The 57,531-nt window shown below is 73.9% G+C and carries 51 protein-coding genes (1 of these 51 only partly in view); 43 read left to right on the top strand and 8 right to left on the bottom strand.

Translation table 11 applies throughout. The features are described 5' to 3' along the window. From CGE01nite_RS02940 to CGE01nite_RS02900, 9 genes are all read left to right on the top strand, one after another. Positions 1 to 153 carry the final stretch of a hypothetical protein gene (locus CGE01nite_RS02940; protein ID WP_141368886.1) on the top strand. Its footprint begins 1,191 nt before the window's first position, so the window shows 153 of its 1,344 coding nt (coding positions 1,192-1,344); the start codon falls outside the window, past its left edge; the stop codon is at positions 151 to 153. Then, positions 141 to 1,502 (top strand): hypothetical protein, encoded by a 1,362-nt coding sequence (locus tag CGE01nite_RS02935; protein ID WP_141368884.1) that lies wholly within the window; start codon positions 141 to 143, stop codon positions 1,500 to 1,502. Before CGE01nite_RS02940 ends, CGE01nite_RS02935 begins: the two co-directional genes overlap by 13 nt. After that, positions 1,499 to 2,131, top strand: a complete 633-nt coding sequence (locus CGE01nite_RS02930; protein WP_141368882.1) for a hypothetical protein — start codon at positions 1,499 to 1,501, stop codon at positions 2,129 to 2,131. The genes CGE01nite_RS02935 and CGE01nite_RS02930 overlap by 4 nt, the downstream gene beginning before the upstream one ends. A gap of 79 nt (positions 2,132 to 2,210) precedes the next feature. Then, complete coding sequence (locus CGE01nite_RS02925; protein ID WP_141368880.1) at positions 2,211 to 4,169, top strand: Ig-like domain repeat protein; 1,959 nt, start codon at positions 2,211 to 2,213, stop codon at positions 4,167 to 4,169. A gap of 186 nt (positions 4,170 to 4,355) precedes the next feature. Continuing rightward, positions 4,356 to 5,681 carry a homoserine dehydrogenase gene (locus CGE01nite_RS02920; protein WP_048342979.1) on the top strand — a complete coding sequence of 442 codons (1,326 nt, stop codon included), beginning with the start codon at positions 4,356 to 4,358 and terminating at the stop codon, positions 5,679 to 5,681. Then, a complete protein-coding gene (gene thrC / locus CGE01nite_RS02915; RefSeq protein ID WP_141368878.1) occupies positions 5,681 to 6,772 on the top strand; it encodes a threonine synthase in 1,092 nt (363 codons plus the stop codon). Before CGE01nite_RS02920 ends, thrC begins: the two co-directional genes overlap by 1 nt. A 10-nt stretch (positions 6,773 to 6,782) precedes the next feature. Further along, positions 6,783 to 7,781 carry a homoserine kinase gene (gene thrB, locus CGE01nite_RS02910; RefSeq protein ID WP_141368876.1) on the top strand — a complete coding sequence of 333 codons (999 nt, stop codon included), beginning with the start codon at positions 6,783 to 6,785 and terminating at the stop codon, positions 7,779 to 7,781. Positions 7,782 to 8,155: 374 nt separating this feature from the next. Continuing rightward, positions 8,156 to 10,042, top strand: a complete 1,887-nt coding sequence (gene rho, locus CGE01nite_RS02905; protein WP_229747339.1) for a transcription termination factor Rho — start codon at positions 8,156 to 8,158, stop codon at positions 10,040 to 10,042. A gap of 117 nt (positions 10,043 to 10,159) precedes the next feature. Further along, positions 10,160 to 10,684, top strand: a complete 525-nt coding sequence (locus CGE01nite_RS02900; protein ID WP_053071643.1) for a putative type II toxin-antitoxin system PemK/MazF family toxin — start codon at positions 10,160 to 10,162, stop codon at positions 10,682 to 10,684. A 65-nt stretch (positions 10,685 to 10,749) separates the two neighbouring features. On the opposite strand, the gene CGE01nite_RS02895 is transcribed toward CGE01nite_RS02900, so the two are convergent. Continuing rightward, positions 10,750 to 11,334, bottom strand: a complete 585-nt coding sequence (locus CGE01nite_RS02895) for an NADPH-dependent FMN reductase (protein WP_048342975.1) — start codon at positions 11,332 to 11,334, stop codon at positions 10,750 to 10,752. Continuing rightward, positions 11,331 to 11,963, bottom strand: a complete 633-nt coding sequence (locus tag CGE01nite_RS02890; protein WP_141368872.1) for a DinB family protein — start codon at positions 11,961 to 11,963, stop codon at positions 11,331 to 11,333. The genes CGE01nite_RS02895 and CGE01nite_RS02890 overlap by 4 nt, the downstream gene beginning before the upstream one ends. A gap of 194 nt (positions 11,964 to 12,157) precedes the next feature. On the opposite strand from CGE01nite_RS02890, the gene CGE01nite_RS02885 reads away from it, so the two are divergent. After that, positions 12,158 to 12,532, top strand: coding sequence for a TfoX/Sxy family protein (locus tag CGE01nite_RS02885; protein WP_141368870.1), 375 nt, complete (start codon positions 12,158 to 12,160; stop codon positions 12,530 to 12,532). Positions 12,533 to 12,604: 72 nt separating this feature from the next. Here the strand turns inward: CGE01nite_RS02885 and CGE01nite_RS02880 are convergent, their stop codons facing one another. After that, a complete protein-coding gene (locus CGE01nite_RS02880) occupies positions 12,605 to 13,804 on the bottom strand; it encodes a glycosyltransferase family 4 protein (RefSeq protein WP_141368868.1) in 1,200 nt (399 codons plus the stop codon). A gap of 198 nt (positions 13,805 to 14,002) precedes the next feature. On the opposite strand from CGE01nite_RS02880, the gene rpmE reads away from it, so the two are divergent. The 18 genes from rpmE to CGE01nite_RS02790 all read left to right on the top strand — a co-directional run bounded on the left by rpmE (position 14,003) and on the right by CGE01nite_RS02790 (position 28,899). Next, positions 14,003 to 14,215: a 50S ribosomal protein L31 gene (gene rpmE, locus CGE01nite_RS02875; protein WP_048342972.1), complete on the top strand. Its 213-nt coding sequence runs from the start codon at positions 14,003 to 14,005 to the stop codon at positions 14,213 to 14,215. Positions 14,216 to 14,347: 132 nt separating this feature from the next. Next, positions 14,348 to 15,433, top strand: coding sequence for a peptide chain release factor 1 (prfA, locus tag CGE01nite_RS02870; RefSeq protein WP_141368866.1), 1,086 nt, complete (start codon positions 14,348 to 14,350; stop codon positions 15,431 to 15,433). Next, the gene (gene prmC / locus CGE01nite_RS02865; protein ID WP_141368864.1) at positions 15,430 to 16,380 is read left to right on the top strand and encodes a peptide chain release factor N(5)-glutamine methyltransferase; all 951 of its coding nucleotides are present in this window, start codon (positions 15,430 to 15,432) and stop codon (positions 16,378 to 16,380) included. Before prfA ends, prmC begins: the two co-directional genes overlap by 4 nt. Further along, the gene (locus CGE01nite_RS02860) at positions 16,377 to 17,084 is read left to right on the top strand and encodes an L-threonylcarbamoyladenylate synthase (protein ID WP_048342969.1); all 708 of its coding nucleotides are present in this window, start codon (positions 16,377 to 16,379) and stop codon (positions 17,082 to 17,084) included. The genes prmC and CGE01nite_RS02860 overlap by 4 nt, the downstream gene beginning before the upstream one ends. Next, on the top strand, positions 17,081 to 18,190 hold the full coding sequence (locus tag CGE01nite_RS02855; RefSeq protein ID WP_048342968.1) for an MraY family glycosyltransferase: 1,110 nt from the start codon (positions 17,081 to 17,083) through the stop codon (positions 18,188 to 18,190). The genes CGE01nite_RS02860 and CGE01nite_RS02855 overlap by 4 nt, the downstream gene beginning before the upstream one ends. Further along, entirely contained in the window at positions 18,187 to 18,753 is a 567-nt protein-coding gene (locus tag CGE01nite_RS02850; RefSeq protein ID WP_229747243.1) for a Cg1360 family ATP-synthase-associated protein, read from the top strand. The genes CGE01nite_RS02855 and CGE01nite_RS02850 overlap by 4 nt, the downstream gene beginning before the upstream one ends. 155 nt (positions 18,754 to 18,908) lie before the next feature. Then, positions 18,909 to 19,703, top strand: a complete 795-nt coding sequence (gene atpB, locus CGE01nite_RS02845; protein WP_048342967.1) for a F0F1 ATP synthase subunit A — start codon at positions 18,909 to 18,911, stop codon at positions 19,701 to 19,703. A gap of 97 nt (positions 19,704 to 19,800) precedes the next feature. After that, entirely contained in the window at positions 19,801 to 20,046 is a 246-nt protein-coding gene (gene atpE, locus CGE01nite_RS02840) for an ATP synthase F0 subunit C (RefSeq protein WP_048342966.1), read from the top strand. After that, positions 20,043 to 20,630, top strand: coding sequence for a F0F1 ATP synthase subunit B (locus CGE01nite_RS02835; protein ID WP_048342965.1), 588 nt, complete (start codon positions 20,043 to 20,045; stop codon positions 20,628 to 20,630). The genes atpE and CGE01nite_RS02835 overlap by 4 nt, the downstream gene beginning before the upstream one ends. Continuing rightward, the gene (locus CGE01nite_RS02830) at positions 20,630 to 21,442 is read left to right on the top strand and encodes a F0F1 ATP synthase subunit delta (RefSeq protein WP_141368862.1); all 813 of its coding nucleotides are present in this window, start codon (positions 20,630 to 20,632) and stop codon (positions 21,440 to 21,442) included. Before CGE01nite_RS02835 ends, CGE01nite_RS02830 begins: the two co-directional genes overlap by 1 nt. A gap of 56 nt (positions 21,443 to 21,498) precedes the next feature. Further along, positions 21,499 to 23,127 (top strand): F0F1 ATP synthase subunit alpha, encoded by a 1,629-nt coding sequence (gene atpA / locus CGE01nite_RS02825; protein ID WP_141368860.1) that lies wholly within the window; start codon positions 21,499 to 21,501, stop codon positions 23,125 to 23,127. 2 nt (positions 23,128 to 23,129) lie between these two features. Then, positions 23,130 to 24,029, top strand: a complete 900-nt coding sequence (locus CGE01nite_RS02820; protein ID WP_141368858.1) for a F0F1 ATP synthase subunit gamma — start codon at positions 23,130 to 23,132, stop codon at positions 24,027 to 24,029. Between the two features lie 67 nt (positions 24,030 to 24,096). Beyond that, the gene (gene atpD / locus CGE01nite_RS02815; protein WP_048342961.1) at positions 24,097 to 25,578 is read left to right on the top strand and encodes a F0F1 ATP synthase subunit beta; all 1,482 of its coding nucleotides are present in this window, start codon (positions 24,097 to 24,099) and stop codon (positions 25,576 to 25,578) included. Beyond that, complete coding sequence (locus CGE01nite_RS02810; protein ID WP_048342960.1) at positions 25,578 to 25,856, top strand: F0F1 ATP synthase subunit epsilon; 279 nt, start codon at positions 25,578 to 25,580, stop codon at positions 25,854 to 25,856. Before atpD ends, CGE01nite_RS02810 begins: the two co-directional genes overlap by 1 nt. A gap of 13 nt (positions 25,857 to 25,869) precedes the next feature. After that, positions 25,870 to 26,286 (top strand): DUF2550 domain-containing protein, encoded by a 417-nt coding sequence (locus tag CGE01nite_RS02805; RefSeq protein ID WP_141368856.1) that lies wholly within the window; start codon positions 25,870 to 25,872, stop codon positions 26,284 to 26,286. Between the two features lie 37 nt (positions 26,287 to 26,323). Continuing rightward, positions 26,324 to 27,019 carry an endonuclease NucS gene (nucS, locus tag CGE01nite_RS02800; RefSeq protein WP_048342958.1) on the top strand — a complete coding sequence of 232 codons (696 nt, stop codon included), beginning with the start codon at positions 26,324 to 26,326 and terminating at the stop codon, positions 27,017 to 27,019. A gap of 74 nt (positions 27,020 to 27,093) precedes the next feature. Further along, positions 27,094 to 27,534 carry a hypothetical protein gene (locus tag CGE01nite_RS02795; protein WP_141368854.1) on the top strand — a complete coding sequence of 147 codons (441 nt, stop codon included), beginning with the start codon at positions 27,094 to 27,096 and terminating at the stop codon, positions 27,532 to 27,534. Positions 27,535 to 27,639: 105 nt separating this feature from the next. After that, complete coding sequence (locus tag CGE01nite_RS02790) at positions 27,640 to 28,899, top strand: N-acetylglucosamine-6-phosphate deacetylase (protein WP_048342956.1); 1,260 nt, start codon at positions 27,640 to 27,642, stop codon at positions 28,897 to 28,899. A 39-nt stretch (positions 28,900 to 28,938) separates the two neighbouring features. Here CGE01nite_RS02790 and tatA read toward each other — a convergent pair whose 3' ends face one another. After that, positions 28,939 to 29,205, bottom strand: coding sequence for a Sec-independent protein translocase subunit TatA (gene tatA, locus CGE01nite_RS02785; RefSeq protein ID WP_053071642.1), 267 nt, complete (start codon positions 29,203 to 29,205; stop codon positions 28,939 to 28,941). Positions 29,206 to 29,398: 193 nt separating this feature from the next. On the opposite strand from tatA, the gene CGE01nite_RS02780 reads away from it, so the two are divergent. Then, entirely contained in the window at positions 29,399 to 29,779 is a 381-nt protein-coding gene (locus CGE01nite_RS02780; RefSeq protein WP_048342955.1) for a VOC family protein, read from the top strand. A gap of 21 nt (positions 29,780 to 29,800) precedes the next feature. Here CGE01nite_RS02780 and CGE01nite_RS02775 read toward each other — a convergent pair whose 3' ends face one another. Beyond that, positions 29,801 to 32,731, bottom strand: a complete 2,931-nt coding sequence (locus CGE01nite_RS02775; protein WP_229747242.1) for a glycoside hydrolase family 3 C-terminal domain-containing protein — start codon at positions 32,729 to 32,731, stop codon at positions 29,801 to 29,803. A gap of 359 nt (positions 32,732 to 33,090) precedes the next feature. Here CGE01nite_RS02775 and CGE01nite_RS02770 point away from each other — a divergent pair, with 359 nt between their 5' ends. Genes CGE01nite_RS02770 through CGE01nite_RS02755 form a run of 4 tightly spaced genes read left to right on the top strand, consistent with a single transcriptional unit; the run spans position 33,091 to position 39,350 of the window. Further along, entirely contained in the window at positions 33,091 to 34,758 is a 1,668-nt protein-coding gene (locus CGE01nite_RS02770) for an extracellular solute-binding protein (RefSeq protein WP_048342954.1), read from the top strand. A gap of 44 nt (positions 34,759 to 34,802) precedes the next feature. Then, positions 34,803 to 35,852 carry an ABC transporter permease gene (locus CGE01nite_RS02765; RefSeq protein WP_371857565.1) on the top strand — a complete coding sequence of 350 codons (1,050 nt, stop codon included), beginning with the start codon at positions 34,803 to 34,805 and terminating at the stop codon, positions 35,850 to 35,852. Further along, a complete protein-coding gene (locus CGE01nite_RS02760; protein ID WP_048342952.1) occupies positions 35,849 to 36,844 on the top strand; it encodes a carbohydrate ABC transporter permease in 996 nt (331 codons plus the stop codon). Before CGE01nite_RS02765 ends, CGE01nite_RS02760 begins: the two co-directional genes overlap by 4 nt. Positions 36,845 to 36,866: 22 nt before the next feature. Further along, positions 36,867 to 39,350: a glycosyl hydrolase family 95 catalytic domain-containing protein gene (locus CGE01nite_RS02755; protein WP_229747241.1), complete on the top strand. Its 2,484-nt coding sequence runs from the start codon at positions 36,867 to 36,869 to the stop codon at positions 39,348 to 39,350. A 10-nt stretch (positions 39,351 to 39,360) separates the two neighbouring features. Here CGE01nite_RS02755 and CGE01nite_RS02750 read toward each other — a convergent pair whose 3' ends face one another. After that, a complete protein-coding gene (locus tag CGE01nite_RS02750) occupies positions 39,361 to 40,371 on the bottom strand; it encodes a LacI family DNA-binding transcriptional regulator (protein ID WP_048342950.1) in 1,011 nt (336 codons plus the stop codon). Between the two features lie 254 nt (positions 40,372 to 40,625). On the opposite strand from CGE01nite_RS02750, the gene CGE01nite_RS02745 reads away from it, so the two are divergent. The 7 genes from CGE01nite_RS02745 (at position 40,626) to CGE01nite_RS02715 (ending at position 49,742) form a co-directional block, all read left to right on the top strand. After that, entirely contained in the window at positions 40,626 to 42,677 is a 2,052-nt protein-coding gene (locus CGE01nite_RS02745; RefSeq protein ID WP_141368851.1) for a beta-galactosidase, read from the top strand. A gap of 125 nt (positions 42,678 to 42,802) precedes the next feature. Further along, positions 42,803 to 45,103 (top strand): alpha-xylosidase, encoded by a 2,301-nt coding sequence (gene yicI / locus CGE01nite_RS02740; RefSeq protein ID WP_141368849.1) that lies wholly within the window; start codon positions 42,803 to 42,805, stop codon positions 45,101 to 45,103. Between the two features lie 151 nt (positions 45,104 to 45,254). Then, positions 45,255 to 46,700, top strand: coding sequence for a GH1 family beta-glucosidase (locus CGE01nite_RS02735; RefSeq protein WP_141368846.1), 1,446 nt, complete (start codon positions 45,255 to 45,257; stop codon positions 46,698 to 46,700). A 197-nt stretch (positions 46,701 to 46,897) separates the two neighbouring features. Then, entirely contained in the window at positions 46,898 to 47,215 is a 318-nt protein-coding gene (locus CGE01nite_RS02730; protein ID WP_048342947.1) for an Rv1322 family protein, read from the top strand. Position 47,216: 1 nt separating this feature from the next. Next, the gene (locus CGE01nite_RS02725) at positions 47,217 to 48,077 is read left to right on the top strand and encodes an HAD family hydrolase (RefSeq protein WP_048342946.1); all 861 of its coding nucleotides are present in this window, start codon (positions 47,217 to 47,219) and stop codon (positions 48,075 to 48,077) included. Between the two features lie 10 nt (positions 48,078 to 48,087). Beyond that, the gene (locus CGE01nite_RS02720) at positions 48,088 to 48,960 is read left to right on the top strand and encodes an alpha/beta hydrolase (protein ID WP_048342945.1); all 873 of its coding nucleotides are present in this window, start codon (positions 48,088 to 48,090) and stop codon (positions 48,958 to 48,960) included. Then, a complete protein-coding gene (locus CGE01nite_RS02715) occupies positions 48,960 to 49,742 on the top strand; it encodes an alpha/beta fold hydrolase (protein WP_141368844.1) in 783 nt (260 codons plus the stop codon). The genes CGE01nite_RS02720 and CGE01nite_RS02715 overlap by 1 nt, the downstream gene beginning before the upstream one ends. A 52-nt stretch (positions 49,743 to 49,794) precedes the next feature. On the opposite strand, the gene CGE01nite_RS02710 is transcribed toward CGE01nite_RS02715, so the two are convergent. Next, entirely contained in the window at positions 49,795 to 50,217 is a 423-nt protein-coding gene (locus CGE01nite_RS02710) for a hypothetical protein (protein ID WP_141368842.1), read from the bottom strand. 160 nt (positions 50,218 to 50,377) lie between these two features. Then, entirely contained in the window at positions 50,378 to 52,735 is a 2,358-nt protein-coding gene (locus CGE01nite_RS02705) for a hypothetical protein (protein WP_229747240.1), read from the bottom strand. Positions 52,736 to 53,040: 305 nt separating this feature from the next. Between CGE01nite_RS02705 and CGE01nite_RS02700 the strand changes: the two genes are divergently transcribed. The 3 genes from CGE01nite_RS02700 (at position 53,041) to CGE01nite_RS02690 (ending at position 57,089) form a co-directional block, all read left to right on the top strand. Beyond that, positions 53,041 to 54,996, top strand: a complete 1,956-nt coding sequence (locus CGE01nite_RS02700) for a hypothetical protein (RefSeq protein ID WP_141368840.1) — start codon at positions 53,041 to 53,043, stop codon at positions 54,994 to 54,996. Then, positions 54,993 to 56,021: a DUF8094 domain-containing protein gene (locus tag CGE01nite_RS02695; protein WP_048343820.1), complete on the top strand. Its 1,029-nt coding sequence runs from the start codon at positions 54,993 to 54,995 to the stop codon at positions 56,019 to 56,021. The genes CGE01nite_RS02700 and CGE01nite_RS02695 overlap by 4 nt, the downstream gene beginning before the upstream one ends. 138 nt (positions 56,022 to 56,159) lie before the next feature. After that, positions 56,160 to 57,089, top strand: coding sequence for a tetratricopeptide repeat protein (locus tag CGE01nite_RS02690; RefSeq protein WP_048343819.1), 930 nt, complete (start codon positions 56,160 to 56,162; stop codon positions 57,087 to 57,089). Positions 57,090 to 57,531 lie beyond the last annotated feature (442 nt).

Below are 57,531 nucleotides of genomic sequence, written 5' to 3'. Positions count from 1 at the left end.
GTGACGACCCCCGGGCCCGACGAGGGCGGCCTGCTCGACGGGCTGCTCGACGACCCGCTCGCGCTCGGCGCGTTGGGCGCGAGCGTCGTGGCGGCCGCCGCCGGTGCGCTGGGACTGCGACAGGGATGGGTGGTGCTCCCGTGGGTGCGCTGAGCAGGAAGGCCGTCGCGCTGACGGCGCTGTGCTCGCTCGTCGCGACGCTGGCCGCCGCGCCAGCGTTCGCGGACGAGCCCGGCGACGCTCCGGTGCTCGACGACGCGACCCTCACGTGGGGCATCAGCGGCTACGCGCAGGTCGGCATCTTCGGGCCGTGGACCCTGTCGGGGGCGCGCGGCGGGGCCGAGATCCTCCGGGGCTCGGTCTCCGGCGGCTCGCAGGACGTCTACGCCGTCGCGCCTGTCCCCGCGACGTCGATGCCGCGCTCGACCCCGCAGAAGACCCCCAACGCCGTGCGGTTCACCGGCGGCACGGGGACGGTCGACCCGCAGACGGGCGCCGCCGAGCTCAGCTGGACCGGGTCGTACACGGTCAACGCCTACCCGGCGTCGCTGAACGCCCCCGACGAGGTCTACTCCGACCCGGTGCTCTCGGTCGCCCGTAGCGGAGCGGGCACGCTGTCGTTCGACGTGGCGGTCGGGTCGGGCGTCGATCTCGACGGCCAGCCGTCGGCCCCGGTCCGGGTGGGTCGCGTGACCGTGCTGACGTTCTCGTCGGGCGCGCGCAGCGGCCTCGACGACGACTCGTTCCGCCTCACGCCGGACTACCAGGGCGTCACCGTCGACGCGGCGGGTGGCGCGCAGGTGCGGTCGTGCTCGACGTCGGGCGCCGCGACCGGCTGGTGGGGCTCGTGGCCCGCGGACTTCGTCGCCGCGATGCCTGCGAGCCTGCAGACGCACTTCTACTCGACCGGCTGCCAGGGCACGCAGGACTCCAAGCCGGCGCTGCCGGTCGACGTGGGCTTCACGCTCGACGGGCCGGACCCCGACCCGTCGACCACGCCGACCCCGGCCCCGACGACGACCGCGGGCCCGACGCCCGGCCCGACGCCGACGGCACCGGCCGAGCCCGGCGCCCTCACGTGGTCGTTCGCCGACGCCACGGCGAGCCTCGGCACGGCGACGACGGCCGACGGCGCGTTCACGGCCACCGGCACGTTGCCGGCCGTGACGATCACCGACACCCGCGCGGGCAGCCCCGGCTTCACGCTCTCGGGCCAGGCCCGCCCGTTCACCACGCACGACGGCGCGCACGTCCTCGGTGCGCAGCACCTCGGCTGGCAGCCCTCGCTGCTGGAGCCCGTGGCCGGGGTGCGCGCAGGCCGCGCGATCACGCCGTCCACGGTCACCGGTGGCGGGCTGGCCTCGCCACGCACGCTGGTCGTCGGCGGCGCGACGCGCGGCGAGCGCACGGTCCGCGTGACCGCAGGCCTCACGCTGCGGGTCCCCGACGGCGCGGCGCCCGGCCGGTACGAGACGGTCCTGACGATCACGGCGCTCGGATGACGTCAGCGGTGCGGCCGCGCGGGCTCGTCGTCCCCGTGCTCGCGGTCATCTCCGTCGCCCTCGGGGTCCTGCTCCCGGCGGTCTCGGCGGGGGCGTCCGACGAGGCGAGCTGGTCGGTCCGGCCGCGCGACGGCTCGGCGGTGATCGAGCACGTGCTGCGCGCGGGCGACGAGGTCGACGACGCGGTCGTCGTGCGGAACGAGGGCGGCCGGACGCTCGAGCTCGCGGTGTCGGCCTCCGACACGCGCGCGGACGCCGACGGCGCGCTCGAGGTCGCGGACACCCGGACCGGACCGGCGGCGTGGGTCTCGGTGCCCGTCGAGCCGGTGACGCTCGCGGCCGGCGAGGACGTCGGCGTCCCCGTGCACGTCGTCGTGCCACCCGACGCGGCCCCCGGCACGTACGTCGCGGCTGTCGTGACGACCGCGCCCGACGAGCAGGGCGGCCTGGCCGTCGAACGCCGCCTCGCCCTGCGAGTGGTGCTCACGGTCGAGGCACCGGGCGCGTCCGACGCGGGTCCGTGGGGGCTCGTGGTCGGCGCGCTCGTGGTCGGCGCGTTCGCCGCCGTGGCGGCCGGGGCGGTCGTCGTGCTGCGGCGGCGGCGTGACGTGCCGCACAGCGTCGAGTAAGGCAAGGATTACCTAACTTCGGCTAGCCTCCTACCAGCGCGCCCTGACCAGTCCTGCGGCGCACGACGAAGGGACTCGGATGTTCACACGTACCGCCACCCGCGGTCAGGCCTGGACTCGGCGCCTCGTGGCCGCCGCCACGGCCACCGCCCTCGGAGCCACCGCCCTGGTCGCCGCTGCGGCCGTCCCGGCGAGCGCCGCGGACGCGCCCCGCGTGGTGTCCTCGGGGAGCCTCACGTGGGGCTTCAAGCAGAGCTTCCGCACGTACGTCGCGAGTGGGCTGAACACCGAGCCGGTCGGTGAGCGCGTGGTGCTGACCGCGCCCGCGACGTTCGCCGAGCCCGGCGTCGGGGAGGCCCGCCCGTACGTGTTCCCGGTGAACGCCGGGTCGTTCGACCCCGCGGCGCTGACGCTCGACTCCGACGGCGGGGTCACCTACAGCTTCCCCTCGCACTACTTCACGATCTCGCTGAGCGACGTGCGCATCGGGACGGTCGGCACCCAGGCCGTCGTGACGGCCGACGCGCGCACCGTCGTCACGTCGGACTTCGGCGAGTTCGAGGCCGGCGAGTACCAGGCGGACGACGTCGCGATCGCGAACATCGGCCACCTCGCGGTGACGACGAGCGCCACCGGCGCGACGTTCACCGGCACGCAGCTCACGTTGACCGCGGCGGGCCGCGCCGCCGTGCCGCTCTACCCCGTGGGTGAGGTCCTCGACGACATCTCGGGCTCGCTCGAGACCGCGACGCCCACGGTCGCGGTCTCGCGGACGAGCTTCGAGCGCGACGGATCGGCGACCGTGACGGTCGAGGGCTCGGGCTTCGTCCCGCAGGCGTCGCTCGCGGCCCGACCCCCGCTCGCAGGCAAGCCTGGCGGTGCCTACGTGGCGTTCGGGTACTTCGCCACGACGTGGCGTCCGTCGCAGGGCGCCACGTCGGCGAGCCGTCCCGCCGCCGCCACGGCGTGGGCCGTCCTGGCCGCGGACGTCCCGACGATCGGCGGCGCGGCGAGCGGCGGCGTCGAGCTGCGCCCCGACGGCACGTTCACCGCGACCCTCACGGTCGACCGCGCCGCGGCGCTCGCCGCCGCGGCCGGCAAGGTCAGCGCGGGCCGGTTCGGCATCTACACCTACCCGGGCGGCAGCGCGGCCACGCCCGCGTTCGAGACCTTCACGCCCGTCGAGTTCTCGAAGCTCGGCACCGAGGTCGTCGCGAGCAGCTCCCGCTCCGTCGTCGGTGCGCTGCCGGTCGTACGGGCCACGGTCTCCGCGGTCGACGCCTCGGCGCCCGTCGGGGACGTCGAGGTGCGGGACGCCAAGGGCGTCGTGCGCGGCCGGGGCGTCGTCGCGGACGGTGCCGTGACGGTGGCGCTCGACAAGCCGCTGGCGGCCGGCACCCACACGATGACCGTCGCGTTCCTCGGCGACATCGACTACGCCCCGGCGACGACGAGCGCCGTCGTGACGGTCGCCAAGGGCGCCGCCAAGGTCGCCGCGACCTGGCCGTCGCTCACGCACGGCAGGTCGGCGAAGGTGGCGGTGACCGTCACCGGACCGGTGGCCGCGACGGGCAAGGTCACGCTCCTGCACGGCACCAAGGTCCTGGCGACCGGCACGCTCTCGGGCGGCAAGGCCTCGCTCACGGTGCCGAAGACCCTCGCGGCGGGCTCCCGCACGCTGACCGTCTCCTACGGCGGCAGCAGCCAGCTCGACGCAGCCAAGGTGAGCTCGAAGCGCACGGTGGCCAAGGCGACCAGCGCGGTCACCGCCAAGGCCGCGACGGTCACGACCACGGTGCGCGGCACGGTCGTCGTGACCGTGAAGGCGACCGGCACGGTGCCGACGGGCAAGGCGACGGTCCAGGTCACGCGCAACGGCAGGTCCTACGCCACGAAGACGGTCACGCTGCAGGGCGGCACCCGCACGGTCACGCTGCCGAAGCTCACGACCAAGGGCACGTACACGGTGAAGGTGACCTACGCGGGCTCGTCGAACGTCAAGGCGTCGAGCAGGACGGTCTCGCTCAAGGTCGTCTGAGCGGACTCCCGCAGGACGCAGGGGCGGTCGGGGTCTCCCGACCGCCCCTGCGGCGTCCCGGCGCCGCGCGCGTGGACCCCACGTGCGGGGCGACGACGCCGCGTCCTGCCGACCGGACGTCCGCACGGGCGGTCGCGCGCGCGCCCTATCCTGTGCGCAGTTCCCGACGAGAGCACCGGAGGTCGTGTGCCCGCCCCCCTGAAGGTCGCCCTGCTCGGTTGCGGGGTCGTCGGCACGCAGGTCGCCCGGCGTCTGCTCGAGCACGCCGAGGAGCTCGCGCCGCGCGTCGGCACGTCGCTCGAGCTCGTCGGGATCGCGGTCCGCGACGCTGCCGCACCGCGTGAGGGCGTGACCGGGACGCCGCTCGCCGACCTGCTGACCGACGACGCCGAGTCGCTCGTCGACGGCGCGGACGTCGTGGTCGAGGTGATGGGCGGCATCGAGCCGGCCCGCTCGCTGATCCTGCGCGCGATCGAGCACGGCGCGAGCGTGGTCACCGCCAACAAGGCGCTGCTCGCGCAGGACGGCCCGACGCTCTACAAGGCCGCGGACGCGGCGGGTGTCGACCTGTACTTCGAGGCCGCGGTGGCCGGTGCGATCCCGATCGTCCGCCCGGTGCGCGAGTCGCTCGCGGGCGACCAGGTGCAGCGCGTGCTGGGCATCGTCAACGGGACCACCAACTACGTGCTCGACCGCATGGCGACCGAGGGCCTCGAGCTCGAGCAGGCCGTCAAGGAGGCGCAGGCGCTCGGCTACGCGGAGGCGGACCCGACCGCGGACGTCGAGGGGTTCGACGCGGCGGCCAAGGCCGCGATCCTCGCGTCGCTCGCGTTCCACACCCGCGTCTCGATCGACGACGTCGCACGCGAGGGCATCACGTCCGTGACCGCCGCCGACGTCGCGTGGGCGAAGCGCACGGGCCACACGATCAAGCTGCTCGCGATCGCCGAGCGCAACACGTCCGACGACGTCGCGGGCATCCAGGTGCGCGTGCACCCCGCACTCGTGCCTGACGAGCACCCGCTCGCCGGTGTGCGCGGCGCGTTCAACGCGGTGTTCGTCGAGGCCGAGGCCGCCGGCGAGCTCATGTTCTACGGGCGCGGCGCGGGCGGCGCGCCCACCGCGTCGGCCGTCCTGGGAGACCTCGTCTCCGTCGCGCGGCACCGCGTGCTCGGCGGGCGCGGACCGGTCGAGTCGTCGTACGCGGCGCTGCCCGTGCTGCCGGCCGACGCCGCGCGCACGCGCTTCCAGGTGCGCCTGGACGTCGACGACCGCCCGGGCGTGCTCGCACAGGTCGCGGCGGCCCTCGCCGAGCACGACGTGTCGATCGAGGCGGTCCGGCAGAGCGCGGACGGCCGGGCCGACGGCAGCGGCGACGGCACGGACCTCGCGCGCCTGCTCATCACCACCCACGCCGCGCCCGAGCGCGCGCTCGCGGCCACGGTGGCCGCGCTCACCGACCTCGACGTCGTGCGTGACGTCGTGTCCGTCCTGCGAGTCGAAGGAGCCTGATGGCCCACCAGTGGCGCGGCGTCATCGCCGAGTACGCCGACCGCCTGCCCGCGCACCTCACGACCCACCCGGTCACGCTGTACGAGGGCGGCACGCCCCTGATCGCCGCGCCCGCCCTCAGCGTGCGCACCGGTGCAGACGTGTACGTGAAGTTCGAGGGCATGAACCCGACGGGCTCGTTCAAGGACCGCGGCATGACGACCGCGATCTCGGCGGCGGCCGCGCGCGGCGCGAAGGCGGTCGTGTGCGCGTCGACGGGCAACACGTCGGCCTCGGCGGCGGCGTACGCGACGCGCGCGGGCATGGTGTGCGCGGTGCTCGTGCCGGACGGCAAGATCGCGATGGGCAAGCTCAGCCAGGCCGTCGCGCACGGGGCGCGCCTGCTGCAGGTCGACGGCAACTTCGACGACTGCCTGATCGCGGCCCGCAAGCTCGCCGAGTCCTACCCGGTCGAGCTCGTGAACTCGGTGAACCCCGACCGCATCCAGGGCCAGAAGACCGGCGCGTTCGAGATCGTCGACGCGCTCGGCGACGCACCCGACATCCACGTCCTGCCGGTCGGCAACGCGGGCAACATCACCGCCTACTGGAAGGGCTTCCGCGAGTACGCGGGCCTCGACGACGGCGCGGCTCACGGCGCGGTCGCGACCCGCACGCCGGTCATGTGGGGCTTCCAGGCCGCGGGTGCCGCGCCGATCGTGCTCGGTCACCCCGTCGACGAGCCCGAGACGATCGCGACCGCGATCCGCATCGGCAACCCCGCGTCGTGGAAGCAGGCCGAGGAGGCGCGCGACGTCTCGGGCGGCCTCATCGAGTCGGTGACCGACGAGGAGATCCTGCGCGCCCACCGCGTGCTGTCGGCCGAGGTCGGCGTGTTCGTCGAGCCCGCGTCCGCCGCGGGTGTCGCGGGTCTGCTGCGCCTCTCCGACGAGGGCCGCGTGCCCGCCGGTGCGCGCATCACGATCACGGTGACGGGCCACGGCCTGAAGGACCCGCAGTGGGCGCTGCGTCGCCCGGACGGCGGCGACGTGGACCTCGTGCGCGTGAGCGCGGACGTCGTGTCCATCGCCGACGCGCTCGGCCTGGGCTGAGGCGACGGTCGTGCGACTGCGGGCCGACCGTGTCCGGGTGCGCGTCCCGGCGACCTCGGCGAACCTCGGGCCGGGCTACGACGCGATGGGCGTCGCCCTGGCCCTGCACGACGAGCTCGAGGTGCGCGCCGTCGCGTCCGCGGGCGTGGAGGTCGTGGTCGAGGGCGAGGGTGCCGGCACGGTGCCTGACGACGAGCGCCACCTCGTCGTGCGCGCGATCCGCGTCGCGCTCGACCACGTGGGCGCTCCTCAGGCGGGCCTCGCGCTGACCTGCCGCAACGCCATCCCGCACGGACGCGGCCTCGGCTCGTCGGCGGCGGCCGTCGTCGCGGGCATCGTCGCGGCACGCGGCCTGATCTCCGAGCCCGAGGCGCTCGACGACGCGACCGTGCTCGCGCTCGCGACGCAGATGGAGGGGCACCCGGACAACGCCGCACCGGCGATCCTCGGCGGTGCGACCGTCGCGTGGACCAACGCCACCGGCGGGGTCGGGGCGACGCAGGTCGAGGTGCACCTCGACATCGCACCCGTCGTCATGATCCCGCCGACGCACCTGTCGACGAAGGCCGCGCGCGACGTGCTGCCCGCACACGTCCCGCACGCCGACGCCGCGTTCCAGGCCGGCCGTTCCGCGCTGCTCGTCCAGGCGCTCGGTCGTCGGCCGGACCTGCTGCTCGACGCGACGGTCGACAAGCTCCATCAGGAGTACCGGCGCGCGGTCATGCCGGACTCGCTCGCGCTCGTCGACGCGCTGCGTGCGCGGGGGGTCGCGGCGGTCGTCTCGGGCGCCGGGCCGACCGTGCTCGCGCTCGCGCGCCGCCTCGAGGACGCCTCGGCGCCGGGCGCGGGAGCCGCCGCCGGAGCCGACGACGAGCGGGCCCGGGGCACCGACGCGGACGCGGCGATCGCCGAGGCGTTCGGTGGCGTCCTGGGCGGCTGGATCATCCGTCCGCTCGCGGTCGACCCGTCCGGGGCGCGGCTCGTGGTGGGCGAGCACCCGATCGGGTGACGGCCGTGGCCGGAGGTCATCCGGGCGGTCGGTGAGGTCGACAGTGGTAGCATCGTCGCGTTCCCCGGACCACATCCTCCGGGTCGCGCGCCGCTCCTGAACAGGTCAGCTCCTCTCCAGGTCCGCGGCCGTGCCTCAGGCGAGTCGACCATCCGGGAACACCCCAGCCTGAACGTGTCGCCGACATTGTCGTGAGTCGCGCGTGTGGCTTCCAGCACCGCCTCGCTGACGGGTGAACCGCATCCGACGACGAGACGCCGGCCGTCGCCCGAGAACCGGGCGAGGCCTCCGACGAGGGGGAAGGGTCCTTCGTGACAGACACCAACCAGACCGGCGGGTCGATCGCGGCGCTCCGGCTGCCCGAGCTCCAGGCCATGGCCTCGGGGCTGGGCGTCAAGGGCACCTCGAAGATGCGCAAGGGCGACCTGGTCGAGGCGATCAACGCCGCCCGCGGCGGATCGCGCTCCCGCGCCCTCGACGCGCGACGTGAGCAGGCCGTCGCCCCCGTCAAGGAGCAGATGACCGAGGCCCCGGCCGCACCGCCCGCCGAGACCGGCGAGCAGCGCGGCGAGGGTGCCGAGCGTCGCCCGCAGCGGTCGCGCGGCGCACGCCGTGAGCAGGGACCGGCCACCGACGCACTCGCCGGTCTCGAGGCCGCGCTCGACGCCAAGGTCGCCTCGGCCGAGGCCCCGGAGCGCGCGAGCCGCGGCGACGACCGCGCGCAGCGTGCGGCGGAGGCCGTCGAAGCCGTGGGCGAGCAGGGCGAGCGTCGGTCGCGTCGTGCGGGCCGCGGGTCGGGTGCTCCCGACACGCAGGGCGACGGCGAGCGTCAGGGCCAGCGCAACCAGCAGCGCGGGCAGGGCGAGCAGCCGCGTCAGGCCGGCCAGCAGAACGCGCCGGGCGCCCAGGGTGCCGGCGCCCCGAACGGCCAGGGCGGGCAGGACGACGACGAGGAGCGCGGCGGTCGTCGTCGCCGCTCGCGTGACCGCTACCGCGACCGGGACCGCAAGCGCGGTCGTACCGGCGGTCGCACCGGTCAGCCGGACCTGTCGGGCCTCGACGAGATCGAGCTCGCCGACGACGACGTGCTGCTGCCGGTCGCGGGCATCCTCGACATCCTCGACAGCTACGCGTTCGTGCGGACCACGGGCTACCTGCCCGGCCCGAACGACGTGTACGTCTCGCTCGGCCAGGTCAAGAAGAGCGGCCTGCGCCGCGGCGACGCGATCACGGGTGCGGTGCGCCAGCCCCGCGAGGGCGAGCAGCCCGCGCAGGGCAACCGGCCGAACAAGTTCAACGCGCTCGTGCGCCTGGACTCGGTCAACGGCCTGTCGCCCGACGAGGCCCGCGAGCGGCCTGAGTTCACCAAGCTCACGCCGCTGTACCCGCAGGAGCGGCTGCGCCTCGAGACGCCCGACCCGGGCCGTCTGACGCCGCGCGTGATCGACATCGTCGCCCCGATCGGCAAGGGTCAGCGCGGCCTCATCGTCGCGCCGCCCAAGGCCGGCAAGACGATCATCATGCAGCAGATCGCGAACGCGATCACCACGAACAACCCCGAGGTCCACCTCATGGTCGTGCTCGTCGACGAGCGCCCTGAGGAGGTCACGGACATGGAGCGGACGGTCAAGGGCGAGGTCATCGCCTCGACGTTCGACCGCCCCGCCTCGGACCACACGATCGTCGCCGAGCTCGCGATCGAGCGCGCCAAGCGTCTCGTGGAGCTCGGCCAGGACGTCGTGGTGCTGCTCGACTCGATCACGCGTCTGTCGCGCGCCTACAACCTGGCCGCGCCGGCATCGGGCCGCATCCTGTCGGGTGGTGTCGACGCCTCCGCGCTCTACCCGCCGAAGAAGTTCTTCGGCGCCGCGCGCAACATCGAGAACGGTGGCTCGCTGACGATCCTCGGGTCCGCGCTCGTCGAGACCGGCTCCAAGATGGACGAGGTCATCTTCGAGGAGTTCAAGGGCACCGGGAACATGGAGCTGCGCCTGTCCCGCTCGCTCGCGGACAAGCGCATCTTCCCGGCGGTCGACGTCAACGCGTCGGGCACGCGCCGCGAGGAGCTCCTCATGTCGCGCGACGAGCTGCAGATCGTCTACAAGCTGCGCAGGGTGCTCGGTGCGCTCGACCAGCAGCAGGCGATCGAGCTGCTCACGGGCAAGATCAAGGAGACGAAGTCCAACGTGGAGTTCCTCCTGCAGGTCCAGAAGACCACCCCGGGCAGCTGGGGCCAGGAGAACGCGGGCCGCACGGTCTGACCTCCGCTCACCGACGACGAAGGCCGCGCCCACCCCGGGTCGCGGCCTTCGTCGTGCCCGTCCCATCTCGGGGCGTGCGGGGCTCAAGGCTGACGGCGGGGTCGTCGATGCAGTCGCATGCGCACGATGCCCTGGAGCTCGCCGACCGTGACCGAGCCCGACGACGGGCTCGTCGCGGCGGTGGTCGAGACGCTGCAGCAGTGGTTCGCCGACCTCACGACCCCGCAACGATCGGCCGGCGTGGCCGTGCTCGTGCTCGTGCTGCTCATCCTGCGCGCGCTCGTGCGCCGGAAGCGGCGCGGTGGATCCCGCCGGGGCCGCCGCGCCCCGCGCCCCGGGGAGGTCTGGTACGCCCTGGTGCCGTTCGACGACGGCACGGGCGCCAAGGACCGCCCCGTCCTGGTGCTGCGCCGCTCCGGCCGCCACGTCGTCGTCGCGCGGTTCACCTCCCAGGACAAGAGCGGTCGTCGGGACCACGTGCGCGCGCCGGCGGGGCTGCCGGGCATGCTCGTCGCGGGGTGGCTCGACCTGACGCCGCGCACGCTGCGCCCGCGCGCGTTCCGCCGCTGCGTGGGCGACGCGGGTGAGGCTCTGGTCGCGTGGCACGACTCCGTGCGCGAGGAGGCCGGCATCCCCGCCTGACGGCGACGCGGCCCGCACCCGCCCTGGCGTGACCGGCGGCGCGACCTGGGGCGGGGAGGAGCCCGTCAGTCGCGGTCGCCGATGTGACCCGGCGCCGTGACCGACAGGACGCGCTCGACGAACGCGGCGTACTCCTCCATGTAGTGGCGCAGGAAGTCCGCGGTCGACTCGTCGTGCACGGTCCCGTCGTCGCCGTAGTGCTCGGGCCGGAACGTCAGGTAGACCTCGGGCGCGTTGAGCTGGGGGGCGTTGAGGAAGCTCAGCACGCTGCGCATCGACGACTGCATGACCGCGGTGCCGATCGCACCGATCGACGCCCCGACGATCCCCGTGGGCTTGCGCGCGAACGAGTTGGTGCCCCACGGGCGTGAGCCCCAGTCGATCGCGTTCTTGAGCGCGCCGGGGATGGAGCGGTTGTACTCGGGGCTGACGAACAGGATGCCGTCGGAGGACTCGATCGCCTCCTTGAGCGCTCGAGCCACGGGCGGGTAGTCCTGGTCGTGGTCGGCGCTGTACAGCGGCAGGTCGCGGATGGCGATCTCGCTGAACTCGAGCGACGGGGGAGCCAGCCCGATCAGTGCGCGAGACAGCACGCGGTTGATCGAGGTGCTCGACAGGCTGCCGACGAAGTAGCCGATCCGGTAGGTCATGGCGTACCCCTGGGTGTGGTGGCGAACGAGTCGGCGAGCGCGCGCAGGTCGCGCACGTAGTCGGCCCAGTCCTGAGCGGACTGCTCAGGGACGTTCAGCGCCTGCGGGCGCAGGCCGACCGCGCCGTCGAGGAGCTCGCGGACGATGTCGGCGTGCCCGGCGTGCCGGGTCAGGTCGCTCGTGACGTGCACCACGACCTCGCGCAGCGTGACCTGTGCCCGCGCGGCGGGCCACCACGGCACCCGGCCGACCAGCTCCAGCGGGGCGCTCGCCAGCAGCTCGTCCGCGAACGCCCACACCGACCGGTACAGCTCGACCAGGGACGGCACGGACTCCTGCGCGGTCGCCCACATGTCGGCGTTCACGGGCGCGTCGTCGTGCATCCACTCGAAGTCCGGCCCGGTCCACGCGCGCCCGAACGTCGGGCCGAAGTAGCCGATCTTCACGCTCGTGGCGTGCTTGACCAGGCCGAGCAGGTTGGTGCCCGTCGGCGTCGTCGGCCAGCGCGCGTCGCGCTCGGACAGGCCGTCGAGCTTCCAGACGAGCGACTCGCGCGCGTCCGTGAGGTAGCGCAGCAGCACCGCCCGCTCGTCGGCGACCGTGCCCGCGGCGCGCTCGGTGGTCGTCATCGTTCCTCCGGTCCTGCGGCGGGAGTACTCCCAATCTGGGCCCTCGCACCGACCTCCGCATCCTGGGGGTGGCCACTGACACGCCCGCGGTCCCGCACACCGAGAGCGCAGCGTCACGTCGCCCAGCCGGGCGTCTTCCGCGTCGGCGCCCCCGAGGGCACCATGGTCCGGACGCGACGGGACGAGGGGGACCGATGGTCGACGAGGCACTGGGGGCACGCGTGCGGGCTGCGCTCGCGGACCACCTGCGGGCGCGCGCCGCCGGAGCGGGGTCGCGGGACGACGAGCCCGTGGTCACGGAGAAGCGCATGTTCGGCGGGCTGGCGTTCCTGCTCGACGGCAGGATGGCGGTCGTCGTGAGCACGCGCTCGGGCGGGCTCATGGTGCGCGTCCCGCTCGAGCACCGGGGTGAGCTCCTCGCGAGCGCGGGGGTGCGGCCGATGCAGATGCGCGGGTCGGACCTGCGCGGGTGGGTCGTGGTCGACACGGCCGAGCTCGTCGACGACGCGGTGCTCGGCCGGTGGGTCGCGATCGGCGCGCGGACCGCTGCGTCCGTGCCCGCACGCTGAACGCTGCCTCCGTGCCCGCCGGCTGACCCCGCGCTGACCGCACGTGCGGGGCCCGCGCAGGCGATGCTTCCGTCAGAGCGCCGCGCGTGCTGCGGCGAGCGCTGCCCGGTAGCCCCGCTCGACCTCGTCGGCGATCCGCGGCGTGTCGAACCGTGCCGCCGCGGATCGCTGGCGCTGGGCGATCTCGGCCCGTCCCTGCGGGTCGTCGACCCACCGGCCGAGCGTGCGCGCGAACGTCGCGGTGTCGGCCGGGTCGAGCAGCTGGCGCTCGAGGCCCGCCATGGTCGTGCGGTAGCCGGGGTTGTCGCCGGCGAGGACCACGCCGCGTGCGGCCGCGAGCGCCTCGACGACGGAGATGCCGAAGCTCTCGCCACCCGTGGACGGCAGCGCGACGACGTCCGCGTCGGCCAGCAGCGCGGCCTTGTCCTCCTCGGCGACGAAGCCGGGCAGGTCGACGTTGGTCAGCCCTTCGCGCGCGACCGTCGCCGCGAGCTCGTCGTGCAGCGGTCCCCGCCCCGCGAGCGTGAGCGTCCAGGGCCGTTGCGTGCCCGCGCGGGTCATCGCGACGGCCGCGGCGAGCAGCTCGCGCGGGCCCTTGCGCGGCACCAGACGCCCCAGGAACACGATGCGCACGGGGCGGTCGGGCGACGGCCCGTCGGGCGACGGCCCGTCGGGCGATGGCTCGTCTGGTGATGGCTCGTCTGGTGATGGCCGGAACCGCGCGACGTCGACCGGGTTCCCGAGCACCGTCGTCGGCACCCCGAACGTCGCCCGGGCGAACGCCGAGGCGGCCTCCGACGTCGCGAACACGGTGCCGAACCGGCGCAGGCGCCGCCGTTCGACGAGCCCGAGCACGCGCGTGCCGGCCGTCACCCACCACGAGTGCGGGTAGATGTGGAACGTCCCGACGACCGCGGTGCGCGCCGGCGCGGCCGAGACCAGCGCGCCGGCGAGCACGGGGGAGTAGGGCATCTGCACATGAAGGACGTCGAACGGCACCCGGGCGAGCAGGTCGCGGACCTGGGCGCGTGACGCGGGCAGCGGCGTGTTGAGCCGGTTGCCGTTGAACGTCACCCCGACGTTGCGCCCGATGACGTGCAGGTTCGGCAGGTCGGTGCGCACGGTCGTGGACGCGATGTAGTGCACCTCGTGCCCGCGTCGCGTGAGCTCGGCCCCGAGCGTCAGGACGTACTGCTGCACGCCGTCGGGACGGTCGAGGTTGTCGTCGATGACGAGCCCGACGACGAGGCGCTCACGGTGGGGGGACGGCACCTGAGCATCCTAGAGAGGGCGGGCGGGCCGGGTGCCGACGGCTCACGCCCGCCGGACGCGGCGGCCGCGGGTGGGTCCACGTCACCGGGGAAGATTTCGAGCGCGCGTCTCGTTCTGGCATGATGGTTCGCTGGTCTGCGGTTCACCCGCGCGCGCCTCGCGCCGGGACCCGGAGACATCCCACCAAGGAGAGCTCTCGTGAAGTCTGACATCCACCCCGAGTACGTCGTCACCGAGGTGACGTGCACGTGCGGCAGCACGTTCGTCACCCGCAGCACCGTGACGAGCGGCAAGATCCACGCCGACGTCTGCAGCGCCTGCCACCCGTTCTACACGGGCAAGCAGAAGATCCTCGACACCGGTGGCCGCGTGGCCCGGTTCGAGGCGCGCTACGGCAAGAAGGCCAACTAGCACCTTCGCAGCGCCGGTGCCCGGCGCGGACGACTGCCCTCCATGGCAGTGTCCGCGAGGGCACCGGCGCTGCGTCGTTCCCGGGGTGCGTCGCGTGCCCCGTCGCACGTCCGCACCCCAGAGGGAGACCCCGTGAGCGAGCAGTTCGCCGCCGCGCAGGCGCTGCTCGCCGAGCACGCGCAGATCGAGGCGCAGCTCTCGGACCCCGCGGTCCACGCCGACGCCGGCCGCGCCCGGACCCTCGGCCGTCGGTATGCCGAGCTCGGTCGGGTCGCCCAGGCCTACCGCGCGTGGCGCTCGGCGTCCGACGACGCGGCGGCCGCCGCCGAGCTCGCGGACGAGGACGCGTCGTTCGCTGCCGAGCTCCCCGCGCTGCGCGCCGCCGCCGACGAGGCCGCCGCGCGGCTGCGCGAGGTCTTGATCCCGCGCGACCCGGACGACTCACGTGACGTGATCCTCGAGATCAAGGCCGGCGAGGGCGGCGAGGAGTCGGCGCTGTTCGCGGGCGACCTCCTGCGCATGTACCTGCGCTACGCCGAGCAGCAGGGCTGGGCGACCCAGGTGCTCGAGTCGACGCCCTCGGACCTCGGCGGGCTCAAGGACGTGCAGGTCGCGGTCAAGGCGCGCGGCGCGGTCGCCCCCGAGGACGGGGTGTGGGCGCACCTGAAGTACGAGGGCGGCGTGCACCGCGTGCAGCGCGTGCCCGTCACGGAGTCGGCCGGGCGCATCCACACGTCGGCCGCGGGCGTGCTCGTCTTCCCGGAGGCGGACGACGAGGGCGAGGTCGAGCTCGACCCCAACGACCTGCGGATCGACGTCTACCGCTCGTCAGGCCCCGGCGGCCAGTCCGTCAACACGACCGACTCGGCCGTGCGCATCACGCACGTGCCCACGGGCATCGTCGTGTCGATGCAGAACGAGAAGTCCCAGCTGCAGAACCGTGAGCAGGCCATGCGCGTGCTGCGCGCGCGACTGCTCGCGGCGCGCCAGGAGGAGGCCGCGGCGGCGGCGAGCGAGGCGCGGCGCAGCCAGGTGCGCACGGTCGACCGGTCCGAGCGCATCCGGACGTACAACTTCCCCGAGAACCGCATCGCGGACCACCGCACGGGGTACAAGGCGTACAACCTCGACGCGGTGCTGGCGGGTGACCTGGGGCCGGTGATCGCGTCCGCGATCGAGGCCGACGAGTCCGCACGGCTCGCGGAGGCGGGCGCATGAGCCGCGACGAGCCGCTCGTCGTGCAGGTGCCCGACGAGCAGCGGCGGGCGCCGGGCGTGCGCGCTCTGGTCGAGGGGGCCGCGCGCGTGCTCGACGAGGCGGGCGTCCCCTCGCCGCGCGTCGACGCCGTGGCCCTGGCGGCCTTCGCGCTCGGCGTGCCGCACCTCGAGCTCGCGCTCGCACCGCAGGTCGCACCCGACGGCTTCGTCGAGGAGCTGGCCGCGCTCGTCGAACGTCGGCGCGGGCGCGAGCCGCTGCAGCACATCCTCGGGTCGACCGTGTTCCGCTACCTGACGCTGCGCGTCGAGCCCGGGGTGTTCGTGCCCCGCCCCGAGACGGAGGTGGTCGCGCAGGTCGCGATCGACGAGGCGACGCGGCTGGTCGCGGCCGGTGGCAGCCCGGTCGTCGTCGACCTGTGCTGCGGCACGGGAGCGATCGCGCTGTCGGTCGACACCGAGGTGCCCGGGGCGCAGGTCGTCGCCGTCGACCTGTCGTCGGAGGCGGTCGCGCTCACGCGCGCGAACAGCGGGGCCGTCGGCACGCTGCGCCTGCGCGTCGAGCAGGGGGACGTGCGCGACCCCGCGCTGCTCGCCGACCTCGTCGGGAAGGTCGACGTGCTCGTCTCCAACCCGCCGTACGTGCCGCCCGACGCCGTGCCGCGCGAGCCCGAGGTCCGCGACCACGACCCTGACCTCGCGCTGTACGGCGGGGGCGCCGACGGGTTGGACGTGCCGCGTGCCGTGATCGCCGCGGCGCAGCGCCTGCTCGCGCCCGGTGGCCTGCTCGTCATGGAGCACGCCGAGGTGCAGGACGTCGAGGCCCGCGTCGCGGCGGCCGGCACGGGCGCGTTCGTCGAGATCGCGACCCTGCCCGACCTGACCGGACGGCCCCGGATGCTCGTCGCGCGTCGGAGCACCCGCCCGCACGTGGCAGGATCCAACGCGTGACTGCGCGCACCTTGCCCGCCCACGACGCGGCGACCTGGGGCCCGGCGCTCGACGAGGCGGTCGACGTGATCGCCAACGGCGGCCTCGTCGTCCTGCCGACCGACACCGTCTACGGGATCGGCGCCGACGCGTTCTCCCCGCCGGCCGTCCAGGCGCTGCTCGACGCGAAGGGCCGCGGACGGCAGATGCCGCCGCCGGTCCTCATCGCCGACGTCCGCACGCTCGACGGGCTCGCGACCGACGTCCCCGCGCACGCGCGCCTCCTGGCCGAGGCGTTCTGGCCCGGCGGCCTGACGCTCATCGTGCGCGCGCAGCCGTCGCTCGCGTGGGACCTGGGCGAGACGCACGGCACCGTCGCGCTGCGTGTGCCCGACCACGCCACCGCGCGCGCCCTGCTCAAGCGCACGGGCCCGATGGCCGTCTCGAGCGCCAACCGCACGGGCGAGGAGGCTGCCCTGACGGCGGCCGAGGCGCACCGCATGCTGGGCGACAGCGTGCGCGTGTACCTCGACGCGGGCGACTCGCCCGGGCAGGTCGCCTCGACGATCGTCGACGCGACCGGGCCGCGGCTGCAGGTCGTGCGCCAGGGTGCGATCACGCTCGAGGACCTCAACACGATCGCGCCCGTGCACGGCACGGACGGCCGGCTCCCGGCGGCGGCGCCCGAGGCGCCCGACGCACCCGAGGCCGGTGCCGCCGGGTGAGGGTCTACCTGCTCGTCGGCATCATCGCCGCGGCGGTGGCGTACGTCATGACGCCGCTCGCGCGGTGGTGCGCGCTGCGCTGGGGCGCGATCACGGCCGTCCGCGACCGTGACGTGCACGCCGTGCCCACGCCCCGGCTCGGCGGTCTCGCGATGTTCCTCGGCATCGTCGTGGCGATCGTGCTGGCCAGCCCGTTGCCGTTCCTCGCGGGCGTCTACGACAACCCGCGCGCGCTGATCGGGATCGTCGGCGGCGCGGGCCTGGTCGTGCTGCTCGGCGTGGCCGACGACATCTGGGACCTCGACTGGCTCACCAAGCTCATGGGGCAGGTGCTCGCCGCCGGGTTCCTCGCGTGGCAGGGCGTGCAGCTCTACCAGCTGCCGCTCGGCGGGGTCACGGTCAGCTCGACACGCATGTGGACGTTCCTGACGATCGTCACCGTGGTCGTCGCGATGAACGCGGTGAACTTCGTCGACGGGCTCGACGGGCTCGCCGCCGGTGTGCTCGCGATCGGCGGCGGGGCGTTCTTCCTCTACTGCTACCTGCTCACGAGGGCGACGTCGGGTGACTACGCGAGCCTGTCGGCGCTCGTCCTGGCGGCGCTCGTCGGTGCGTGCATCGGGTTCCTGCCGCACAACGTGTACCCCGCGCGCATCTTCATGGGGGACTCGGGCGCGATGCTGCTCGGGTTCGTGCTCTCGGCCGCGGCGATCGTCGTGACGGGGCAGATCGACCCCGAGCAGATCTCGCGCCGGCAGTCGTTCCCCGCGTTCCTGCCCGTGCTCCTGCCGATCGCGGTGCTGCTGCTGCCGCTGCTCGACATGGGCCTGGCGATCGTGCGCCGCACGATCCAGGGCAAGTCCCCGTTCCACCCCGACCGCCTGCACCTGCACCACCGGCTGCTCGCGCTCGGGCACAGCCACCGCCGCGCGGTGGCGATCATGTACGTCTGGACGGCCGTCTTCGCCTACGGCGTGGGCGCGCTCGTCGTGTTCTCGACGACGACGGTGCTGTGGATCTTCGCCGCGGCCGTCGTCGTCGCCGTCCTGCTGACCATCGGGCCGCTGCGCGGCCGGTCGCACCGCACACCCTTGGGGACCGCATGAGCGAGCCGACGAGCTCCGACCACGAGCCGGACGTCGACCCGACCGGCACGACCGACCCGACCGGCCCGACCGTCGCGCCCGGGCAGGTGCCTGGCGACACGACCGACGACGACGCGGCGGGCACCCGGCGCGACACGTCGGCCGAGGACGTCTTCCGCACGTCGCTGCGCACCATGCTCTGGCTGCTCGGCGGGCTGCTCGTGCTCGGCGTCCCGATCGGCTGGCTCGTCGCCGGCAGCGCCGGGGTGTGGGGCGCGCTGATCGGCGTGGGGCTCGCCCTGGTGTTCTCCGGGACGACGATCGTCGCGATGCTGCGGACCGCGCACTCGAACGCCCAGGTGATGGCCGCCGTGGTGATGGGGACGTGGCTCGCGAAGGTGATCGTGGTGATCGTCGTGCTCGCGATCCTGCGCGACCAGGACTTCTACTCACGCCAGGTGCTGGCGGTCGTCCTGCTGGTCGGAGTGCTCGGATCGGCCTACCTGGACTACCGCGCGGTGACGCGTGCGCGCATCCCGTACGTCGACCCATCAGCCTCGGGCACGACCCCGTCGGAATCGTAGGACGACAGTCCTGGATCACGGCCTGTCCACGGCCGTGGATGAGTTAGGCTTCCTCCCGACCCCGACGGCCGACGCCGATCGCGTGCCCGCGACGACGCCCCGGCACCGGCGCCAACGACCACCAGGAGCGCACCCTGTCCAGCCTCGCGACCCTCATGCCACTCGCGTCCGACGAGGGAGGCAGCGGCTTCCACGCGCCGTCGATCGCGGACTTCTTCCCGCCGCCGGTGCTGTGGGAGGGGACGATCTTCGAGTTCAACCGGATCCAGCTGGTCCGGCTGATCGCCGCGGTCGCGATCGTGGTCGTGTTCGTGATCGCCGCGCGCCGCGCCAAGCTCGTGCCGGGCCGGTTCCAGAACGTCGTGGAGATGGGTCTGGACTTCGTGCGGGTGCAGGTCGCCGAGCAGATCCTCGGCAAGGAGCGGGCGCGCGAGCACACCGCGCTGCTGACGACGATGTTCTTCGCGATCCTCGCGTTCAACCTGACGAGCGTCGTCCCGGGCCTCAACATGGCCGGCACCGCGCTGATCGGCCTGCCGCTGCTGCTCGCGGCGTGGGCCTACGTCCGGTACCTCTCGGCGGGCGTCCGCGCTCAGGGCCTCGGCGGCTTCCTCAAGGCGAGCCTCTTCCCGCCCGGCGTGCCGTGGTTCATGTACGTGCTGCTGACGCCGATCGAGTTCCTCACGGTGTTCATCCTGCGGCCCGCCACGCTGGCGATCCGACTCATGGCCAACATGGTCGCCGGGCACCTCATGCTGGTGCTGTGCTTCTCGGCCACGCAGTACTTCCTGTTCGACGCCACCGGGATCATGAAGTCCTTCGGTGCGTTGACCTTCGCCGCCGGCTTCGCGATGACGCTCTTCGAGATGTTCGTCGGCGCGCTGCAGGCCTACATCTTCGTCGTCCTGACGGCCGTCTACATCAGCCTGTCCGTCGAGGAAGAGCACTGACCCCCTAGCACGTCCAGTCGGGGCCCCGTCGCGGTCCCCACCAACGAACGAGTAGCCGGCCGACCGGTCGGGTACCCAACGGAAGGAACGAGCAATCGTGGCTCTTGCGGAGACCATCCTCGCGGCCGAGAACGCCGTCTCGGGCAACCTCGCGACCATCGGCTACGGCCTCGCGGTCATCGGCCCCGGCATCGGCCTGGGCATCCTGATCGGCAAGACGATCGAGGGCATCGCACGTCAGCCCGAGGTCGCCGGTCAGCTGCGCACGACGATGTTCATCGGTATCGGCTTCGTCGAGGTCCTGGGCCTCCTCGGCCTCATCACCGGGTTCCTCTTCCCGTGAGCCCGGCCGCGATCACCGCGGCTGTCGTGACGGCCGCGGAGGGCTCGGAGGAGATCAAGGGCATCCAGCTCCTGCTTCCCGAGGGCTACGACATCTTCTGGTCGGCCGTCGTCCTGCTGCTCATCGCGATCCCGTTCTTCAAGTACGCCCTGCCCGCCCTGCAGAAGGTGCTGGACGAGCGCACGGAGAAGATCGAGGGCGGCCTCGCCAAGGCCGAGCAGGCGCAGGCCGAGGCAGCCGCCGCGCTGGACGAGTACCACCTGCAGCTCGCCGAGGCTCGTGCCGAGGCCGCGCGCATCCGTGAGGACGCACGCACCGAGGGCGGGCAGATCGTGGCCGAGCTGCGCACGCGGGCTCAGGACGAGGCCGCGCGGGTCACCGAGACCGCGCAGCGTCAGATCGAGGCCGAGCGTCAGCAGGCCGCCGTGCAGCTGCGGACGGACGTCGGCACGCTCGCGACCGAGCTCGCCGCGAAGATCGTCGGCGAGTCGCTCGAGGACGAGGTCCGGCGCTCGCGCGTCGTCGACCGGTTCCTCGACGAGCTCGAGGCGACGTCGGCGACCACGAGCGGGCAGGGGCGCTGATGCGCGGGACGTCGCGTGCGTCGCTGGCGGCGGTCGAGGAGCGGTTCGAGCCGGTTCTCGCCTCCGCCGGGTCGGCGGCGTCCGACCTCGGCGAGCAGCTGTTCGCCGTGGTCGACGCGCTCGACTCGTCGGGCTCGCTGCGCCGGACCCTCGGCGACCCGTCGGTCGACGGCGAGGCGAAGGCACGGCTCGCAGGACAGCTCCTCGGTGCTGCCGACCCCCGGGTCGTCGCGGTCGCCCAGGACGCCGTGCGCCAGCGCTGGTCGGCGGACGCCGACCTGGCCGAGGCGCTCGAGCGGCTCGGCTTCATGGCCGTGCTGGCGCGCGCCGAGCACGAGGGCGCCCTCGCGCAGGTCGAGGCAGAGCTGTTCCGGCTGACGCGCGCGCTGATCGGTCAGCGCGAGGTCAACCGGACCCTGTACGACTCCGCGATCCCCGGTGACGCTCGTGCAGGTCTGGTCGACGCCATCCTGGCCGGCCGAGCGAGCGAGGTCACGGCGATCGTCGCCCGTCGGGCGGCGTCCGCGTCGCGCGGCCGGCGGTACCTGGCCACGCTCGGGCACGTCGGCGACCTGATCGCCGAGCGCCGCAAGCGCGAGGTCGCGACCATCACGACGGCGTCCGAGCTCACCTCGGCGCAGCAGGACCGGCTCGCGCAGATCCTGCGCCAGGCCTACGGCCGCGAGATCCAGCTCAACGTGATCCTCGACCCGCACGTGCTCGGTGGTCTGCGCATCCAGGTGGGAGCGCAGGTCGTCGACTCGACCGTGCTGTCCCGGCTCGCCGACGCCCGACGACGACTCGCCGGCTGAACCGGCACCCCAGAACGCGGAGCCTGCGTGTGCAGGCCCCATGACAGGAGAGAGCAATGGCTGAGCTGACGATCAGGCCGGAGGAGATCCGCGCCGCGCTGGACAGCTTCGTGAAGAGCTACGAGCCCTCGGGCGCCGTGGCCGAAGAAGTGGGCCGCGTGACCCTCGCTGGCGACGGCATCGCGCAGGTCGAGGGCCTGCCCGGTGCCATGGCCAACGAGCTGCTGCGGTTCGAGGACGGCACGCTCGGCCTCGCGCTCAGCCTCGACGTCCGCGAGATCGGCGTCGTCGTGCTGGGTGAGTTCTCCGGCATCGAGGAGGGCCAGGAGGTCCGTCGCACGGGCGAGGTGCTCTCGGTCCCCGTCGGTGACGGCTACCTCGGCCGCGTCGTCGACCCGCTCGGCCAGCCCATCGACGGTCTGGGCGAGATCGAGACGACCGCGCGTCGTGCGCTCGAGCTCCAGGCGCCGGGCGTCATGGCCCGCAAGTCGGTGCACGAGCCGCTGCAGACCGGCATCAAGGCGATCGACTCGATGATCCCGATCGGGCGCGGTCAGCGTCAGCTCATCATCGGCGACCGCCAGACCGGCAAGACGGCCATCGCGATCGACACGATCATCAACCAGAAGGCGAACTGGGAGACCGGCGACCCGACCAAGCAGGTGCGCTGCATCTACGTCGCGGTCGGCCAGAAGGGCTCGACGATCGCCGCCGTGCGTGGCGCCCTCGAGGAGGCCGGCGCGCTCGAGTACACGACGATCGTCGCGGCTCCCGCCTCGGACCCCGCGGGCTTCAAGTACCTCGCGCCGTACACGGGCTCGGCCATCGGCCAGCACTGGATGTACGACGGCAAGCACGTCCTCATCGTGTTCGACGACCTGTCGAAGCAGGCCGAGGCCTACCGCGCCGTGTCGCTGCTGCTGCGCCGCCCGCCGGGCCGCGAGGCGTACCCCGGTGACGTCTTCTACCTGCACTCCCGGCTGCTCGAGCGTTGTGCCAAGCTCTCCGACGAGCTGGGTGCGGGCTCGATGACGGGTCTGCCGGTCATCGAGACCAAGGCGAACGACGTCTCGGCGTACATCCCGACGAACGTCATCTCGATCACCGACGGCCAGATCTTCCTGCAGTCGGACCTGTTCAACGCCGACCAGCGCCCCGCCGTCGACGTCGGCATCTCGGTGTCCCGCGTCGGTGGTGCCGCGCAGATCAAGGCCATGAAGCAGGTCTCCGGCACGCTCAAGCTCGACCTGGCGCAGTTCCGCTCGCTCGAGGCGTTCGCGATGTTCGCGTCCGACCTCGACGCGACGTCGCGCGCCCAGCTCGCGCGTGGTGCGCGCCTGACCGAGCTGCTCAAGCAGGCGCAGTACACGCCGTACCCGGTCGAGTCCCAGGTCGCGTCCATCTGGGCGGGCACCAAGGGCCACCTGGACGACGTGCCGATCGAGGACGTCAAGCGCTTCGAGTCGGAGCTGCTCGACCACCTGCGTCGCCACACGGACGTGCTGTCGACGATCGCCTCCACGGGCAAGCTCGAGTCGCAGACCGAGCAGACCCTGGCGGACGCGGTCGCCGAGTTCCGCAACGGCTTCCTCAAGTTCGACGGCACGCCGCTGGTCGGCGTCGAGGACGAGGACGAGTCGGTCGCGGTGGAGCAGGAGCAGATCGTCCGGCAGAAGAAGGCCTGAGCATGGCCGGTTCGCAGCGCGTCTACAAGCAGCGCATCAAGTCCACCCAGTCGCTCAAGAAGATGTTCCGGGCGCAGGAGCTGATCGCTGCCTCCCGCATCGGCCGGGCACGCGACCGGGTGGCCCTGGCGTCGCCGTACTCGCGGGCGATCACCCGTGCCGTCTCGGCCGTGGCCACGCACTCGGACGTCTCGCACCCCTTCCTCGCGAAGCGGACGGACACCAAGCGGGTCGCGGTGCTGCTCATCGCGTCGGACCGTGGCATGGCGGGCGCCTACTCGGCGACCGTCCTGCGCGAGACCGAGCGCCAGATCGAGAAGCTGCAGGCCGAGGGGCACGAGGTCGACCTGTTCGTCTCCGGGCGCCGCGCGGTGTCGTACTACCGCTTCCGGCAGCGCGGGCTGGCGGGTCAGTGGACGGGGCAGTCGGACGCGCCGCAGTACGAGACGGCGCTGGAGATCGCGGACGCGCTCCTCGAGCGCTTCCGGGCTCCGGCCGACGAGGGCGGCGTCGCCGAGGTGCACGTCGTGTACACGCAGTTCGTCAACATGGTCACGCAGCGTCCCCGCGTGATCCGGCTGCTGCCGCTCGAGGTGGTCGAGGGTGTTGCCCCGGCCGGCGACGGAGGCCCGCTGCCGCTGTACGACTTCGAGCCCGACCCCGAGGTCGTGCTCGACGCGCTGCTCCCGCGGTACTTCCGCGCCCGGATCTTCGCGAGCCTCCTGCAGGCCGCGGCGTCCGAGCTCGCGGCACGTCAGCGGGCCATGCACACGGCCACGGACAACGCCGAGGACCTCATCCGCATGTACACCCGACTGGCGAACCAGGCCCGTCAGGGCGAGATCACGCAGGAGATCAGCGAGATCGTCTCGGGCGCCGACGCGCTCGCCTCGGCCTCCTGACCCTGACCACAGCCAACCGAAGACCCGCCGGGGTCCACCCGCCCCGGGACGAGAAAGCAGGCCAGACATGACCGCCACCACCGTCGACGAGACGGCCGCCGCCGCCGGCACGCCCGGCGTCGGTCGCGTCGCCCGCGTGATCGGCCCCGTCGTGGACATCGAGTTCCCGGCGGACCAGATCCCCGAGATCTACAACGCCCTGACGGTCGACATCGACCTGTCGAGCCAGGGCGAGGACGAGGGCGTCCTGCGGATGACCCTCGAGGTCGCGCAGCACCTCGGCGACTCGCTCGTCCGCGCGATCGCGCTCAAGCCGACGGACGGCCTCGTCCGCGGTGCGCACGTGACCGACACCGGCGCGCCGATCTCGGTGCCCGTCGGCGACGTGACCAAGGGCAAGGTCTTCAACGTCACCGGTGACGTGCTCAACCTCGCCGAGGGCGAGACGTTCGAGGTCACCGAGCGCTGGCCGATCCACCGCCGGCCCCCGGCCTTCGACCAGCTCGAGTCGAAGACGCAGATGTTCGAGACGGGCATCAAGGTCATCGACCTGCTCACGCCGTACGTGCTGGGCGGGAAGATCGGCCTCTTCGGTGGTGCGGGCGTCGGCAAGACGGTCCTCATCCAGGAGATGATCCAGCGCGTCGCGCAGGACCACGGTGGTGTGTCGGTGTTCGCCGGTGTCGGCGAGCGCACGCGTGAGGGCAACGACCTCATCGCCGAGATGGAGGAGGCGGGCGTCTTCGACAAGACGGCCCTCGTCTTCGGCCAGATGGACGAGCCGCCGGGCACGCGTCTGCGCGTGGCCCTCTCGGCACTCACGATGGCGGAGTACTTCCGCGACGTGCAGAACCAGGACGTGCTGCTCTTCATCGACAACATCTTCCGGTTCACGCAGGCCGGTTCCGAGGTCTCGACGCTGCTCGGCCGCATGCCGTCCGCGGTCGGCTACCAGCCGAACCTGGCCGACGAGATGGGCCTCCTCCAGGAGCGCATCACCTCGACGCGTGGTCACTCGATCACCTCGCTGCAGGCCATCTACGTGCCCGCCGACGACTACACCGACCCGGCCCCGGCCACGACGTTCGCGCACCTCGACGCGACGACCGAGCTCAGCCGTGAGATCGCCTCGCGCGGTCTGTACCCCGCGGTCGACCCGCTCGCCTCGACGAGCCGCATCCTCGACCCGCGCTACGTGGGCCAGGAGCACTACGACGTCGCGACGCAGGTGAAGTCGATCCTGCAGCGCAACAAGGAGCTCCAGGACATCATCGCGATCCTCGGTGTCGACGAGCTGTCGGAGGAGGACAAGACCGTCGTCGCACGGGCTCGTCGCATCCAGCAGTTCCTGTCGCAGAACACCTACATGGCCGAGAAGTTCACCGGTGTCGTCGGCTCGACGGTCCCGGTGGCCGAGACGGTCGAGGCGTTCAAGAAGATCGCAGCCGGCGAGTTCGACCACATCGCCGAGCAGGCGTTCTTCAACATCGGTGGCCTCGAGGACCTCGAGAAGAACTGGGCCCGGATCCAGAAGGAGTACGGGGTCTGATGGCGTCCTCTCTCGAGGTCGACCTCGTCGACGCGGTGGGCAAGGTCTGGTCGGGCAAGGCCCGCCAGGTCTCCGCCCCCGCGGCCGACGGGGAGATCGGGATCCTCGCCGGGCACACGCCGATCCTGTCGGTGCTGCGCGCGGGCGAGCTGCGCGTGCGCACGACCGACGGCGAGCAGCTCGCCTGGCACGTGGACGGCGGGTTCCTGTCGGTGGACTCCGACACGGTCACGGTCGTCGTCGACGCGCTGAGCGACCCGACGTCCACGGGCCACTGAGGCGCCAGGTCACGTGCCCGGGGAGATCGTCGTCGCGGTTCTGACGGTCGTCGTGCTCGTGATCGGCAGCTTCGGGCTGTGGCTGTCGCGCCGGCACACGCTCGACCGGCGCGTCGGGTCGTTCCGGTGCGGGCTGCGCCACGGTGCGCGCTGGCCGAGCGGGGTCGCCCAGTACGGTGCGGCCTCGCTCTACTGGTGGCGTTCGTCGTCCCTGGCCCCGCGTCCGGCGCGGCGCTGGGAGCGCCAGTCGCTCACGATCGTCTCCCGGCGTGCCGCCGAGGGACCGGGCGCGGGCCAGCTCGTCGTGACGTGCCACGCCCGGTCGAACGGCAAGCCCGTGGAGTTCGAGCTGCGGCTGTCGCCCGAGGCGTACGCCGGGCTCACCTCCTGGATCGAGGCGACGCCGTCGCGCGTCGGCTCGGTCATCTGACCGCCGCTCCGACCCCTGACCTGACGGAGGATCCCGCGTGCGTCTCGTCGTCGCGTCCTGCGCCGCCCGCTACACCGGGCGTCTCTCGGCGCACCTGCCGCGCGCGACGCGACTGCTCGTCGTCAAGGCCGACGGCAGCGTGCTGCTGCACTCCGACGGCGGCTCGTACAAGCCGCTGAACTGGATGAGCCCGCCGTGCTCGCTCGCGGTCGTCGAGCCCGACGACGAGTCGCGGGCGGCCGGCGTCACGCAGGTGTGGACGGTGCAGCACCAGAAGTCGGACGACCGGCTCGAGATCGAGCTCTACGACGTGCTGCACGACAGCGCGCACGAGCTCGGCGTGGACCCCGGGCTGGTCAAGGACGGCGTCGAGGCGCACCTGCAGGAGTTGCTCGCGGCGCAGATCGGGCTGCTGGGCGACGGTCACGTGCTCGTCCGGCGCGAGTACCCGACGGCCATCGGGCCGGTCGACATCCTGGCCAAGGACCCCACCGGCGGGTCGGTCGCGATCGAGATCAAGCGCCGGGGCGACATCGACGGCGTCGAGCAGCTCACGCGCTACCTCGAGCTGCTGAACCGCGACCCGCTGCTCAGCCCGGTGCGCGGCGTGTTCGCCGCCCAGGAGATCAAGCCGCAGGCGCGGGTCCTCGCCGCCGACCGCGGGATCGCGTGCCTCACGCTCGACTACGAGGCGATGCGCGGCGTCGACGACGTCGACTCCCGCCTGTTCTGAGCCCCTGGTCGGACAGGACGGGTCGCGGTCACGCGCACTTCCGGCGCCGGGGGCCGGGCGCGATGATGGGGCGTATGACGAGCAGCGCCCCCGAGGTCGACGTCCGCCGCGCTGCCGCGATCGTGTGGCGCGCCCTGGTGCTGTTCTGGCTGATCGGTGCCGCGGTCTCGCTGGCCGCGGGGAACGGCGCGCTCGGGCTCGTGGTCGTGTCGTACGCCGTGGTCCTCGGCGCTGTGCCGGTGCTCGTGGTGGGCGGGACGCTGTCGATGCTCGTCGAGCACCGGCTCGCCCGGGCCGCTGCCGAGCGGCGGGCCGCGGTGTACGGGCTGCTGGGTGCCCTCGTGGCGTTCCTCTCGACCGTGGTCGTGCTGCAGCGGTGGTCGCTCTCGGCTCTCGGTCTGGGGATCGTCGTGGTCGGCGCGGTCTCGGCGGCGGGGGCGTGCCTCTGGGCGGACCGGTCGGTCCGGCGCCGCGACGTCCGCCGGGCGCGGCATCCGGCGACCCTCGAGGTCTGATGGCGCGACAGCCGCGAGCAGGTCGCCACGCGGTCGGCGCGAGAACGTCCGGCTGACGGGCCAGGCGTCCCGGGCGGACGTGCGCGGGTGGGGAAGAATGGCGGCGTGAGCGACCAGCCCGAGTCCGAGATCCTGCTGCGTGGCCGGGTCGTCACGCCGACCGACGTCCTCGAGGACGGCCTCCTCGTGACCCGGGGTGCGACGATCGCGTGGATCGGTCCTGCCGGCGAGGCCCCGGCGCCGTGGAACGAGCGCCTGCCGGAGACCTCGGACGACACCGTGCTGCCGGGCCTGGTCGACCTGCACTGCCACGGCGGCGGCGGCGCGAGCTTCCCGGACGCGACGACCGCGCAGGAGGTCCGGCGCGCCGCCGACGAGCACCTGCGCCACGGGACGACCTCGCTCGTCGCCTCGCTCGTGACTGCCCCCGCCGACGAGCTGCTCACTCGCACGGCACTCCTGGCCGAGGCCGCCGAGGAGGGCGTGCTCGCGGGCATCCACCTTGAGGGTCCGTTCCTGTCGCACGCGCGGTGCGGCGCGCAGAACCCCGACGACATGCTGGCCGGTGACCCGGGGCTCGTCCGGCAGATCGCCGAGGCCGCGCGCGGGTACCTCGTCACCATGACGATCGCACCTGAAGTCGCGGGCGTGACCGCGGCCGAGACGTCTGCCGACGCGGACGGCGAGGCCGACGCCGACGTGATCGCGGCGCTCGTGCGCGCCGGCGCGCTGCCGTCGATCGGCCACACGGACGCGAGCGCCGAGCAGGTCGAGGCGGCCGTCGACCGGGCGTTCGACCTGCTGGCCGGCGCCACGAGCGCGCGGGGGACCCGGCCGACCGCGACGCACCTGTTCAACGGCATGCGCCCGGTGCACCACCGCGACCCGGGGCCCGTCATGGCGTGCCTCGCGGCGGCGTCGCGCGGCGAGCTGGTGGTCGAGCTCGTCGCGGACGGGACGCACCTCGCGCCCGCCACCGTGGTCTCGGTGTTCGACCTCGTGGGGGCCGCCGGCATCGCCCTCGTGACGGATGCGATGTCTGCTGCGGGGATGGCGGACGGCGACTACCAGCTCGGGCCGATGGCGGTCCGCGTCGCCGACGGCGTCGCGCGGATCGTGGGACCGGACGGACGAAGCGGTGCGATCGCGGGTGGCGTCGCGCACCTGCTCGACGTCGTGCGCTCCACCGTGGCGGCGGGAGTCCCGCTGGTCGACGCGGTGCGGGCCGCCTCGACGACGCCGGCGACGGTGCTCGGGCTGGCCGACGTGGGCGCGCTCGCGGTCGGGCTGCGCGCGGACGTCGTCGTGGCGGACGAGCACCTGCGGGCGCGGCGCGTGCTGCGCGCAGGCGTCCTGGTGGACTGACCGGGGCGTGACCCGACCCGATCCCGGGCGGCCGGCGCGTCAGGCCGCGGGGCGGTGGTCCGGGTCGTGCGGACTCGGCTGCGCGCCGATCTGCGTCACGGGGGCCGGAGCAGGAGCGGCGGCGAAGGCCGTGGCGCCGCGCGGGGCGCCGTCGTCGTCGCTCGCGAGGTCCTTGACCTCGCTCTTGAAGATGCGCAGCGACTGACCGACGCCGCGCGCGAGCTCGGGCAGCCTGTTGGCGCCGAACAGCAGCACCAGGACGGCGACGAGGATGATGACGTGCCAGGCGGACAGGTTTCGCAGCACGGTGGGGGTCTCCGTTCGTGGCTTCGTCGTCGAAGCGCTTCAACGCCCGATCGTCGCCCACACCGGACGTTTCCGTCAACCTCGCCCCGTCGCGCAGAACATTGACGGTCGTCACCGAGCGGCATTCAATTGAAACGCCTCGATGCGGAGCGACAGAAGGTCGGCGACGGCGCCGACCGGGAGCGGGGGATCCATGGGACGGACCGTGCCCTACCTGACCGTCGACGACGCCGCTGGGGCGATCGTGTTCTACGCGGCGGCGTTCGGGGCGACCGCGGGTGAACGCTACGACGAGGAGGACGGCCGGATCGGGTTTGTCGCGCTCGACTTCGACGGGGCGTCGGTGTACCTGTCCGACGAGTACCACGAGTACGGCGCGTACGCCCCGAAGTCGCTCGGCGGCCGGTCGACCAGCGCGGTCGTCCTGTCCGTGCCGGACGTGGACGAGGCGTACGCGCGGGCGGTCGCGGCGGGCGCGACGCAGGACCGTCCGCCGCAGGACGTGCCCGACGGCACGCGGAGCGGCTGGCTCGTCGACCCGTACGGGCATCGCTGGCACGTGACGGGCCCCTGAGCGGGCCGAGGGGCGTCGCGCTCAGACGGTCAGCTCGACGGACGCGGCGCGTGCGGCGCCGACGAGCGTGACCCGTACGTCGACCGGCGGTCCGTCGTTGTCGGGCGGCGAGGTGAACGGCGCGTCGAGCGTGCGCCACGTCCACCGGTCGCCGCCCTCGGGGACGTCGAGGTCGACGAGCGTGCGCCACGTGTCCGCACCCGCGTCGCGGACCGCGAGCGAGAGCCGCGCGGGTCCGGGGCGCGTCCGGGCGACGACGGCTCGCAGCCCGGCCGCTCCGGCGACGTCGCACGTCCGCAGGACCACGGACCCGCGGGTGCGTCCTCGCGCGACCTGCACGGCGGTCCCGCGCTCGCGCGTGTGCGCCGTGAGCTCGACGTCCGCGAGGTCGTCGCCGTCCGCGAGGCGCACGGCGCGTCCGACGAGCGTGCGCGGCGGTACGGGCTCGCCGTGCACCTCGACCGCGACGTGCAGCGGGAGGTTCGCCGCGGACGGGCCGATGCCGAGATCGAACCGGCCCGGCTCGACGACGAACCGCGCGCGCGTGACGTCCCACGTCGCGAGGCGCGCGACCGGCACGCGCAGCGCGACGTCACGCTGCTCGCCCCCGGCGAGCTCGACCCGTGCGTGCGCGACGAGCCGGTGCCCGTAGGGCAGCCGGTGCGTGGGCGCGTCGGCGTACACCTGCACGAGCTCGTGCGCGGGACGCGCTCCGTCGTTGCGCACGGTCACCACGAGGCCGACCTGCTCGTCGTCGGCCTGCACGACCGTGGCCTCGTCGGACCCCGTTCCCGCGCCGGCGACGTCCGCGTCACGTACGGCGACGTACCGCACGTCGCCGTACGTGAGCCCGTGCCCGAGCGCGTACCGGGGTGGGTGGGCCGCGTACCACGTGGTGTGACCCGCGGCGATGATGTCGTAGTCGAAGAGGTCGCCGACGTGCTCGACCCGCGCGGGCCAGGCCTGCGTGAGCCGTCCGTGCGGCTCCTCGTCGCCCAGCAGCACGTCCGCGATCCCGTGCCCGAGCTCCTGACCGCCGTGCGAGCTCCACACGACGGCGTCCGCCCCGAGGTCGTCGGGCAGGACGTACGGGTACGACGAGACGACGAGCAGGACGCGGCGCGCGGCCGGCGCGGCGTCAGCGGCGACGCGCCACAGGTCGAGCATCGCGGTGGGCAGGGTCAGGGAACGGCGGTCCTGGGTCTCGCGTCCACCCAGGTGTGGGTCGTTGCCGAGCGCCACGACGACCACGTCGGCGTCGGCGCACGCGTCGCGCACGGCCGCGGCACCCGAGCGGATCGTCTCGGCAGCGAACCGTTCGGCGTCGTCGAGCGTCTGACCGTCGGCGACGAGCGTGCCCGCCTCGTCGTGCTGCACGCGCAGCCAGCTGCCCGAGCCCGCGTGCTGCAGCGACCACGTCCCGTCGTCGTGCACGTGGCGTCGGAACGTCTCCTGCGCGACCCAGCCGCCCACACGGCTCGCATCGGCCCGCGCGACCCAGCGTGCGCCGGTCCAGAGCAGCCCGGTCGCGGCGACGGACAGCGTCCACAGCCCGCCCTCCCAGAGCGTCGCGTCGTGCTGCGCGTGGTCGTCGCGCGCGTCGGCGTCGGCGGTGAGCACGTGGTCGGGCCCGACCGCGCGCACCGCGCGGCCCGTGCTCGTCGCGCGCAGCACGAGCCGGTCCGAGGAGTCGGCGACCCGGACCTGGTCGGTGCCCACCCGCTCGCGCAGCGCGGTGCCGAGCCCGACGGTGTACGGCGGCGTCCCGGAGTACCAGTCGTGCAGCGCGCGGTCGGCGAGCGGTCCGACGACCGCGACACGCGCCCGCGAGGACAGAGGGAGCGCGCCGGTGTTCTCGAGCACGACGACGGACCGCGCCACGGCCTCGCGTGCGAGCGCCCGGTGCTCGGGCAGGTCGATCTGGCCGGCTCCGACGACGAAGGGGTCGAGCTCGGGGTGGAGCTCGCCGGTGAGGATCCGCAGCTCGAGCTGGCGCACGACCGCGCGGTCGATGACGGGCTCGTCGAGCAGCCCGCGCCGTAGCGCCTCGGTGAGGTGCGCGATCGTCGGTCCCGCGTCCGCGTCGTTGTCGGTGAACGAGTCGACGCCCGCGCGCAGCATCGCGGCGTGCGACTCGACGTGGTCGTCGTAGAAGCGCTGGAGGTCGACGACGAACCCGGGTGCGGCGGCGTCGGAGACGACGAGCAGCGACCCGGGTGCGGCCTCCCGCAGGAGGTCGAGGAGCTCGCCGTGCAGGTGGTTGGGGCGGCCGTCGACGAGGTTGTAGGCGGCCATGACCGCGCCTGCGACCCCGGCAGCGAGGGGCCCGGTGAAGGCGGGCAGCTCGTACTCGTGCAGCACGCGCGGACGCAGCTGGGAGCTCGTCACGGCGCGGTCGGTCTCGTTGTTGTAGCCGAACGCGTGCTTGAGCGTGGGCACGGTGCGCCAGTACACCGGGTGGTCGCCGCGCAGCCCGCGGGCGTAGGCGGTCGCGAGCAGCGCGGTGAGGTACGGGTCCTCGCTGAAGCCCTCCTCGTTGCGCCCCCAGGCTGGGTGCCGCAGCGGGTTGACGACGGGTGCCCACACGTTGAGCGACACCGACGGGTCCGCGGCGTGCTTGGCCCGCAGCTCGACCCCGACCGCGGCTCCGACGCGCGTGAGCAGGTCCGGGTCCCAGGTCGCGGCGAGCCCGACGGGCTGCGGGAACACCGTCGCGGTGCCCAGCCAGGACACTCCGTGCAGCACCTCGGCGCCGGTGGTGAACGCGCGCAGCCCGAGCCGTTCGACCGCGGGTCCGCGCTGGTGCAACATCGCGATCTTCTCGTCGGTGGTCAGGCGCGCGACGAGGTCCGACGCGAGCTCGTGCGCGCCGAGGACGGGTTCGAGGTGGCTGGCGCCGTGGTGCGGCCGCGTGGCGTCGGGCGCGTCCGGCGGCGTCGCGTCGTCGGTCACGTGCGTACTCCTCGTCGAGTGCGTGGGGGTCCTGGACCCGTTGAACCGATTCGATGATGTGCGCGGCGTGGCACTCTCGTCGTCGTCCGGGCGATCCTCGCACACGTGCCGGTCGCCGGGCCATCTGTCGGGGTTGTCCGATCCCGGACGAGGGTCACCATGCCGAACGAGGGGGTCCGGGTGGATTGTCACGATGGTTGCATTCCTCCGGAAGTCCGGCTACGTTCCCCGTCGAACCGCTTCGACGCAGAGGTCGACGGTTCGGCGGCCGTCCGCAGCGTCCGGGTCGACGCTCGGCCGAGCAGGTGCCATCCCTGCGCGACACCACGCGCAGGGCAACTCCGGGAGTGAGGACGCTCATGAACAGCTCCACCCCCCGAACCGGCCGGATCGCTGACGTCGAGGTCGGCCGGCGCGGGTTCCTCGGGATGATCGCCGTTGGTGCGGCCGTGATCGGTGTGCCGTCGTTGCTGTCCGCGTGCAGCTCCGGGGGCGGAGGCGGCGCGGCCGGTCCCACCGCACAGGCCAGCGTCTCGACCGACATCCTGCCGGCGTACTACCCGGTCGAGTACGTCAAGCCCGACTTCCCGAGCGTCAAGGGCTCGACGCCGGGCTTCGCGACGATCCCCGCATCGTTCGTGCAGTCCGTGACGACGCCGCCCGGCTCGGGTGCGACCTTCACGGCGATGACGCCGCTGTGGGGCACGATCCCGCCCGTCGACGGCAACCAGTACTACGAGGCCGTCAACGCGGTCCTCGGCTCGACGATCAGCTTCCAGATCTCCGACGGCAACACGTACGGTGACAAGCTCGCGACCGTGCTCGCGTCCGCGAAGGACGTGCCCGACTGGGTCTGCGTGCCGACCTGGAACATCCCGTCGCGGTTCGGCTCGGAGATCGTGCCGAACCTGTTCCAGGACCTGACCGACTTCCTGGCCGGCGACAAGGTCAAGGACTACCCGAACCTGGCCAACATCCCGACGGCCGCGTGGAAGTTCTGCGTGTTCAACGGCCGCCTCTACGGCCTGCCGTTTCCCGGCGAGATCATCACGGACGCGACCTTCTACCGGAAGGACCTGCTGGACGCCAAGGGCGTCGAGGCCGATGTGCGGACGGCCGACGACCTGCTCGCCCTCGCCAAGGAGCTCACGGGCGGGAACGTCTACGGCGCCGAGGACCTGTGGGTCACGTCGGTGCAGATGCACGCCGTCCCGCCGAAGTGGAAGCTCGAGGGCGACAAGCTCGTCGCCCGGTGCGAGACCGAGGAGTACCGTGCGGCGCTCGACTGGAACGCGCGACTGTTCGCCTCCGGTGCGGTGCACCCGGACGCGGTCGCCGGCAACACCGGCGAGGCCAAGACCCGTTTCCAGGGCGGGCAGACGCTCATCTCGAACGACGGCCTGGGCGGCTGGCACGAGGCGCTGCGCGACAACCTGGCCGCGAACCCCGCGTACTGGCAGCAGCCGTTCGCGCCGATCGCGGCCGACGGCGGCACACCCGTGCTGTTCCAGGGCAACCCGGCGAACATCTTCTCGTTCCTCAAGCGGTCCGACGACGAGGCGAGGATCCGCGAGCTCCTGCAGCTCGCGAACGTCCTGGCCGCACCTTTCGGGACCACCGAGTTCGACGTGATCAACAACGGTGTCGAGGGCGTGCACTACACGAAGGGCGACGACGGCGTCCCGGTTCCCACCGCTCTCGCCGCGACCGAGCTGCAGCCGACGTACATGTTCCTCGTCGACCCGCCCATCGCGAACACGCGGGTCCAGTACCCGGGCTTCGTCGAGGCGTCGAGCACCTGGATGGCGGACGCGGCGCAGTACGTGACCGAGCCGTTGTTCTTCGCGATGCAGATCGTCGAGCCGCCCCAGTACGCGTCGATCGGCCAGCCGTTCGTCGACCTGGAGAAGGACATCTCGCGCGGACGCAAGACGCTCGACGACCTCGACGCGGCGATCGCGACCTGGAAGTCCGCGGGGGGCGAGGAGCTGCGCGCGTTCTACCAGGAGATCCTGGACGCGCAGTGACGGGCGCACGAGTCACCCGGGGCACCGCCGCCGACTCCGCGGCGGTGCCCCCGGGCACACCCTCGACGGGCGCGTCCCGGGCGGTCCCGTCGCGCCCTGCGCTCGAGCCGGGTACGCGGCCGGCGACGAGCTCGCGCCGTCCCGGCCCGCGACGGTCGGGCGCGCGGGTCCCGACCCGCCGGCTGTCGTGGCGGACCAAGCTCCGGCGCGACCGCTCGCTGCTGGTCATGACGGTGCCGGCGATCGCCGTGCTCGTCGTCTTCGCCTACGTCCCGATGCTGGGCAACGTCATCGCGTGGCAGGACTACTCGCCGTACCGGGGCTTCCTGAACAGCCCGTTCGTCGGCTGGGCGAACTTCGAGCGCGTCTTCACCAACCCGGCGTTCCTGCACGCGGTCGAGAACACGCTGACGATCACGCTGTTCCAGCTCGTCTTCTACTTCCCGGTGCCGATCTTCCTGGCGCTGCTGCTCAACAGCGTGCTGTCACCGCGCGTGCGCACGGCGATCCAGGCGATCGTCTACCTCCCCCACTTCTTCTCGTGGGTGCTCGTCGTGACGATCTTCCAGCAGATCTTCGGCGGTGCCGGGCTGATCAACCAGACGCTGCACACCCACGGCGCCGACCACACGGTGTCGTTCATGACGAACCCGGACACGTTCCTGGTCCTCATCACGTCGCAGGCGATCTGGAAGGACGCAGGCTGGGGGATCATCATCTTCCTCGCCGCACTGACGACCGTCTCGCCCGAGCTGTACGAGGCATCGGTCGTGGACGGCGCGAACCGGTGGCGCCGGATGTGGCACGTGACCCTGCCCGCGCTGCGGCCCGTGATCGTCCTGCTGCTGATCCTGCGCCTCGGCGACGCGCTGACGGTCGGGTTCGAGCAGCTGATCCTGCAGCGCGACGCCGTGGGGTCGGACGTGTCCGAGGTGATCGACACGTACGTCTACTACCAGGGTGTCATCTACGGCGACTGGAGCTTCGCGGCCGCCGCGGGCCTGGTCAAGGGCGTCGTGAGCCTGGCGCTCGTCCTCGGGGCGAACAAGCTCGCGCACGTGTTCGGTGAGGCGGGGGTGTACCGACGCGCATGAGCGGACAGAATCCGGAGATCGACGCCGAGGCGGCGGTGCTCCCACGTGACCTCGTCGACGACGCGCGTGGCCGGGCGCCGCGCCGCCCGCGACGCCACAAGCACCGACCGGTGTGGGAGGAGGAGCCCTCGGGGATCGGCCAGATGACGAAGGCCGTCATCCTGAGCGTCGTGGTCCTGGCGGTGCTCTTCCCGCTGTGGACGGTCGTGGTGACGAGCTTCTCGACGACGCAGGAGTCGATCCAGGCCGGCGGGCTCGTCGTCGTGCCGGGTGACCTCACGCTCAACGCCTACAAGCAGATCCTGTCGGGCGGCGTCGTGACGCGCGCCGCGCTCGTGAGCGTGGGCGTGACGGGCGTCGGCACGGTCATCTCGGTGGTCGTGTCGGTGCTCGCGGCCTACGGGCTGTCGCGGCCTGGCTCGTTCGGGCACCGCCCGCTGCTGTTCGTCTTCCTCATCACCATGTTCTTCGGCGCGGGGATGATCCCCACGTACCTGCTGGTCAGCTCGCTGGACCTGATCGACACGTACTGGGCGCTGATCCTGCCGGGGGCCGTCTCGGCGTTCAACGTGCTGATCCTGCGCAACTTCTTCATGGGGATCGACAACGCGATCCTCGACGCCGCGCGCGTGGACGGTGCGGGGGAGTGGCGGATCCTCGGGCGGATCGTCCTGCCGATGTCCAAGGCCGTGGTCGCGGTCGTCGCGCTGTTCTACGGCGTGGGGTACTGGAACGCGTTCTTCAACGCGATGCTGTACATCAACGACAACACCAAGTGGCCGCTGCAGCTCGTCCTGCGCTCGTACGTCCTGCAGGGCGTGACCCTGCCCGGCTCCGGCACGGGGCAGGTCGACGTCGGCTCGGGTGCGGTCACGGGGATGCCGGTGAAGATGGCCGTGATGATCCTCGCGATCATCCCGATCCTGCTCGTCTACCCGTTCGTCCAGCGCCACTTCACCAAGGGCGTCATCTTCGGCGCCGTCAAGGGCTGAGGGCGCGCACGCGGTGGGGGACGTGCTGCGGTTCGCGGAACCTGCGCGTGCGTGGGTCGAGGCGTTCCCGGTTGGCAACGGGCGGCTCGGGGCGATGGTGTTCGGCGGTGTCAGCGGCGCGCGCGTGCAGGTCAACGACGCGACCGCGTGGTCGGGTCACCCCGCCGGCCCGCGCGAGGCGCTGGCCCGCGTGCTCGAGCGCGGCGCCGGGCCGGGGACGCTCGCACGGCTGCGGGACGCGGTCGCGCACGGCCGGCACGACGAGGCGGCGGCTCTCGCGCGGGAGTTCCAGGGGCCGTACGCGCAGGCGTTCCAGCCGTTCGTCGACCTCGTGGTCGACCTGCGCCTCACGGGTCCACACGAGACCTCCCGGCCATCGGTCCGGGTCGACGAGCAAGTCGACGAGCGGGCCGACGAGCAGGAGCGGCGGCCGCGTTCGGCCGGACGCCGGCTCGACCTGCGCGACGGGGTGGTGGGCGAGGTCGTCGAGGGCGGCGGTCGGGGCGTCGAGGTCGAGTGGTTCGCGAGCGCGCCCGACGGCTGCCTGCACGGCCGGTGGCGCGCCGACGGCGGTGCGTTCGGCTGGGGCGTCCTGCTCGCGGGCGCCCACCCCGGCGAGGTCGCCGCGACACCGGAGGGCGTGCTGGGCGCGTGCGTGAGCGTCGAGCTCCCGTACGACGTCCCCCCCGCTCACGAGCCGGACCTGCCCGCGCGCACCGACCACGGCCCGCACGCCTCGCTCGTCGGCGCGGCCACGCTCCGGGTCGCGACTGACGGCCGCGCTACGGCTGTCGGAGCGCACGTGCGGGTCGACGGCGCGACCTGGGTCGAGCTCGTGCTGGCCACGGCGACGACGTCACGCTGGCCGGACGCCGGGCCGCTGCGCGAGCCGGCCGAGGCGTTCGCCGATGCGACGGCCCGCGCGGACGCCGCGCTGCCCTCGTCGCCCGCCGAGGGCGAGGCCGCTCGCGCGGCGCACGTCGCGGACCACCGCGCGCTCGCGGACGCCACCCGGCTCGAGATCGCACCGCCGCTCGACCTGCTGCTGCCCGACGCGCTCACCCCGGGCGCCGAGGCCCCGCTCGCCGCGCGCACCCAGGCTGCGTTCGCGTACGGGCGCTACCTGCTCATGGCCGCGTCCCGTCCGGGCGCACCGCCCGTGAACCTCCAGGGGATCTGGAACGACGAGCACCGGCCCGCGTGGTCGAGCGGGTACACGCTCAACGTCAACCTGGAGATGGCGTACTGGCCCGCGGAGGTCACGGGCCTCGGCTCCTGCGTCGAGCCGCTGGTCGACCTCGTCCGGGTGCTGGCCCGTGAGGGCGAGCCCGTCGCACGTGAGCTGTACGGGTGCGACGGGTGGGTCGCGCACCACAACAGCGACGTGTGGGGCTGGGCGCTGCCCGTGGGCCGGGGCCAGGGTGACCCGGCGTGGGCGGCGTGGTGGATGGGCGGCGTGTGGCTGTGCCGTCACCTGTGGGACCGGTACACGTTCACGCTCGACCCGGACGTGCTGCGCGACGTGTGGCCTCTGCTGCGGGGCGCCGGGGCGTTCGCCCTCGACTGGCTGGTCCCGGACGGAGCAGGCGGCCTCGTGCCGAGCCCGTCGTCGTCGCCCGAGAACGAGAGGGTCGTCGACGGTCGGCTGGTCGCGCTGTGCGCAGGGTCCGCGGCGGACGTCGCCCTCGTGCGCGACCTGCTGCGCGCCTGCGTCGAGGCGGCCGACGTGCTGGCGCTCGACGAGCCTCTCGCGCCACGGTGGCGGCACGCTCTCGGGCGCCTCCCGCGGGCGTCGGTCGGCCCCGACGGGCTGCTGCGCGAGTGGCCCGACGACGCCCCCGCCCGCGACCCGCACCACCGTCACCTCTCCCACCTCGTCGGGCTGTACCCGCTCGGCGAGCTCCTCGCGGACGCCGCAGCGCCGCAGGAGCGCCCCTCGTCCGGCCCGGCCGCACCCGGCACCGGACGTGACCTCGCCGAGGCGGCGCGCGCGAGCCTGGACGCGCGCGGCCCCGGGTCGACCGGCTGGTCGATGGCCTGGAAGGCCGCGTTGCGCGCGCGCCTCGGCGACGGTCGTGCGGTGGACGAGGTCCTCGGCGACGCGCTGCGGCTGGCGCGCCAGGACCTCCCGTCGGGTGAGGGTGGGGGACTGCTGCCGAACCTGTTCTCGACGCACCCGCCGTTCCAGATCGACGGCAACCTCGGTCTCGTCGCCGCGGTCGCCGAGGCGCTCGTCGCCTCGACACGCTCGTCGCTGCGCCTCCTGCCGGCGCTGCCGCCGTCGTGGCCGGACGGCGCCGTCGTCGGGCTGCGGGCGCGCGGGGCGCTGGTCGTGGATGTGCAGTGGGCGCGCGGGCGGCTCGTCGAGGCGACGCTTCACCCGGGGCGCGACGAGGTGCGCGTCGTCCGGTACGGGAGCCTCGTGCGCCGCGTCGTGCTGCGCGCGGGGCGACCGCTGCGGCTGGGGGACCGGCTGGTGGACAGGCAGGTGGACCGTGCGGGCTGACGTGTGCTGCTCAGCGCGCCGGGGGTGCGGTGCAGCTCCCGTGCTCGAGCAGGCGCGGGGCCAGCAGCCGGGTCTCCACCGCCATCGGGCGCTGCTGCCGGTCGACCGCCATCGCGACCGCGGTCCGGCCGATCTCGACCGCGGGCACGTCGATCACGGACAGCGGGACGGGCAGGTGCGCGGCGAGCCGGGTGGGGCTGACCGCGAGCACCGAGACGTCCTGCGGGATGCGCAGCCCGTCACGCGCGAGCGCGTCGAGCACGCCGGGCAGCGCGCCCTCGTTGTGCACGACGAGCGCGGTCAGGCCGTCGACCTCGGCACGCGCGCGGGCGACGGCCGCGGCGGCCTGCGGGTAGGACTCCTCGAGCGGCACGACGGTGTGGTGCACGCCGAGCCGGCCCGCCTCCTCGCGGAAGCCGTCGATGATGCGCACGGCGTAGTTGGCGCTGCGCGCCACTGCCGCCTCGCCTGCGCCCAGCAGCGCGATGCGCGTGTGGCCGTGCTCGGTGAGGTGCCGCACGGCGAGCCGGCCCGCGGCGGTGAAGTCGAGGTCGACGCAGGACAGCCCCTGCGTGTCGCTCGGGACGCCGATGAGGATCGACGGCTGGCGCAGCGCCGCGAGCACGGGGAGCCTCGGGTCGTGGCGCTCGATGTCCATGAGGATGAGCGCGTCGACGCGCGACCCGGCGGCCAGTCGGTGCACGTCGGCGACGTCCTCGTCGGTGAGGACGAGCACGTCGTCCCCGTGCTCGCGCGCGGCCGCGAGCACGCCCGCGACGATCTCCATGACGGTCGCGGAGTTCGTCTCGAGCGCGCGCAGCGGCACGACGAGGCCGAGCACGTTGGTCTGGTTGGTGGCCAGCGCGCGCGCTCCGGCGTGGGGGCTGAAGCCCAGCTCCCGGATCGCGCGCTCGACCCGCGTGCGGGTGGGCCCGGAGATGGGTCGCTTGCCCGACAGGACGTAGCTCACCGTGGACGACGAGACGCCGGCGAGCTTCGCGACGTCGGCGATCGTAGCCATGGGGCGGATTCTACCGATGCAGAACGCCGTGTCGATCCAATTCGAGTGGCCTGTCGACTAAACGCTTCGATGACAGTCGCCCCCGCGGCGCCCGGTATGACTGCGCTGATAGCCGAGGTGTCTGGACGCCTGGTCGCGACGAGCCCTAGCATCATGAGCGACGTGACGTCGAAGCGCTTCGACGTTCGGCCGAGAACGACGGCCCGCCACGCATCACCACGCGCCGCAGCCGCACCACCCTCCGGAGGATCCGCATGACCGCCCCGCGCCGCGGCCTGGCCGGGCTCACGGACGGCCCGTACGGGCGCCGGGTGCTCTACGGCGGCGACTACAACCCCGAGCAGTGGCCACGCGAGGCGTGGCCCGAGGACGTCTCGCTCATGCGCGAGGCCGGGATCTCGCTCGTCACGGTCGGCGTCTTCTCGTGGTCGGTGCTCGAGCCGGAGCCCGGCCGGTACGACCTCGGCTGGCTCGACGAGGTGCTCGACCTCCTGCACGGCGCGGGCATCGCCGTGGACCTCGCGACCCCGAGCGCGTCGCCGCCCCCGTGGCTCGCCGCGCGCCACCCCGAGACGTCGTCGGTCGACTCGCGCGGCGTCCGGATGAGCGTCGGCTCGCGCAACCACTTCTGCCCGAGCGCGCCCGCGTACCGCGACGCGGCCGTGCGCGTCGCCCGCGCGCTCGTCGAGCGCTACGGCGACCACCCCGCGCTCGCCCTGTGGCACGTGGGCAACGAGTACGGCCAGGAGTGCTTCTGCGACCTGTGCGCCCAGGAGCTCCGTGCGTGGCTCGTCGCGCGGTACGGAGACGTGGCCGCGCTCAACGAGGCGTGGGGGACTGCGTTCTGGAGCCAGCGCTACGGCTCGTTCGACGAGGTGGTCCCGCCGCGGGCCGTGCCGTACCTGCACAACCCCGCGCAGAGCGTGGACTGGCGCCGCTTCACGTCCGACCAGCTGCGCACGTTGTTCCGGGAGCACGCCCAGGTCCTGCGCGAGGGCTCGACCGCGCCCGTGACGACGAACTTCATGGGCTTCTTCGGCGGCGTCGACCAGCACTCGTGGGCGCCCGATCTCGACGTCGTGTCGGACGACCACTACGGCGACCCGCCGGACCCGACGAGCCCGGCGCGCTCGGCCCTCACGCACGACCTCACGCGCGGCGTGGGCGGCGGTGCGCCGTGGCTCCTGCTCGAGCAGGCGGCGGGCGCGGTGAACTGGCGTCCGCACAACGTCCCGAAGACGACCGGGCAGATGCTCCAGGACTCGTTGCGCGCAGTCGCGCACGGCGCGGACGGCATCTGCTACTTCCAGTGGCGGCAGTCGAGCGCGGGCGCCGAGGCGTTCCACTCGGCGCTCCTGCCGCACGCCGGGCCGGATACGCACCTGCACCGCGCGGCGCGCGAGCAGGGCCGCGTGCTCGCCGCGCTCGGCGAGGTGGTCGGCACCGGCGTGCCCGCGCGCGCCGCGCTCGTGTTCGACTGGCCCGCGCTGTGGGCGGGCGAGCTGCCGGCGCGCCCGTCGGACCGGCTGCGCGTCGTCGAGCAGCTCGAGGCGTACCACCGCCCGCTGTGGCGTGCGGGGATCGCGACCGACGTCGTCCCTTCGAACGCCACCCTCGACGCGTACGACCTCGTCGTCGTCCCCGCGCTCCCGCTCGTCGACGACGCTGCGGCCGCCGCCGTCGCGCGCGTGCCGCAGCGCGGAGGCGTGCTCGTCGTCGGCCCGTTCAGCGCGGTGCAGGACCCGACGACGCGCGTGCGGACCGGACCGTTCCCCGGTCCGTGGGTCGACGTGCTCGGGATCGCGGGCGAGGAGTGGCGGCCGCTGCCCGAGGCGGGCACGAGCCTGCTCAGCGAGCGGTACGGCGATCACGCCGCGCGCGTGTGGTCCGAGCGGCTCACCGCGCGGGACGCGCAGGTCCTCGTGACGTACGGCGGCGCGGACCTCGCGGGGGCACCGGCCGTCACGCGCCGCCTCGTGGGCGAGCGCGGCCAGGCCTGGTACGTCAGCACCGTGCCGGACCCGCACCTGCCCGGCGGGGACCTGCTCGACCGCGTCGTGCTCGACGCCGCGGCGGCAGCAGGGGTGCGCGGGCCGCTCGCGCACGTGCCCGACGGCGTCGAGGTGGCGCAGCGCGGCGACCTGCTGTTCCTGCTCAACCTCGCGGGCGACGAGCGGGAGGTCGACGTCGGCGAGACCTGGTCCGGCGAGGTCGAGGGCCTGGGCACCGCGGTCGTCGCCGGCCGCCTGCGCCTGCCCGGCGGCGGCGCTGCCGTGGTCCGCCGCACGACGAGCCCGCCCGGCTGAGCCGGCAGCGGCCCGCTCGACGGGGCCCTGCCGCCTACGAACCGGCGTGCACCCGGCCGACGAACCCGGCCGCACGAACCACGACCTCACACGACGGTCGCCAGCGACGCGAGAGAGAGCACCCCATGAAGTTCACCGACGGCTACTGGCTCACGCTGCCCGGCGTGCAGGTGCTGCGCCCCCGTGACGTCGCGGACGTGCGGGTCGACGACGACTCGCTGACGGTGTGGTCCTCGACCGCGCCCCTCACGACGCGCGGCGACACGCTCAACCGCCCGCTGGTCACCGTGACGTTCTCCTCGCCGCTCGACGACGTCGTCGGCGTGCAGATCGAGCACCACACGGGCGACGTCGCCCGCGGCCCCCGGTTCGAGGTCGCGAGCGGGACACCCGACCTCAAGATCACGCACGACGAGGCCGCGCGCGTCGCCGAGGTCCGCTCGGGTGCGCTCACGGCGGCGGTGCGCACCGGGGGCGCGTGGGGCGTGGACTTCGTGGGCGACGGCCGCGTGCTGACGTCCTCGACGCCCCGCAGCATCGGGATCGTCACGGACGCCCAGGGCAGCGCGTACGTGCACGAGCAGCTCTCGCTCGGCGTGGGCGAGCACGTGTACGGGCTGGGCGAGCGGTTCGGCCCGTTCGTCAAGAACGGCCAGAGCGTCGACATCTGGAACGCCGACGGCGGCACGGCGAGCGAGCAGGCGTACAAGAACGTGCCGTTCTACCTGTCGGACGCGGGCTACGGCGTGTTCGTCGACGACCCGGGCCTGGTGTCGTTCGAGGTCGGCACGGAGGTCGTCTCCCGCACCCAGTTCTCGGTCGCGGGTCAACGGCTGCGCTACTACGTGATCTACGGGCCGACGCCCAAGGAGATCCTGCGCAAGTACACCGCGCTGACCGGCCGCCCGGCCCGGCTGCCCGCATGGTCGTACGGGCTGTGGCTGTCGACGTCGTTCACCACCCGGTACGACGAGGAGACGGTGACGTCGTTCGTCGACGGCATGGCCGAGCGCGACCTGCCGCTGTCGGTCTTCCACTTCGACTGCTTCTGGATGCGCGAGTTCCACTGGAGCGACTTCGTGTGGGACCCGGCGACCTTCCCGGACCCGGTCGGCATGCTGTCGCGGCTCAAGGCCAAGGGCCTACGCATCTGCGTGTGGATCAACCCGTACATCGCGCAGCGCTCGCGCCTGTTCGACGAGGGCAAGGCGCGCGGCTACCTGGTGACGCGCGCCGACGGCTCGGTCTGGCAGACGGACATGTGGCAGGCGGGCATGGCGCTCGTCGACTTCACCAACCCCGACGCCTCGGCGTGGTTCACGGGGTACCTGCGCGAGCTGCTCGGTCAGGGCGTCGACGCGTTCAAGACCGACTTCGGCGAGCGGATCCCGACCGGCGTCGTGTGGCACGACGGCAGCGACCCGCACCGGATGCACAACTACTACACGCACCTGTACAACCGCGTGGTCTTCGAGCTGCTCGAGGCCGAGCGCGGCGCGGGGGAGGCGGTGCTGTTCGCGCGGTCGGCGACCGCGGGCGGGCAGCAGTTCCCCGTGCACTGGGGTGGCGACTGCGAGTCGACGTTCGCGTCGATGGCCGAGGAGCTGCGCGGCGGGCTGTCGCTGGCCTCGTCGGGGTTCGCGTACTGGAGCCACGACATCGGCGGGTTCGAGGGCGAGCCCGACCCTGCGGTGTTCAAGCGCTGGGTCGCGTTCGGCCTGCTCTCGTCGCACAGCCGCCTGCACGGCTCCGACTCGTACCGGGTGCCGTGGGCGTTCGACGACGAGGCCGTCGAGGTCACGCGGCTCTTCACGCACCTCAAGCACCGCCTCATGCCGTACCTCGCGGAGCTGGGCGAGCAGGCGCACGAGCAGGGCGTGCCCGTGATGCGCCCGATGGTCCTGGAGTTCCCCGACGACCGCGGCGCCGCGACGGTCGACACGCAGTACATGCTGGGCGAGAGCCTGCTCGTCGCGCCGGTGTTCAGCGCCGAGGGCGACGTGGACGTGTACGTGCCCGAGGGCACGTGGACGTCGCTGCTCGACGGCTCGCGCGTGTCGGGGCCGCGCTGGGTGCGCGAGCGGCACGACTTCACGTCGCTCCCGTTGTACGTGCGACCCGGGACGGTGCTGCCGTTCGGGGCGCGCGCCGACCGGCCGGACACCGACTGGGTCGACGGCGTGACGCTGCGCCTGTTCGACCTGCCGGACGGGCACCGCAGCCGCACGCGCGTCCCGTCGTCCTCGGGCGGTCCGGCGTGGTTCACGGTCGTGCGCGAGGGGTCGACCGTGCGCGTCGAGGCCGAGGGGACGACGGCGCCGTGGAGCGTGCGGGTCGAGGCCGCGCCTGGCGGCGAGCCCGTCGAGGCGCACGCGGCCGCGGGCGTCGGCGTGCTGGAGGTCGTCCTGGCGGGGCCGGGCTCATGACTCGGTATCGTGCGGTGGTCCGGCACGCTGGTCGAACGACCGACCTCTCCGCTATCGTAACGATTCGAACTGCGCCGGAACCGGTTCCGGCCCGCGGTGACCGCGGGTCTGACCGCGGGTGCCCCCGTCAGCCATCGAAGGACTCTCAGCCATGACCACGACGCGCCCCTCCGGCCGCCAGTTCCCTGCCGACTTCCTGTGGGGATCGGCCACGGCGTCCTACCAGATCGAGGGGGCCGTCGACGTCGACGGCCGCGGTCCGTCGATCTGGGACACGTTCTCGCGCACGCCCGGCAAGGTGCTCGACGGCGACACCGGTGACGTCGCGGCCGACCACTACCACCGCGTCCCGCAGGACGTCGCGATGATGGGCGACCTCGGGCTGCAGGCGTACCGGTTCTCGATCGCGTGGCCGCGCATCCAGCCGACGGGCTCGGGCGAGTTCAACCAGGCCGGCCTGGACTTCTACTCCGACCTCGTCGACCGCCTGATCGCCCAGGGCATCGACCCCTACGTCACGCTCTACCACTGGGACCTGCCGCAGCCGCTCGAGGACGCGGGCGGCTGGGCGAACCGCGAGACCGCGCTGCGCTTCGCGGAGTACGCGCGCAAGGTCGCCGAGGTGCTCGGTGACCGGGTCACGATGTGGACGACGCTGAACGAGCCGTGGTGCTCGTCGTTCCTCGGCTACGCGAGCGGCGTGCACGCGCCGGGCGTCACCGACGACGAGAAGGCGCTGCGCGCGGTGCACCACCTGAACCTCGCGCACGGCCTGGCCGCGCGCGCGATCAAGGACGTCCTCGGCGAGGACACGCCGGTGTCCATCACGCTCAACCTGCACGTGACGCGTGCCGCGAGCGAAGACCCGGCCGACGTCGAGGCCAAGCGCCGCATCGACACCATCGCGAACGAGGTCTTCATCGGCCCGATCCTCGACGGCGAGTACCCCAAGGAGGTCTTCGCCGACACGGCCGAGATCACCGACTGGGGCTTCGTGCTGGACGGCGACCTCGACCTCATCAAGGTCCCGCTCGCGGTGCTCGGCGTGAACTACTACTCCACGGGCAAGGTCAAGCACGGCACGCCGCCCAAGGGTGACGGCACCCCGGGCCCGGACGGCCACCGCTCGTCGCCCAACAGCCCGTGGGTCGGCGCGTCGCAGGTCGAGTGGCTCCCGCTGCCGGGCCCGCACACGGCGATGGGCTGGAACATCGAGCCCGAGGGCCTCGTCGAGCTGCTCGTCGAGCTGCACGAGCGCTACCCCGGCCTCCCGCTGGCCATCACCGAGAACGGTGCGGCGTTCTACGACACGGTGAGCGAGGACGGCCGCGTGCACGACGCCGAGCGCGTCGCCTACCTGCACGACCACATCGACGCCGTCGGCGAGGCCCGGGACAAGGGTGTGGACGTCCGCGCGTACTTCGTGTGGTCGCTCATGGACAACTTCGAGTGGGCCTACGGCTTCGACCGCCGCTTCGGGATCGTGCGGGTCGACTACGACACGCTCGAGCGCACCGTCAAGGACTCGGGCCACTGGTACGCCGAGCTCATCCGGACGGGCACCGTCCCCACGCCGGAGTCGGCCGCGACCCTCTGACCGCAGCGGCGGGTCTGCACGGCAGCCCGCCGCCGCACCCGAACCGTGCCCCGAGGCGCCTCGCGTCCCGGGGCACGGTCGCACCCGGGTGCCGCCGTGAGTCGCGTCCGTCGCCCGTCGCTCGCGACCGTCGCGGGTGCAGGACGACACGCGGGGGCGGATTCGTCGTTCGACGCGCGATCGGGGAGGATCGAGCCATGGCCCGACGCTCGACCAAGCGCCCGTACGGGTCCGAGCACGTGCCGCTCGACGTGCAGCGCGCGACCGGCGGCCGCACCGTGCAGGACGCACCCGACGGCGAGTGGGTCGTGCAGCAGGTGCGCGGCGGCGAGCGTGACTACCGCTGCCCCGGGTGCGACCAGCTGGTCCCCTCGGGCACTGCGCACGTGGTCGCCTGGCGGGCCGACGCCTGGTTCGGAGACGCCGTCGAGGACCGCAGGCACTGGCACGCGGCGTGCTGGGACGCGCGCACCCGACGAGGCCCGACCAGACGCACACCCGCGAGAGGGCGCTGACGTGCCGCAGGTCCCGACGACGACCCGCTCGACCTGGCCCGCACGCGCGCCGCGACTGGTGGCGACCGACCTCGACGGGACGTTGCTCGACCCGCACGGCACGGTCTCGTCGCGCACCGCCGACGCCCTGCGCGACGCCGAGGACGCGGGCATCGAGGTGGTCTTCGTGACCGCGCGCCCGCCCCGGTGGCTCGCGGACCTCGCTCCGCACGTCGCGGGCCACGGCGTCGCGATCTGCGCCAACGGCGCCGCGGTGGTCGAGGTCGCCACCGGGCGCGTGCTCGCCGAGCACGGCATGAGCGCGGCACTCGTCGGCGAGCTCGCCGCGTCGTTGCGCGCCGTGCTGGGCGAGGTGCACCTGGCGGTCGAGCGCACCGAGGGGTTCGCGGCGGAGCGGGGCTTCGTCGACGTGCACCGCGTGCCGCCCGGCAGCCCCGTCGCGCGCCGCATCGAGGACGTGCTGACGGACTCGACGCTCAAGCTCCTGGTGCGCACGGCGGCCGACCACGGCGAGTCGCACTCGGCGACGGTGCAGACCGCGATCGGCACCGCCGCGATCGCGGTCGACTCGGGTGCGGTCGGTCTCGGCGAGATCAGCGCGCTGGACGTCACCAAGGCGAACGCGCTCGCGCGCTGGGCCGAGCAGCGTGGCCTGCGGGCTGACGACGTGTGGGCGTGCGGCGACGCCCCGAACGACCTGCCGATGCTCGCGTGGGCGGGGGAGTCGTTCGCGGTGGCGAACGCGTACGACGAGGTGCGTGCCCGGGCCAGGCACGCGTGCCCGGCGAACGCCGACGACGGCGTGGCCCACGTCCTCGAGCACGCGACCGCTCTCGCGCGGGCGCGCGCCGCCCGGGCTTAGGCTCGAACGGATGACGACCTCGACCGAGCCTGCAGCCGGACCTCCCCAGGACCGCACCCAGGACACCACGCAGATCCGTTCCCTGACCGTCCTGCCGGGCCACCGCGAGGACGTCGAGCTGCACACGGCCGACGGCCTCACGCTCGTCGGCGAGCTCGCGCGCCCCCTGGCGGCCGACGGCGGCCCGGCGACCCCCGCCGCGACGCTCGTGACGCTGCACCCGCTGCCGACGCACGGCGGCTACATGGACTCGCACGTCTACCGCAAGGCCGCCTGGCGGCTGCCGGCGCTCGCCGACCTCGCGGTCCTGCGGTTCAACACGCGCGGCACCTCCAGCCCGCGCGGCACCAGCGACGGGGCGTTCGACGAGGGCGTCGGCGAGCGGTTCGACGTCGCGGCCGCGATCGAGTACGCCGAGTTCCACGACCTGCCCCGGCCCTGGCTCGTCGGCTGGTCGTTCGGCACCGAGCTCGCGCTCATGCACGGACGTGACCCGGCGATCGAGGGCGCGATCCTGCTGTCACCGCCGCTGCACCGCGCGACCGACGCCGACCTCGACGCGTGGGCCGAGTTCGGCCGTCCGCTCGTCGTGCTGGTCCCCGAGCTCGACGACTACCTGCGACCCGACGACGCGCGCGCCCGCTTCGCGCGCGTGCCCCAGGCCGAGGTGATCGGCGTGGACGGCGCCAAGCACCTGTGGGTCGGCGAGCCCGCCGTGCGGCGTGCCCTCGACGAGATCGTCGGGCATGTCCTGCCGGGCCACGCCCCGCTCCCGACGACGTGGGACGGACCGTCCACCACGGGGACGACGAGCGTCGCGCCGACGAACGGCACGGACGACGACGAGCGCGGCGACGCGCTCCCGGACGACGAGGAGGCGTGATGACGCTGCACGTGCTGCGCGAGGCGCGCGACGACCGACCGCCGATCGTGCTGCTGCACGGGTTCCCGCTCGACCACCGCATGTGGGCGGCCACCGCCGCCGAGCTCGTCGGCTCGCACGAGGTGCTGGCCGCGGACGTCCCCGGAGCCGCGGGTCCCGACGCCGGGCGCGGCGAGCCGTCGCTCGACACGGCGGCCGACCGGCTCGCGGCCGCGCTCGCCGACCGCGGGGTCGACCGCGCGGTCGTCGTCGGGCTGTCCATGGGCGGCTACGTGGCGCTCGCGCTCGCGGAACGGCACCCTGCGCTCGTGGCGGCCCTCGGCCTGGTCGACACCAAGTCGACCGCGGACACCGAGGAGGCCCGCGCCCACCGCCTGCGCGTCGCCGACGAGGCCGAGCGCACCGGCACGGTCGAGCCCGTGCGGGCCATGGCCACGTCGCTCGTGGGGGAGAGCACCCGTGCCGCGCAGCCCGAGGTGAGCGACCAGCTCGCGCAGTGGATCGAGGAGCAGACGCCCGCGGGCGTCGCCTGGGCCCAGCGCGCGATGGCCGCGCGCCCCGACCGCACCGACGTGCTGGCCGCGTTCACCGGCCCGGTCACGGTCGTCGTGGGCGACGAGGACACGGTCACCCCCGTCGCGGCCGCCGAGCACATGGTGGCTGCGTCGCCCGCCGCGCAGCTCGTGGTCGTCCCGCACTCGGGCCACATGTCCGCGGTCGAGCAACCCGCTGCGGTGGCCGCCGCCCTCAGCGACCTCGCGCAGCGCGCTGCCTCGGCCTGATCGCCGCGCCGACACCTTCAGCGGGCGCGCACTCTCCGTACGCCGTGTGGGCTCAGGCCGATGCGCGCAGGCGTGCGAGCGCGTCCTTCATGTCGACCGACTCGCCGTCCTTGCCGCCCGCCCCGATCACGAGCGGGGGGTCCGACGGCTCGGGTCGCACGCCGCGCACGCGCGCGACGAGGCTCGGCGGCGTTCGCAGCACGTAGAACGCGCCGTCGGTGTCGATCGCGACCGTCTCGTCGAACCGCAGGTACCAGCCCTGCAGCGGGGTGCGGTACCGCTGCCGACCGTCGTACGTGCGCACCCGCAGCGGCTCGGGTGCGGGACCGTGCTCGAGCGCGTGCGCGACGAACTCCGTGATCATCGCGTGCGCGCGGGCCGACTCCGCCTGGCGTCGGAGCTCGAGCGCCTCCGCGTGCGCGTGTGCGGCCTCGCGGCGTTCCTCGCGCCAGCGCGCGGCGTCGGTGTCACTCATGCTCGTCCTGATCGGTCGCTCACGGTCTCGACCTGAGCCGCAGCGCCCCGCCACCCGTGACGGGCGGGGCGGGCCGGGGTGCGACGCGACGCGCGTGCTGACGTCCGACGCGCGTCGCGTCCCCTCGTGCTGCTCCCTGGCTCAGCTGGTGCTCGACGGCTCAGCGAGAGCCGGCGTGCTCGTCCTGCGACGAGGCCTCGTCCTGCTGGCCGTCGCCGTGCTCGTCGTCCTGCCGGCGCTCGTCGTGCTGGTCGGCGCCCTCGTCACCGGTCGGCGAGTCGCCGTCCGGCGTCTCGTCCACCTGGCCGTCGGACTCCCTGGCCGGAGTGTGCTCGTCCGTCGCCGCGCCCTTCACCTGCTCGGCGTTCACGAGCTCGGTATCCGCGTGCTCGGTGCCCTGCGCTGCGGCGTCCGACTGCGGGGCATCGGCGGGCTCGCCCGCGGCGGCGCCCGGCGCTTCACCCTGAGGCTGAGCCGCCGCGGCGGCGGACAGCGGGGCCGGTCGCGACTTGGGACGGGACTTCGCCGCGGGCCGGGCCGCCGCGGGAGCCGCGGCGGGCATCGCGACGGTCACGGCCGCGGGCTCGGCGGAGCGGCTCTTCGCGGCCTGCTTGGCCGCATCCTTCGGGTGCCCGCCGGCGGGGCCGTGGGTCGCGGCGAACTCGGCCTCGGCGCGGCGCGCACGGTCGAGCGCCGCGCGGTCCGGGTCGTGGCCGAGCAGGTTGCGCAGCTCGTCGAGGTACGTCGTGATCGACTCACGCTGACGGTTGAGGTCCTCGACCTGGCGCGCCGCGGTGGTGCGCTCACGCTCGGACTCGGTCATCGCCTCGGAGATCTGCTTCTCGGCGTGCTCGCGCGCCTCGGCGACCACCTTGTCGGCGTTGCGCCGCGCGTTGGCGAGCAGCTCCTTGGCGTGGCTCTCGGCGTCGGTGCGCACCTTCTCGGCCTGCGCGAGCGCCTTGGCCACGCGCTCCTCGGCCTCGGAGGCGTGCGCCTCGGCGTCGCGCACGAGCCGCTCGGTCTCGGCGCGTGCGGCGTCGTGCCGTGCGGCGTCGTCGCGCTCGCTCGCCTCGCGCTTCGACGCGATCTCGAGCTCGGCGTCGGCCAGCCGCTGCTCGGCCTCACGCACGAGCTCGTCGGCGCGCGCCTTGGCGTTCGCGAGCGTCTCGCCCGCGGACCGGCGCGCCTCGTTGAGCACGCGCTCGGTGTCGAGGCGGGTCTGCTCGCGCTGCTCGCGCGTCTCGCGGTCGGCCGCCTCGCGCAGCTGGGTGCTCTCGCGCCCCGTGGTCTCGCGCAGCTCGGTGGTCTCGCGCTCGGTCGTCTCGCGCAGGTGAGTGGTCTCGTGCGTGGTGCGCTCGCGCAGCTCGGTGCTCTCGCGCTCGGCGGCGGCCCGTACCTCGTTCGCGTACTGCTCGGCCTGCGCCCGCAGCGCCGCGATCTCCTGCTCGACCTGCTGGCGCAGCGCGGCGGTCTCGTCGGCGACCGTGGCCCGCAGCTCGCCCGTCTCACGGTCCGCCTGGGCCCGGACGAACGCCGAGTACTGGTCGGCCTCGGTGCGCAGCGCGGCGACCTCGGCGGCCACGCGCTGCTGCAGCGCGGTCGCGTCCCGCTCCGCCGCGGCCCGGGTGGAGTCGGCGAACTCCTGCGCCTGCGTGCGCAGCGAGGTCGTCTCGGCGCCGACCTCCTGGCGCTGCTCCGCGACCTCGAGCGCGACGTTCGCGCGCAGCTCGGCGGCGTACCGCTCGGCCTCGGTGCGCAGTGCGGCCGCGTCGGCCTCGACCTGCTGACGCAGCGCGGTGGTCTCCTCGTCGGCCGTCTGGCGCAGGTCCTGCGCGTAGCGGTCCGCCTCGTCGCGCTGCTGCGTGGTCTCCTGCTCGGCGCGTGCGCGCAGCTCGCTCGCGGTGCGCTCGGTCGCGACCCGCAGCTGCGTCGCCTCGTGCTCGACGCTCGCGCGCAGCGTGCCCAGCTCGCGCTCGAGCGACGTGCGGCGCTCGCTCTCCTCGGTCGTGATCGCGCTCTGGATGCGTGCGGCCTCGCGCTCGGCGGAGCCGACGAGCTCCTCGGCGCGACGCTGCGCGGCCAGGAGGGTGCTCTCGGCCTCGGTGGTGGCGGTCGTGCGGACCTCCTCCGCCTCGCGGCGCGCGGTCGCGAGCAGCTCGGCGACCTCGTTCTCGGCGCGTGCGCGCAGCTGCCCGGCGGACAGCTTGGCCCGCGCGAGCGCGTCGGCGGCTTGGGCGTTGGCCTGCGTCACGACGTCGGAGGACTGCTCCTCCGCGGACCGCAGCAGCTGCTCGATGCGCGAGCCGAGCCCGGAGTACGTCGGGCGCTCGGCCTCCCGCAGCTGGCGGTGCGCCTCGGAGAGCTCACCGGAGACCTGCATCGCCTTGGCGTCGAGAGCCTCGACCTGGGCGCGAGCCTCGGCGAGCGCGTGCTCGAGGCCGCTGATCCGGCTGTCGACGGCCTCCCGCTCGTACCCGCGGAAGTTGACGACGGGGAACTGAGGCCGGGCTTCGGGCACGAGATCTCCTCCTCGGTGGCGTGGGCCGGGCGGTAGGTGACGACGCCCGTCCTGATGGGGACGGGTGCCGCGAGCGACGATGCGGACGTCGACGAACCTGACCCGGTCTCAGGATAGAGGCTCCGGCTCACCCGATGGGGGGATGGAGTCCTGTCCGAGGCCCGTCGGTGCGCGTCCGCGGCCCGCCGCACCGGCCGTCCCGGAGCCCCTGCGGGAGCACCCGGCTCGTCCCATGACGTCCGTACCGTCCGCGTCTCCACTGCTCGTCTGCCTATCCTGGGGCTCTCCGCCCGAGAGGACTGTGCGTGCGCAAGCGAGTGATCACGGCCGCCGTCGGCGTCGTCGGACTGGTCGTCATCGGCCTCGGCGTCGCCTCGGCGACGCTCTGGCGGGCCGACGACGTGCTCGTCGCGACCGCCACGGCGTCGACGCACGTCGTCGTGTCCGACCCCGGTGTCCTCGAGCTCGGCGGCGACCCCGCCACGGTGCGCGTCACCGCGGCGGGCTCGGACGTCGTGGCCGTCGTCGGCCGGGACACGGACGTCGACGGCTGGGTCGGCTCGGACCCCTACACGCGGGTCACGGGGCTCTCAGGCTGGGACGCGCTCGCGACCACGACGGGCGAGCCGGTCGTCCCCACGCCGGGCGCCGACGCGACGCCCGACCCGGCCGCGACCGGGACCCCGGCACCGACCGCCACCGCTCCTGCGACCACCGCGGCCACCGCGCCTGCGACCGCCGCCGCCACCGCGGACCCGAGTGCGGGCGCGACCCCCGGGACGGACGCACCCGCCGAGGCCCCGGCTCAGGTCAGCCCCGCGGGCAACGACAACTGGGTCGCGGAGGCGTCGGGCAAGGGCAGCGTCGAGCTCGTCTGGCCCGCGCAGAGCGGCCGCTGGAGCCTGCTCGCGGTCAGCACCGGGGCCGCTGAGCCCACCGTCGAGATCTCCTGGCCCCGCGTCGTGACCACGCCCTGGCTCTGGCCGTGCGTGGTCGTCGGTGCGCTGCTCGCCCTCGGCGCCGCGCTCGTGCTCCTGCGTGGCTGGTCGGCGAACCGCGCCGGCTCGTGGGAGCCCGTGCACACCGGGACGGTCCCGGTCGTCCCCGACGGTCGCCCGCTCACCCGTCGCGAGCTGCGCGAGGCCGCGCAGGCGTCGCGCGGCGGTTCGGGGCAGCCGCACTCCGGCGCGCTCCCGCGGGTGACCGGCGCGCAGCAGGTCGTGCCGCCCCACGACGAGGGCCGCCACGCGTCGAGCACCGACCCGCGTACCGCCCCGGCGTCGGCGCCGGCCCCGTCCCCGATGGCTCCGGCGGCGGGGCAGTCGGCACCTCTCAGCCGCCGAGCGATGCGCAGCAGCGGCACGCCGCCGACTGCGACGGTCCCCGCGGTCCCGTCCGGCGCTCCCGCGTCCCCGAACCCCGCGCGACCCGCGGCCTCCGCGCCCGGCGACCGCCTCTCGCCGGCCCCCACCGCCGACCGCGCTGCTGCTGCGACCACCGAGCGCTTCCCGTCGGTCCCGACCGGCGGCCCGCCTGCCCCCGCGTCGTCGCAGCCGTCGACGACCTCCCCGCGCGCGTCCTCGGCCCCGCCGGTCGAGGCCCCTCCCGCCGCCGGCACGGCGCCGCGCGCCACGCCGCCGACGGCCCGGCCGGAGGCCGCGACGGCCGCCACCGGCCCGGCGCTGCCCGGGCCCGTGCCAGCCTCCCCGGCGACCTCTGCGGGAGTCTCCGGGCGCAGCGCCTGGGGCCGACGCCCCGGCGTCGGGAACGACCTCCCCGCGACGCCCGCCGCTGCGCCGCAGGCCCGCCCCGAACCCACCGTGGCGGTCGGCGGGCCGACGCCCGCGCCCGACCAGAGCCCGTCGCCGGAGCACGGCGGTCGCACACGCCCGTCGTGGCTCGGCACGGCGGGCGCGACCGCGGCCTCGACGCGTTCCGTCGGGGCGGGCCCGACGCCTGCCGGCCCGGCGGGCGGCCCGACGGTGAGTGGAGCGCCGGGCGGAGGCTCGGTGCTCCCCACGCCGGGCGGCTGGATCCCGCGCGGACCGGACCCCGACGCGTCGTCGTCCCCGGCTCGTCCGGCACCGACCGGCGACCCGGGCGCGGAGGGGACAGGCCCGCGCCCCGCGGACCCGGCGGGGTCCCGCGCCGACGCGTGGCGCCGCGCATGGGGCCTGCCGGCCGCAGCGGAGCCGGAGTCCGGAGGGCAGACGACCGATACGCCCGACCAGGGCACCGAGCCGCGGGAGGGTGACCGATGAGCGCGACGTCTCGTCCTCTGACTGCCCGCCTGCGCCGGCGCAGCACGCTCTTGGGCGGCACCGCGATCGTCGCGCTGCTCGTCGGCGCCTGCGCGCCCGACCTCCCGCAGCCCGACCCGCCGCCCGCACCCGCCGTGGCTCCGGCCGCGCTCACGGTGCCGCAGTCCGAGCGCGTCCTGACCTCGCTGGGCGAGCTCCTGACGGCGTCGGACGCGGCGCTCGACGCGACCGCGCTCACGCCGCGCGTCGAGGGCCCGGCGCTCGCGATGCGCACGGCCGAGTACGTGCGGGCCTCGGCGACGGCCGGAGCCAAGCCGCCGACGGCGCTCCCGACGAGCGCGCTCGCGATGATCGTGCCGCAGACCACCACGTGGTCGCGCACCCAGCTGGTCGTCACCGAGCAGCCCGACGACCTGCAGGCGCAGCGCATACTCGTCCTGCGCCAGGACGACCCGCGCGCGCTCTACAAGCTGTGGGGCTGGGCCCGGCTCATGCCCGGTTCGCAGATGCCGGCGACGGCACCCGCGGACGCGGGCTCGGAGTCGCTCGCCGCGGACGACGCGAGCCTGCTGCTGACGCCGACGGACGCCCTGACGCAGTTCATGGACGTCGCGGCCAACGGCGCAGCGTCGCAGTACGCCGCGAGCTTCGCGCCCAGCCCGCTCGTGCAGGAGCTGGAGGACATGCGAGCCGAGGCCCGGTCGGGCATCGGCTCGGCGGGCACGGCCGCGACGAGCTACACGATGGACCCGACCCCCGCGACCGCGCTGCGCACGGTCGACGGCGGGGCGATCGTCACGGGCACGTTCACGGCGGTCTCGCGCATGACCGTGACTCTCGAGGGCGCGACGATCGGGCTGTCCGACCCGTTCTACGCCGCGCTCGCGGGCGCGACGTCGGCCGCGAAGGAGTCCAAGCGCACCTTCACCGGGATCGTCGTGCTGTACGTCCCGCCCACCGGGTCTGACGCTCAGGTCCAGGTCCTCGCGGGCGAGCTCGTGGTGACGGCCGTGACGGCGTCCTGACACGATCGGTCGTGCGCGTCGGGCTGCCGCGACGGGCACGGAGCACGGCAAGGGACACCGCAGCGCACCAGGCCCGGACCGCGCCACACGCCCGGACCGGGCCGGCCGAGAACGATCAGCACGACGAAGGACGACGAGATGGCCCAGACCGATCCCCAGCGACCCCGGCTCGACGTGCGGGGGGCAGTCGACCTGTCCGCGCTCGCGCGACCGACCCCCGCGCCCGGCACCCCGGGCGGGCTGCCGCCGGCCGGTGCGTACGTCGTCGACGTCGACGAGGCCTCGTTCCCGGAGCTCGTGCGGCGCTCGACGGAGCACCCCGTGCTCGTCGTGCTGTGGGCGACGTGGTCCCAGGCGAGCCAGCAGGTCGCTGCGGACCTGGCTGCGCTGGCCGACGAGGACGCGGGCCGCTGGCTCCTTGCCCGCGTCGACTCCGAGGCCAACCCGCAGATCGCCGCGGCCTTCCAGGCACAGTCCGTGCCGATGGTCGCCGCGGTGCTCGCCGGGCAGCCGGTCCCGCTCTTCCAGGGCGCCGCCCCGCGCGAGCAGATCCGCCCGGTGATCGACCAGGTGCTCGAGGCCGCCGCCGCCAACGGTCTGACCGCGACAGTCACCCCGGGTGAGGCCCCCGCGCCCGAGGCGTCCGAGCCCGAGCTCCCGCCGCTGCACCAGGCCGCGTACGACGCGATCGAGCGAGACGACCTCGACGCCGCGACGGCCGCGTACGAGCAGGCGCTGCGCGAGAACCCGCGCGACCACGAGGCCCGTGCCGGCCTGGCGCAGGTCGCGCTCCTGGCGCGCACCCGCGGGATGGACCTGGCCGCGGTCCGCTCCGCCGCAGCCGACGCGCCCCGTGACGTCGACGCGCAGCTCGCGGTCGCCGACCTCGACGTGCTGGGCGGCAAGGTCACCGACGCGTTCGACCGGCTGATCGACCTCCTGCGCGTGACGGCGGGCGACGACCGTGAGCGCATCCGGATCCGACTGGTCGACCTCTTCGAGGTGATCGGCGGCGAGGACGAGCGCGTCGTCGCGGCACGGCGAGCCATGGCGAGCGCGCTGTACTGACCCCGCTCGACGCCTGGCCACGGGTCGCCACGCCGCTCGCCGAGGGCGCTCGGAGGCTCGCGGCCAGCGCTCGGAGGGCTCGCGGCCACCGCAGGGAGGCCGCGGAACGATGTCCCGGCCGGTGATCATGCGGATCTGGGGACGGTGACCGGCGTCACCACGTCACGGATTTGCCCTCGGCGCCAGGGGCTGCGTAATGTTCTCGATGTCGCCCGGCAGGGAGGAACGGACACCGCGGAACGCACCGCGATGGCTGGTCCCGCAGGCGACACCCCCCGGAGCATCACTCCACCGACGACCATGTCGCCGGCCTGGTGAGCTGCGCCGGATGCGGGAGAGATCCGAACCGATGATCGCCGAACAGGCGGTTTGACGAGCGGGACTCGAACCGCTAAGTTAGAGAGGTTGCCTCCTGAACGGGTCGAAAGCCCGGGACGGAAGA

Origin of the sequence: Cellulomonas gelida (assembly GCF_006538725.1) — a bacterium.
Lineage (GTDB): Bacteria > Actinomycetota > Actinomycetes > Actinomycetales > Cellulomonadaceae > Cellulomonas > Cellulomonas gelida.
Note: the sequence above shows the minus strand (reverse complement) of the source record. Positions and strands in the feature narration are given on the sequence as shown.

Coding starts and splice junctions, on each gene's coding strand:
- CGE01nite_RS02930 (WP_141368882.1), top strand. CDS start 1,499: ATGACGTCAGCGGTGCGGCCGCGCGGGCTCGTCGTCCCCGTGCTCGCG.
- CGE01nite_RS02925 (WP_141368880.1), top strand. CDS start 2,211: ATGTTCACACGTACCGCCACCCGCGGTCAGGCCTGGACTCGGCGCCTC.
- thrC (WP_141368878.1), top strand. CDS start 5,681: ATGGCCCACCAGTGGCGCGGCGTCATCGCCGAGTACGCCGACCGCCTG.
- rho (WP_229747339.1), top strand. CDS start 8,156: ATGGCCTCGGGGCTGGGCGTCAAGGGCACCTCGAAGATGCGCAAGGGC.
- CGE01nite_RS02900 (WP_053071643.1), top strand. CDS start 10,160: ATGCGCACGATGCCCTGGAGCTCGCCGACCGTGACCGAGCCCGACGAC.
- CGE01nite_RS02895 (WP_048342975.1), bottom strand. CDS start 11,334: ATGACCTACCGGATCGGCTACTTCGTCGGCAGCCTGTCGAGCACCTCG.
- CGE01nite_RS02890 (WP_141368872.1), bottom strand. CDS start 11,963: ATGACGACCACCGAGCGCGCCGCGGGCACGGTCGCCGACGAGCGGGCG.
- CGE01nite_RS02885 (WP_141368870.1), top strand. CDS start 12,158: ATGGTCGACGAGGCACTGGGGGCACGCGTGCGGGCTGCGCTCGCGGAC.
- prmC (WP_141368864.1), top strand. CDS start 15,430: ATGAGCCGCGACGAGCCGCTCGTCGTGCAGGTGCCCGACGAGCAGCGG.
- CGE01nite_RS02850 (WP_229747243.1), top strand. CDS start 18,187: ATGAGCGAGCCGACGAGCTCCGACCACGAGCCGGACGTCGACCCGACC.
- atpB (WP_048342967.1), top strand. CDS start 18,909: ATGCCACTCGCGTCCGACGAGGGAGGCAGCGGCTTCCACGCGCCGTCG.
- CGE01nite_RS02830 (WP_141368862.1), top strand. CDS start 20,630: ATGCGCGGGACGTCGCGTGCGTCGCTGGCGGCGGTCGAGGAGCGGTTC.
- atpA (WP_141368860.1), top strand. CDS start 21,499: ATGGCTGAGCTGACGATCAGGCCGGAGGAGATCCGCGCCGCGCTGGAC.
- CGE01nite_RS02820 (WP_141368858.1), top strand. CDS start 23,130: ATGGCCGGTTCGCAGCGCGTCTACAAGCAGCGCATCAAGTCCACCCAG.
- atpD (WP_048342961.1), top strand. CDS start 24,097: ATGACCGCCACCACCGTCGACGAGACGGCCGCCGCCGCCGGCACGCCC.
- CGE01nite_RS02810 (WP_048342960.1), top strand. CDS start 25,578: ATGGCGTCCTCTCTCGAGGTCGACCTCGTCGACGCGGTGGGCAAGGTC.
- CGE01nite_RS02795 (WP_141368854.1), top strand. CDS start 27,094: ATGACGAGCAGCGCCCCCGAGGTCGACGTCCGCCGCGCTGCCGCGATC.
- CGE01nite_RS02780 (WP_048342955.1), top strand. CDS start 29,399: ATGGGACGGACCGTGCCCTACCTGACCGTCGACGACGCCGCTGGGGCG.
- CGE01nite_RS02770 (WP_048342954.1), top strand. CDS start 33,091: ATGAACAGCTCCACCCCCCGAACCGGCCGGATCGCTGACGTCGAGGTC.
- CGE01nite_RS02760 (WP_048342952.1), top strand. CDS start 35,849: ATGAGCGGACAGAATCCGGAGATCGACGCCGAGGCGGCGGTGCTCCCA.
- CGE01nite_RS02750 (WP_048342950.1), bottom strand. CDS start 40,371: ATGGCTACGATCGCCGACGTCGCGAAGCTCGCCGGCGTCTCGTCGTCC.
- CGE01nite_RS02745 (WP_141368851.1), top strand. CDS start 40,626: ATGACCGCCCCGCGCCGCGGCCTGGCCGGGCTCACGGACGGCCCGTAC.
- yicI (WP_141368849.1), top strand. CDS start 42,803: ATGAAGTTCACCGACGGCTACTGGCTCACGCTGCCCGGCGTGCAGGTG.
- CGE01nite_RS02735 (WP_141368846.1), top strand. CDS start 45,255: ATGACCACGACGCGCCCCTCCGGCCGCCAGTTCCCTGCCGACTTCCTG.
- CGE01nite_RS02730 (WP_048342947.1), top strand. CDS start 46,898: ATGGCCCGACGCTCGACCAAGCGCCCGTACGGGTCCGAGCACGTGCCG.
- CGE01nite_RS02720 (WP_048342945.1), top strand. CDS start 48,088: ATGACGACCTCGACCGAGCCTGCAGCCGGACCTCCCCAGGACCGCACC.
- CGE01nite_RS02715 (WP_141368844.1), top strand. CDS start 48,960: ATGACGCTGCACGTGCTGCGCGAGGCGCGCGACGACCGACCGCCGATC.
- CGE01nite_RS02710 (WP_141368842.1), bottom strand. CDS start 50,217: ATGAGTGACACCGACGCCGCGCGCTGGCGCGAGGAACGCCGCGAGGCC.
- CGE01nite_RS02695 (WP_048343820.1), top strand. CDS start 54,993: ATGAGCGCGACGTCTCGTCCTCTGACTGCCCGCCTGCGCCGGCGCAGC.
- CGE01nite_RS02690 (WP_048343819.1), top strand. CDS start 56,160: ATGGCCCAGACCGATCCCCAGCGACCCCGGCTCGACGTGCGGGGGGCA.